The following is a 56,070-nucleotide window of genomic DNA, read 5'->3' on the forward strand; positions in this document are numbered from 1 at the left end:
TGCGGCGGGCGCGGCCACTATGGCTCATCGAATGGCTCCTGGCGTCGGCAGGTGACGGTCAGCGGCCGGCTCGCCGCTGACCGTCTATCTCCCCATCCGCGCGCGCCGCACACGTACGGCGTGTCACAGGAATGTAACCGACGGTAAGACGATGTGATTCACGCCTTCCGCGGCACCCGGGCCAGCTGGCGGGACTGCGCGACCAGGCGGCCGGACTCGTCCCAGACCTCGGCGTCCTCCTCGAAGTACCCGCCGGCCACGTTGCGGGTGGCGTGCGTGACCCGCAGCCAGCCCGGGACCGGCCTGGCCCGCAGGTGGACGGTCAGTTCGACGGTCGGGGCCCAGCCGGGCATGCCCAGGTCGAAGGTCACCGGCGGCAGCGCGTCGGCGACCAGCAGGAGCAGCAGCGGGTCGGGATCGCGGCCGTCGGCGAGCCGGAACCAGCCCTGGATCCGCCCGTTGCCGGACGGCTGCCCGAGCGCCCAGCCGATGGTGGCCGGGTCCAGCCGCAGGTCGAAGCGCTCCAGCAGTTCGGCCTGGGCGATCAGCTCCCGGGGCGCGTGCTCGACGCCGATGCACTGGTCCGGCGGCGGCAGCTGCGGCGGCAGGGCGCTGGTGCGCAACTCGCCGTCGGCGGTGGAGAGGTCGCCGTGGCTGGCGACCACCCGCAGCCGCTCCACGCCGTCCTGGCTGAGCGAGGCGGTGCCGGTGGAGAGCCCGCGGCCGGTGCGCAGCACCTCGGTGCGGACGGTGGCCGGGCCGGGCGTGGAGGCGGACAGGTAGTAACCACTGATCGACACCGGGTCGGGGTGGTCGCCGTGCTCCAGCGACAGCGCGTGTCCGGCGACGGCGAGCAGCAGCCCGCCGTTGACCCCGCCGCCGATCTGCCAGCCGGCACCGAGTTCGGCCTCGTAGCGGCCGGGCTCGTCAGGGTGCCGGGTCAGGGCGATGCCCTGGTCGAACTCGCTGCGGGTCGCGGTGGTCATGGGGGGTGGCCTGCCCTTCACTGCGGGTTTCCGAACGCCAAGTTACTGGCGAGTAGGGCACCACCTTACGCCGCCCGGGTGAAACGCGCGACGGCCGCCGGACCCGGAATCCGGGTCCAGCGGCCGTTCTGCGGGTTTCACCGCCGCCGGTGGTCGGGACCTACCGGCGGATGCTCGGCTTCAGCTCCAGGAAGCGGGCGAGCAGACCGTTGACGAAGGCCGGGGAGTCGTCCGTGGAGAACTCCTTGGCGATCTCCACGGCCTCGTCCAGGACGACCGCGTCCGGGACGCCGTCCTCCCAGATCAGCTCGTAGGCGCCGAGCCGCAGGACGTTGCGGTCCACGATCGGCATCCGGTCGAGGGTCCAGCCCACCGCGTACTGCGAGATCAGGTCGTCGATCCGGCGAGCGTGCTGGACGTACCCCTCGATCAACTCCATGGTGTACTCGCCGACCTGCGGGGTGCCCTCGTCGGGCTTCGGCTCGCGGGCGCGGGCCACCCAGTCCGCGAGGACCCGCTGCGGGTCGACCCCGCGGTGGTCGGCCTCGAAGAGGATCTGGAAGGCCCGGGTACGGGCCTTGCTACGTGCGGCCGACACGGACTTACTTCACCCGGCCGAGGTAGCCGCCGTCGCGGGTGTCGACCTTGATCTTCTCGCCGGTGACGATGAAGAGCGGCACGGCGATCTCGGCGCCGGTCTCCAGCGTGGCCGGCTTGGAGCCGCCGGTGGAGCGGTCGCCCTGGACGCCCGGCTCGGTGTGGGAGATCAGCAGCTCGACGGAGGCCGGGAGCTCGATGTACAGGGGGGCACCCTCGTACATGGCGACCAGGGCCTCGAAGCCCTCCAGCAGGTACTTGGAGGCGTCGCCGACGACGGCCGGCTCGACCACGATCTGGTCGTAGGTGTCCGTGTCCATGAACACGAAGTTCTCGCCGTCCTTGTACGAGAACTGCATGCCGCGCTTGTCGACGTTGGCGGTCTCGACCTTGGTGCCGGCGTTGAAGGTCTTGTCGACGACCTTGCCGGTCAGGACCTCCTTGAGCTTCGTGCGCACGAAGGCCGGGCCCTTGCCGGGCTTGACGTGCTGGAACTCGACGACGGACCAGAGCTTGCCGCCCTCCAGCTTGAGGACCATGCCGTTCTTGAGATCGTTCGTGGAAGCCACGGGCGCACTTACTCCTGGATATAGCTGTCAAGGAACCAAGGCTTGCGTCCTGCCGCCGACGGCCGACGGGCGGCCGCGGTCACAGGGCGAGGAGCTCCTTGGTGGTGATGGTGAGCAGCTCGGGCCCGCCCTCCTCTGGGGGGCGCACCACGAGCGTGTCCTCGATCCGGACACCGCCTTTGCCCGGGAGGTGGACCCCTGGGCCGACGGTGACCGGCACGCGGCTGTCCAGTTTACCCATGTCCGACGGACCGAGGCGCGGCGCCTCCCGGATCTCCAGCCCGATGCCGTGGCCCACCGGGTGCGGGGAGGTCTCGGTGTGGCCGGCCGCCTCCAGGATCTGCCGCGCGGCCCGGTCGGGCACGTACTGCTCCACGCCCGGTCCGAGCGCCTCCCGGCCGGCCCGCTGGGCCCGGAACACCAGCCGGTGCAGCTCCACCTGCCAGGGCGCGGGGGCGGCGCCGATCACGAAGGTCCGGGCGGTGGAGACGCCGTAGCCCCGGTACTGGGCGCCCATCACCACGGTGAGGAAGTCGCCCTCCTCCACCCGGCGGTCGGTCGGCTGGTGGGCGGGCCGGCCGGAGTGGCTGCCGGTGCCGACGGACACCGGGTAGGCCGCCCGGTCCGCGCCGTGGTCGATCATCCGGCGTTCCAGCTCCATCGCCAGGTGCCGTTCGGTACGGCCGACCAGGATCGACTCCAGCAGTTCGCCGAGCGCCTGGTCGGCGATCTCGGCGGCGATCCGCAGGTCGGCGATCTCGTGCTCGTCCTTGACCACCCGCAGCCGCTCGACCACCTGCGCCAGGTCGGCCAGCCGGGCCCCCTCCGCCAGGCTCGCCACCGCGCGGTGGCGGCTGACGGTCAGGTCGTGCTCCTCCACCGCGAGGTCCGCCACGCCCAGTCGCGCGGCGGCGGCGGCCGCCGCCAGGGCGGTGTCCGCCGCGGCCGCCACCGGCACCTGGGTGACGTCCGGCGCGATCAGGTGCTCCCCGGTGTCGTCCGCCGGCAGATCGTCCGGCACTGCCAGCAGCACCCGCTCCCGGGTCAGCAGCAGCGTCGCCCCGCAGGGCGCGCAGCCCGTCAGATACCGCACGTTCGCCGCCCGGGTGATCAGCGCCGCATCGGCCCCGGCCGCACTGCAGTGCTCCCTCACCCGCTCCCGCCGACCCGCGTACGCATCAGACATGCGTCGAGCCTACGAACCCCCACCCCGATCCGCCCGCCGAGCACCCCCGACAGGGCGCGCTCCCGCCCCCGCACGCCCTCTTTGTGGTCGCTACGCCCCCTCCGGGTCGATCAGGCCACGGCGGTAGGCGGGGACCAGGTTCTGGGGGACGAGCATTTCGCGGCCGTTGAGGGTGATCGGGACGAGCTTCGGGGCCTTGCCCTTCCACTGGGCCCGGCGGTGCCGGGTGTTGCTGCGGGACGTCTTGCGCTTGGGGACGGCCATCGGGGGCTCCTTGTCGGGTGGTGGCGGTGGTGGCGGTGGGGACGGCTACCGGGTGGTGCCGGCGGCGTACGGGAGGAGGGCCATCTCGCGGGCGTTCTTGACGGCCCTGGCCACGGCGCGCTGCTGCTGGGCGGTGAGCCGGGTGACGCGGCGGCTCCGGATCTTGCCGCGGTCGGAGACGAAGCGCCGCAGCAGGTCGGTGTCCTTGTAGTCGATGTACTCGACGCCGGCCGCGAACAGCGGGTTCGGCCGGTCCTTGGGCGGGTTCGGTCGCTTACGCACAGTGACGGCTCCTCAGTGAACGGGGTCGAGCAGGTCCCGGAAGGCGTCCGGCAGGGCCTTCCAGCCGGGTTCGCCGGCGGCGAGTTCGGCGTCGGTGAGCAGACAGGAGTCGAGCAGCCCGGTGACGCCGTCGACGTCCAGGCCCTCGGCGGTGAAGCTGAGCTGCTGCACCCGGTCGCCGTGCAGCGGGTGCCAGTCGAGGGCGGCGGCGGCCCGGCGGGCGGGCGGGTACAGCTCCCAGGCGGCGTCGGGCAGGGAGGTGAGCCAGGGCCCGCACTCCTCGACGGCGAGGTTGGCCCCGGCGGCGTCCCAGGCGAGCATCAGGTCGGGCCGGTTGGCCAGCCAGAAGCGGCCGCGGCTGCGCTGGGCGGCGGGCACGAGCAGTTCCAGCGCCCGGTGCAGCCGCTCGGGGTGCAACGGGCGGCGGCGCTCCCAGACCAGCGTGGTGACGCCGGCCTCGTCGCTCTCCTGCGGGAGCAGCGCGATCGCCGGGTTGACCCGGTCGCGGGCGGCGGCGACGTCGAAGCCGCCGAGGGCGGCCCGGGTGAGCGCGCCGGTGCCGAGCCGGACGACCCGGGCGGTGGGGTGGAGCTGGCGGAGCAGCGCGAGCCCGGGCGCGTGCGCCGTCGCGCGCGGGACGGCGAGGGTGGTGGCGTACTCGACCTGGTGGGCGAGTGCCTCCGCGCGGGTCCGCTGGTCCTGGCGGGCGGTGTGCTCGCCGTGGTCCACCAGGTCGTCGGAGACGGAGAGTTCGCCGATCAGCCGGTCCGGGTCGACGGCCGTGACCACGCCCGCGAGTTCGACGGCGTCCTCCAGATGGCGGCCGCCCGCCTCTCCCCCGGCGATCACCTCGACGGCCGGGTGCGGGTCGCTGCCGCCCCACAGTTCGACGATCGCGAGTCCGTACCGGCCTTCGTCGGCGATCCGCAGCAGTCGCGGCAGCAGGTCCTCGCGCAGGGCGCAGCAGGGGCAGTCGTTCACCAGCGGGACGTCGGCGGCGTCGAACCCGCCTCCCGCGTCGCGCAGTTCGCGGTGGACGACGCCCTGCGAGGCCTCCCGCAGGTCGTGGTGGAGGACCACCGCGTCCACCGCGGCCGCGGCCAACTCCCAGACGGCGGCGCGGCGTTCGGCGGCGTGCAGGCCGGCCACGACCACCACGGGCAGCTTGATCCCGTCCACGCCGCTCACCAGCTGGCCTTGCGGACGCCGGGCAGGTGGCCGGCGTGGGCGTGGACGCGGAGGTTGACCCGGGAGAGGCCGAAGGCGCGCAGGTAGCCGCGGGGGCGGCCGTCGACGGCGTCGCGGTTGCGGATCCGGGTGGCGCTGGCGTCACGGGGCTGGCGGGCGAGTTCGGCCTGGGCGGCGGCGCGTTCGGCGGGGGCGGTGCCGGGGTGGGCGATGATCCGCTTGAGCTCGGCGCGGCGCTCGGCGTACCGGGCCACGACGGCGCGGCGCTGCTCGTTCTTGGCGATCTTGCTCTGCTTGGCCATCAGACCTTCCCCCCTCGGGCGCGGATGCGGGCGACGGCGGCCTCGATGCCGATCGTGTCGATGGTGCGGATGCCCTTGGCGCTGAGGGTGAGCCGGACGTACCGGCCCTCGCCGGGCAGCCAGTAGCGCTTGTGCTGGATGTTGGGGTCGAAGCGGCGGCGGGTGCGGCGGTGCGAGTGCGAGATCGCGTTGCCGAATCCGGGCCTGCGGCCGGTGAGTTGGCAGTGGGCGGACATGGGTGCTCCCTGGCGTCCGGGAATGGGCGGGACGGAGCTCACGCTACACCAGATGAAAATGACTTCCATTTCGGTGTACGGTTTCGCCCCGGCCCCGAACACCCCGCCAACCCGCCAACCCGCCAACCCGCCAACCCGGGAGGACACCCATGGCCCGCAATGAACTGCGCCCCGTCATCAAGCTCCGCTCCACCGCCGGCACCGGCTACACGTACGTGACCCGCAAGAACCGCCGCAACGACCCGGACCGGATGGTCCTGCGCAAGTACGACCCGGTCGCGCGCCGGCACGTCGACTTCCGCGAAGAGCGCTGAACCCCGCCCGCCCGAGCTGAACCCCGCACCGACGAGACGCCGACCGGCAGCGACCCGTACCGCCCCCCAGCGGCGAAACGGCGCCTCCCCCGGGATCCCGGGGGAGGCGCCGTCGCTGCTCGGTGCCGTCGCCGCTCGCAGCCGTGTCGCTACTCGGCGGCCACCCAGCGCTTCTCCACCCGGGCCAGCTTCCAGTAGGCGATCGCCGCGGCCCAGACCACCACGAACAGCCCGGCGATCGCGTAGCCGACGTTGTCCAGCGAGATGCCCGCGATCCAGCCGGTGACCGGGTCGGTCAGATCGAGCTTCTCGTGCAGCACGCCGACCAGCTCGATGGTGCCGATGACGAAGGCCACCGCGATCGACAGCCCGGTGATCGTCAGGTTGTAGTACACCTTCCGGACCGGGTTGGCGAAGGCCCACTGGTACGCGAAGTTCATGAACGTCCCGTCCAGGGTGTCGAACAGGCTCATCCCGGCCGCGAACAGCAGCGGCAGGCAGACGATCGCGTACCAGGGCAGCCCGGCCGCCGCGCCCGACCCGGCCATCACCATCAGGGTGACCTCGGTCGCGGTGTCGAAGCCCAGCCCCAGCACCATGCCCACCGGGAACATCTGCCCGGGCCGGGTGATCGAGCGGGTCGCCCGGTTCAGCACCCGGGCCATGAAGCCCCGCGAGTTGAGGTGCTCCTCCAACTGCGCCTCGTCGTACGACCCCGCCCGCATCGCCCGGAACACCTTGAGGATGCCGAGCAGCGCGGCCAGGTTGAGCGCGCCGATCAGGTAGAGGAACGCGCCGGAGGCCGTCGTGCCGACCATCCCGAGCCACTTGTGGGTGGTCGAGTCGTCGTCCATCAGCGTGCTGGCCAGCTGCGCGCCGCCCGCCACCAGGGCGGCCATCAGCACCACCATCGAGGAGTGCCCGAGGGCGAACCAGAAGCCGACCGAGACCGGCCGCTTGCCGTCCGCCATCAGCTTGCGGGTGGTGTTGTCGATCACCGCGATGTGGTCGGCGTCGAAGGCGTGCCGCATGCCGAGGGTGTACGCGGTGATCCCCAGGCCCACGCCGAAGACCTGGGTGCCGACCGCGTAGTTGTGGGGCGCGACCAGGAAGATGAGCGTCCCGAACGCCACCACGTGCATGGCCAGGATCACCCCCATCAGCCCGGCCGTGCGAACGGTGTCCTCGCGCTTCCAGCGGAACGTGGGCAGCACGGACGGTGTCGCCGGCGCCTCGGCGGCGGCGGTTTCGGGCAGGGTCATTCGGGTCACGCTCCAGCACCTCGTGGAAACACTTCGTGAGATGCCGTGGCCGGTCTCCTGGCTTACGGGGGTCCCGTACCCGCCTTCCCAGGTGCGCGAGGCTCCCAGTGGCGTCGTGGGTACGGACGTCTCTCCATCGTCGACGATCACGATGGCCCGATCACAGTGGCGAGGGCCGCTCCGGACTGGGACCCCTGAGGATCCGTCACCGGTCTTCCCGAGCACCACGGCGGGGAACACCGTAGGGGCCAGGACCCACCCTTGCAAGGCTGCGCACCTGCGCAGGTGTCCAGGATCACAGGCCCCCTCCTGCAACAATGTGCGCATGCATCTCGTACCGGCCGACCGCGCGGGCCACCGCACCATCGACGGACACCGGGTCTGCGAGGCCATCGCCGCGATCGGCGACCCCGCCCACGTCCGCACCTGGGCCGAGCGGTTCTCCCTGCTCGCCGACCCCGGGCGGCTCGCCCTCCTGCTCGCCCTCCACCGGGCCGGCCCGCTCGCCGTCTCCGACCTCGCCGTCGCCACCGGCATGCGCGACCCCGCCGTGTCCCAGGCTCTGCGACTGCTCCGCACCGCGGGCGTGGTCACCGGGGACAAGGACGGGAGGGTCGTGCGCTACCGGCTCGTGGACGAGGCCATGCGCCCCCTCCTCGACGCGTGCGCCGCCGCCGAACACCACGAGCCCACCGCGGCCTTCGGCTGACCAGCCGGACAGGGCCTGGTCAGGCCGCCTGGCAGGCGGGGCACCAGAAGAGGTTGCGCGCGGCGTGCTGCTCCGTCCGGACGTCGGTGCCGCAGACCAGGCAGGGCATCGCGGCCCGCCGGTAGACGTACACCTCGCCGCCGTGGTCGTCGACGCGCGGCGGGCGGCCCATCGCCTCGGGGGTGTGCTCGGGGCGGACGGTGTCGATCCGGCCCGCGCCGACGCCCTCGCGCATCAGGGCGACCAGGTCGGCCCAGATCGCGTCCCACTCGCCCCGGGTGAGGTCGCGACCGGCGCGGTACGGGTCGATCCCGTGGCGGAACAGCACCTCGGCCCGGTAGACGTTGCCCACCCCGGCCAGCACCTTCTGGTCCATCAGCAGCGCGGCGACGGTCGTCCGGCTGGCCGATATCCGGCGCCAGGCGGCCTGCGGGTCGGCGTCGGCGCGCAGCGGGTCGGGGCCCAGCCGGGCGGCGACGGCGGCCTTCTCCGCGCCGGTGACCAGCGCGCAGGTGTTGGGGCCGCGCAGATCGGCGTAGCCGTCGTCGTTGGCCAGCCGCAGCCGGACCAGGCCGACCGGCTCGGGCGCGGGCCCGGTGCCGAAGGCGAAGCCGCCGTAGAGGCCGAGGTGGACGTGCACCCAGCCGCCCTCCTCGAAGCCGAGGAACAGGTGCTTGCCGACGGCTTCGGCCGCGGTGAGCAGCTGCCCGTCGATGGCCTTGGCCTCGTCGGCGAACCGGCCCTGCGGGCTGGACACCTCGACCGGGCGGCCGCCGAAGGCCTTCCGGTTCTCGGCGGCGAGGCGGTGGATGATGTGGCCTTCCGGCACGGGCGTCAGCTCCCCCGGGGTGGTTCGACAGGACCCGCACATCATCGCAGTCGGCACCGACAGCGCCGGATCGTCGCAGGTCAGCGGACCGGCATGCCCATCAGCCGGGCCAGGATGACGCGGTCCAGCTCGGCGGCGGTGCCGGCCACGTCCAGGTACGAGTTGTCGATGATCGGCAGCCCGGAGTTGTACCAGCCGGCCATCCGGCCGTGGATCCGCGCCACCTCCTCGTCACCGAGCCGCCGGGTGCCGCCGCGCCGGGCGTTGCGGTGCAGCACGGAGTCCAGGCTGGGCAGTAGCACGACCGGGATCATGCCGGGGCCGATGTGCCGCTTCCAGCCGCCGAGGCCGATGGCCGGGCGGTCCGGGAAGACGGCGTCGTCGATGATGCAGGAGATGCCGTTGGCGAGGTAGTTGCGGCAGGCGAAGCCGCAGGTGCGGCGGGCCAGCCGGTACTGCGCCTCGGAGGCGTTGTTCCAGCCGGACTGCGGGTTGGCGAAGCCGGACTGCACCCACTCGCGGACGTCGTCCAGGCTGATGTGCGCGGTCGGGCTGGGCCGGCGCTCGGCCCAGTACCGGGCGACGGTGGTCTTGCCCGCCCCGGCCGGGCCGATCAGCAGGACGGCGATCGGACTGGCGGGCGCGTGCCGCTGCGGCGGGTGGGCGGGGAGTTGCACGGGCGCGCCGGAGGGCAGCACGAAGTGCCCGGTGGCCCCGACGGGGACCGGCGCACTGGGCGCGGGCGCAGGTGCGGCCGGAGCGGGCGCGAGAACAGGAGCCGGAACGGGCGGCACGGGAGCAGGCGGCACCGGAACGAGCGGCACCGGAGCGGCCGGAGCCGGCGGCGCAGCGGCGGGAACAGGAGCCGGAGCGGGCGGCACCGGCGGCGGCGCGGCGGCCCCCGACGGCTGCGGCCCCGGCGGAGCGGCGGGACGCGGCGGGACGTGCCCACCCCCGGCGTACTGCGTCACGGTCACCTCCCGACACCTCTCAGCGGGGAGACTACACGGCGGCCCGGCGGCGGGCACAGTCCGCCGCCGGGCCGCTGACCAGGCGTCAGCGCGTGGTGAGTTGCTCGGCCAGGGCGCGCAGGGCCAGCTCGTACGAGCCGAGCCCGAATCCCGCGATGGTGCCGGAGGCCACCGCGGCGATCACCGAGGTGTGCCGGAAGGTCTCCCGGGCGTACGGGTTGGAGATGTGCACCTCGATCAGCGGCGCGGTGCGCTGCGAGGCGGCGTCCCGCATCGCGTACGAGTAGTGCGTGAACGCGCCCGGGTTGATCACCACGGGCACCTTGCCGTCGGCCGCCTCGTGCAGCCACTCCACCATCTGCTGCTCGGAGTTGGTCTCGTGCACCTCGACCTCGAAGCCGAACTCCTTGCCGAGCGCGGTGCAGCGCTCGACCAGCCCGGCGTAGGAGGTGGCGCCGTAGACGTCCGGCTCGCGGCTGCCGAGCCGCCCGAGGTTGGGGCCGTTGAGCACCATGACCCTGGTCACGCCGAGACCTCCGCGTAGGCGGCGACCAGCAGGGACGGGTCGGGGCCCTCCAGGACGGAGGTCTTGCCGAGGCCGTCCAGGACGATGAAGCGGATCAGGTCGCCGCGCGACTTCTTGTCGATCTTCATGGCGTCCAGCAGCTTCGGCCAGGCGTCCGCCTGGTAGCGCAGCGGCAGCCCGACGGAGGCCAGCACGGTGCGGTGCCGGTCGGCCGTCTCGTCGTCCAACCGGCCTGCCAGGCGGCCGAGTTCGGCGGCGAAGACCATGCCGATGGAGATCGCGGCGCCGTGCCGCCACTTGTAGCGCTCGTTGCGCTCGATGGCGTGGCCGAGGGTGTGGCCGTAGTTGAGGATCTCGCGCCGGCCGGACTCCTTGAGGTCCCCGGAGACCACGTCGGCCTTGACCTGGATGGCGCGGCGGATCAGCTCGACGGTGTGCCGGCCGTCCGGGGTCTTGGCGCCCTCCGGGTCGGCCTCGATCAGGTCGAGGATGGCCGGGTCGGCGATGAAGCCGCACTTGATGACCTCGGCGAGGCCGGAGACGTAGTCGTGCTTGGGCACGGTCGCCAGGGTGTCGAGGTCGGCCAGCACGCCCACCGGCGGGTGGAAGGCGCCGACCATGTTCTTGCCCTCGGCGATGTTGATGCCGGTCTTGCCGCCGACGGCCGCGTCGACCATGCCGAGCAGCGTGGTGGGCATGGAGATCCAGCGGACGCCGCGCAGCCAGGTGGCGGCGACGAAGCCGGCCAGGTCGGTGGTGGCGCCGCCGCCGAGGCCGACGACGACGTCGCTGCGGGTGAAGCCGGTCTGCCCGAGCACCGACCAGCAGTACGCGGCGACCTCGGCGCTCTTGGCGTCCTCGGCGTTGGGCACCTGGAGCGCGATCGCCTCGTAGCCCTCGCCGAGCAGGTCCTCGCGGATGGCGTCGGCGGTGGCGGCCAGCGCCTCGGGGTGGATGATCGCGACCCGCTTGGCGCGGGTGCCGATCAGCGGCGCCAGCTCGCCGAGCAGCTGGTGCCCGATCAGCACGTCGTACGGGTCGTGGCCGGCGCTGCCGCCGACGTGAATCCTGACGATGGGGTCAGTCATGGGGGGTCTTCAGCTCCAGTGCTTCCAGTACGGCGTCCGCGACCTGCTCGGGGGTGCAGCCGGCGGTGTCGACGACGGCGGTGGCCACCTCCAGGTAGAGGGGCCGGCGGGCCTCCATCAGCTCGCGCCAGCGGGCCCGCGGGTTGATGGCCAGCAGCGGGCGCGGGGCGTCCAGGCCGACCCGCTTGACCGCGTCCGCCAGCGGGACCTCCAGGAAGACGACCGGCAGCTCGCGCAGCAGGGCGCGGGTGGCCTCGGCCATCACCGCGCCGCCGCCGAGCGCCAGGACGCCGTCGTGCTCCGTGGCGCCCGTGCGCACGGCCCGGACCTCCAGCTCGCGGAAGTGCGGCTCGCCCTCGTCGATGAAGATCTCCGGGATGGGCTTGCCGGCCAACGCCTCGATGTCGGCGTCGGTGTCCCGGAATCCGACGCCCAGGCGCTCGGCCAGGGCCCGCCCGACGGTGGACTTGCCACTGCCGGGCGGGCCGACCAGCACAACGACCGGAACGGTCATCGGATGATCAGGTTGTCGAGGTAGCCCTGCACGTTGCGGCGGGTCTCGGAGACGTGGTCACCGCCGAACTTCTCGCTCACCGCGTCGGCCAGCACCAGCGCGACCATCGCCTCGGCGACGATCCCGGCGGCCGGCACGGCACAGACGTCCGAGCGCTGGTGGTGCGCCTTGGCCGGCTCGCCGGTGCGCACGTCCAGGGTCTGCAGCGCCCGCGGCACGGTGGCGATCGGCTTCATGGCGGCACGCACCCGCAGCACCTCGCCGGTGGTCAGGCCGCCCTCGGTGCCGCCGGAGCGGCCGGAGGTGCGCTTGACGCCCTCGGGGGTCGGGACGATCTCGTCGTGCGCCTGCGAGCCGGGCACCCGGGCCAGCTCGAAGCCGTCGCCGACCTCGACGCCCTTGATCGCCTGGATGCCCATCAGCGCGGCGGCCAGCCGGGCGTCCAGCCGGCGGTCCCAGTGCACGTGTGAGCCCAGACCCACCGGCACGCCGTACGCGAGCACCTCGACCACGCCGCCGAGGGTGTCGCCGTCCTTGTGGGCCTGGTCGATCTCGGCGACCATCGCCTTCGAGGCGTCGGCGTCCAGGCAGCGCACCGGGTCGGCGTCCAGCCGCGCCTCGTCCGAGGGCAGCGGCAGCACACCGGCCGGGGCCTTGGCGGCGGCCAGCTCCACCACGTGGCTGACGATCTCGATCCCGCAGGTCGCCTTCAGGTACGCGCGGGCGACGGCACCGAGCGCGACCCGGGCGGCCGTCTCACGGGCGCTGGCGCGCTCCAGGATCGGACGGGCCTCGTCGATCGAGTACTTCTGCATGCCGGCCAGGTCGGCGTGGCCGGGGCGGGGGCGGGTGAGCGCCTCGTTGCGGGCCAGACCGGCCAGCACCTCGGGGTCGACCGGGTCGGCCGACATGACCTGCTCCCACTTCGGCCACTCGGTGTTGCCGACCATGACCGCCACCGGGCTGCCCATGGTCTCGCCGTGCCGGACGCCGCCGAGGAACGTCACCTCGTCCTGCTCGAACTTCATCCGTGCGCCGCGACCGTAACCGAGCCGGCGGCGCGCCAGCGCGTCGGCCACCACCGCGGTGGTGACCGGTACACCGGCGGGCAGGCCCTCCAGCGTCGCGACGAGTGCGGGGCCGTGCGACTCCCCCGCCGTCAGCCAGCGCAACGTACCCAACGGAGCTCCTTCATCAGCGGACCGGCCACGGCACCTGCCGGGGCCCGCCCGGGCGTGCCTTTTCCCCTGAATCCTTTCACGTCCCGGCGGCACCCGGAGGCCCAGTCCGCGTGACGGACGGTGGTCGGTCAGTCGGCGGGACGGTGGTCGGCACGATTCCGGCCAGCCGGCCGGGCGGTGGCCGGCGCGATCCGGCCACCGGCGCGGGCTCAGCGCCCGGCGAGGGCCTTCTCGCCCGCCTCGCGCATCGCCGCCAGCGGCCCCGGCGCCCGCCCGGTGAAGGCCTCGCTCTGCAGCACCGCCTGGTGCACCAGCAGGTCCAGCCCGCCCAGGACGGTCGCCCCGCGCGCGGCGCAGGCGGCGGCCAGCGCCGTCGGCCACGGGTGGTACAGCACGTCGAACAGCGCCCCCGGCGCGGCGGGCAGCGCCCCGGCGAAGGCGTCGGTCGCACCGACCGGCGTGGTCGAGACGGTCAGCGGCCGCGCCAGCGCCTGCGCGCCGAGCTCCCAGTCGGCGGTGCGCACGGCGACGCCCAGCCGCTCGCCCAGCTCGGCCATCTCCCGGGCCCGCTCCGCGCTGCGCACGTAGACGGTCACCTCGCCCGTGCAGACCTGGGCCAGCGCCGCCAGCGCCGAGGAGGCGGTGGCCCCGGCACCCAGCACGGCCGCGGCCGGCACCTCGGTGATGCCGCGCTCGCGCAGCGCGTTCACCAGCCCGGGGACGTCGGTGTTGTCCCCGGTGCGCCGCCCGTCGGCGGTGAACACCACGGTGTTCACCGCGTCCACCGCGCGGGCCGTCGCGCTGACCTCGTCCAGCAGCGGGATGATCGCCCGCTTCAGCGGCATGGTCAGCGACAGCCCGGCCCACTCGGCCTCGTCCAGCCCGGCGAGGAAGCCGGGCAGGCCGGCCTCGTCGACCTCGAAGCGGTCGTAGCGCCAGCCGTCCAGCCCGAGCGCCGCGAAGGCGGCCCGGTGCAGGTCCGGCGAGAGCGAGTGGGCGATCGGCGAGCCGAGGACGGCGGCCCGGTGCTTGCTGGTCAACGCTGCTCCTCCGTGAACGGCGGTGCGGTGGCGGCTACTTGGTGGTGCAGTGGAGACCGACCTTGTCGAAGCCCTGGCCCGCCGCCCGGCAGTACGCCTCGACGTTGGCCGCATGCTCCTTGTCCGTCTCGGCGAACAGGGTCTTGGTCGGGGACATCGCGATGAAGTACAGCCACTTGCCGTCCGCCGGGTTGAGCACCGCCTTGAGCGCGTCGTCGCCGGGGTTGGAGATCGGCGTCGGCGGCAGGCCCGGGTTGATGTAGGTGTTGTACTTGTTGGACCCGTCGTTGATGTCCTTCTTGTCCAGGTCCTTGCGGCCCAGCGAGTACTGCAGCGTGGTGTCCATGCCGAGCGTGTGGCGCACGGAATCGCTCGCCAGCCGGTTCTGGATGGTCCTGGCCATCTTGCCGAAGTCCTCGACGTTGTTGCCCTCGCGCTGCAGGATGCTCGCCTCGATGACCACCTCGTACGCGTTCTTGAGGCCGGCCTTGGACGCGTCGGCGTCCAGGGTCGCGTACTTGTCGGTGGCGTTCTTCACCATCTGCTTGAGCAGGTCCTCGGGCTTCATGCCGTCGGCGATGTTGTACCGGGTCGGCCAGAGGAAGCCCTCGACGTTGCCGTTCGCGTACGCCGGCAGGCCGAGACTGCCGACCTGGGCCTTGGCGACACCCGCCGTGGTGCCCTGCGGCAGCTTCAGCTTCCCGTCGATCAGGGTGTAGATGTCGGCGGCGGTCTTGCCCTCGGGGATGACCAGCGCCGCACCGCCGGCCCCGTTGAGCAGTTCGCTCAGCGCGGTGGCGGCCGGCAGCTCCTTCTTCAGCGAGTAGAAGCCCGGCTGGATGTTCTTGCACTTCGGCTCGGCGTCGCAGGCCTTGCTGAAGGCGTCGACGCTCTTGACCACGCCGGCGCTCTTCAGCGCCAGGCCGATCTGACCGCCGACCGCACCCGACTTGACCTCGACCTGGACGGGGCTGCCGCCCTCGCCCGTGAAGTCCGGCGCCGGGCCGAAGTGGTCCTGGTAGAAGCCGTAGCCCCACCAGCCGGCCCCGCCCAGGGCGCCGACCAGCACCAGCGCGACCAGCAGGCAGGCCCCGCCGTTGCGGCGGCCGGACTTCTTGCCCTTCTCCTTGCGCTTCTTCTGCGCGTCGCGGGAGGAGTCCTCCTCGCCGAGGAAGCCCTCCTGTTCGGCGTGGCCGTCCTCGTCGCGGTACTCGGCGTCCTCGTGGTGGCCGTCCTCGTGACGGCCGTCCTCCTGGAAGCCGTCCGGGTGGCCGTCCCACTCGTCGGTCTCGGGCGCGTGCCCGCCGACCGGATCGGCGCCGGCCTCCAGCGCGGCGGCCTCGGCCTCCCAGTCGATGCCGTCCGGGCCGGGGCCGCTGACGGGCGCGGCCGGCTCGGGTTCCGGCGCCGCGCGACGCCGCCGCCCGGGCTGCGCGCCCTGCTGCGGGATACCCGGCTGCTGCTGCGCACCGGGTTGCTGAGGCTGCTGGGGTTGGTGGGGCTGCTGGGCCTGCTGGGCCTGCTGCGGGGACATCCCCTGCTGCTGCGCCATGCCCGGTTGCTGCTGACCGTCCGGGAACCCCTGCTGCTGGTACCCCTGCTGGGGCAGCTGCTGCTGGTACCCCTGCGGCGCCATCTGCTGCTGCTGTTGCTGCTGCGGGTACCCCTGCTGCGGCATCTGCTGCTGCGGGTAGCCCTGCTGCTGCGGCGGCATCTGCTGCTGCGGGTACTGCTGCTGCCCGCCCGGGAACCCCTGCTGCTGATACCCCTGCGGGTACCCCTGCTGCGGCATCTGCTGCTGCGGATACCCCTGCTGCTGCATGTCTCCGTACGGCTGCTGGACCGGCTCGCCCTGCTGCTGGGGATACTGCTGGACCGGCTCGCCCTGCTGGGGATACTGCTGCCACTGGCCGTCCTGCTGGCCGGGGACCGGCTGCTGGCCTCCGTACCCGGGGTCACCGGGGTGCCACGGCTCAGAGCCCTGGGGGCCGTAGCCCCGACCCAGATCGGTCATTGATCCCCTTAACCGACGAAGACGGCCGGAGGATCGGACCGGCCGTCCGGGACGCGGTCCCGGCTGATTCTCGAACCGGCGTGCTAGCGCAGCGCCTGGGAGGAGACGTTACCGTACCGCACACGTGCCCCCGGCAGGGCGGACGTGCCGTCAGTGCCCGACCTCACCAGCCCGCGCTCGGCTCGGGCTCCGGCGCCGCCGGCCCGAAGGCGGGGGCCGAGGCACCGGCCGAAGCCGACGACGAGGCCGAGGCGCCGGGCTTCGCCGACGCCCGGTTGGCGTTGAACTCGGCGACGTTGCGCTGCTGCACGTCGAAGCTGTCGGTGAAGCGGGTGTCCCCCGGTTTCACGGTGACGAAGTAGAGCCAGTCCCCCTGCGCCGGGTCCAGCGCCGCCATGATCGCCTGCCGCCCCGGGTTGGAGATCGGCGTGGGCGGCAGCCCCGGGTGCAGGTAGGTGTTGTACGGGGAGTCCAGCCGGGTGTCGGTGACGGTGGTGTTCAGGGTCGACCGGCCGAGCGCGTAGTTGATCGTGGAGTCGAGCTGCAGCGGCATGCCCTTGGCCAGCCGGTTGTAGATGACCCGCGCCACCTTGCCCATGTCCTCGTTGTTGTCGGCCTCGCCCTGGACCATGCTGGCCACGGTGACCAGCCCGTACAGGCTCTGCCCGAGGTTCTGCGCGACGACGTTCGCGTCGTCCCGGCTGAACTCCTTGCCGGCCCGCTCCACCATCTGTTTCAGCAGGTCGATCGCGGTGGTCCCGTCGGTGACGCTGTACGTCGCGGGGAAGAGGTAGCCCTCGGGGCTGCCCTTGGCGAAGTCCGGCAGGCCCAGTTCGGCGCCCTGCTCCTGGGCGGTGCGCTGGGTGGTGCCCTCCGGCAGACGCAGCTTGTGGTCGATGGCCACGTAGATCTGGTAGCCGCGCCAGCCCTCGGGGATGGTCAGCCCGTTGGCGTTGGCCGGGTCGATCAGCACGGTCAGCGCGGCCGCGGCCGACATCCGCTGCTTCAGGGTGTAGGTGCCGGGCTGGATCCGCCCGGCGGCCGCGGCACTGCCCTTGGCCGCCCGGGTGAAGGCGAGCGAGCTGGCCACCACCCCGTTGCGGACCAGGGTGGACGCGATCTGGGACAGGCCCGCGCCCTCCGGCACCGAGACCTGGACGCTGCCGGTGCCCTGCCCGTCGTAGTCGGCGGCGGCCGGGGGTTTGCGCTGCCCCTGGAACCAGGTGTACCCGGCGAGGCCCGCCCCGCCGAACACCGCGACCAGGGCGAGCGCGGTGAGCGCGCAGGCCAGTCCGTTACGCCGTCGGTGCGGATCGGGTGCATCGGAGCGCATGCGGGGCGCGCCCGGGGGCCGGCCCTCCGGCTCCAGCACCGGCGCACCCAGGTGCCCGGGCGTGAGCCCCGGGTGGAAGTCCTGGTCGGTCATGGCTCGCGTCCCCTCGGCAGTGCCGAAACGTTCGAAAGGGGTCCGTGCGGACGCGTCCGCACGGACCCCTCGACGGGACGTTAGATCAGGCCGGTCAGCCGACCGCCTCGACGCTCTCACCGGGCGGGTTCCCGCTCACCCGTTCGGACTCAAGGGCGGTCTGCAGGATCACCACCGCAGCGGCCTGGTCGACCACCGAGCGGCCCTTCTTCGCCTTGACACCCGAGGCGCGCAGCCCGTGGGTGGCGGTGACGGTCGACATCCGCTCGTCGACCAGCCGGACCGGCACCGGGTACAGCCGGTTGGCCAGCCGCGTCGCGTACGCGCGGACCTTCTCCGCCGCCGGGCCCTCCTTGCCGCTCAGCGAGCGGGGCAGCCCGACGATCACCTCCACCGCGTCGTACTCCTCGACGATGGCGGCGATCCTGGCCTGCGACTTCACCCCGGCCGGAACGGTCTCCACGGGCGTGGCGAGCACCCCGTCGGGGTCGCAGGACGCGACCCCGATCCGGGCGTCACCGACGTCGACGGCGATCCGCCGCCCCCGCCGGAAGGGCCGCTCCACCTGAGGCTCCTCGACCATCAGCTGGCGCGCTCCGCGACCAGGCCGCGCACCGCGGCGACGGCCTCGCCGACCGCGGCCGGGTTGGAGCCGCCGCCCTGGGCGACGTCGTCCTTGCCGCCACCGCCGCCGCCGAGGGTCTTGGCGGCGACCCGGACCAGCTCGCCGGCCTTGATGCCGCGGCCGCGGGCGTCCTCGTTGGTGGCGATCACGGTCAGCGGACGGCCGCCCGCCACGGTGAAGGCGGCGACCACGGCCGGGCGCGAGCCGAGGCGGCCGCGCACATCCAGCACCAGCTTGCGCAGCTCGTCCGCGCCCACGCCGTCGGCGACCTGCGCGGCGACCACCGAGATGCCCTGCACGTCCTCGGCCGAGTCGGCCAGACCCGCCGCGGCGGCCAGCACCTTCTCGGCGCGGAAGCGCTCGATCTCCTTCTCGGCGTCCTTGAGCTTGGCGAGCATGCCCGAGATCTTCTCCGGCAGCTCCTCCGGGCGCCCCTTGACCAGCTCGGTCAGCTGGGACACCACGGTGTGCTCGCGGGCCAGGAACTTGTACGCGTCGACGCCGACCAGCGCCTCGACGCGGCGCACGCCGGAGCCGATCGAGGACTCGCCGAGCAGCTTCACCAGGCCCAGCTGGGCGGTGTTGCCGACGTGCGTGCCACCGCACAGCTCCTTGGAGAAGTCACCGATGGTGACGACCCGGACCTCGTCGCCGTACTTCTCGCCGAACATCGCGATGGCACCGGCCTTGCGGGCCTGATCCATCGTCATGACCTCGGCGGTGACGTCGAGTTCGCGACCCAGCACGTCGTTGATCTTCTGCTCGACGTCGACCAGCACGGTGCCCGGGACGGCGGCGGGCGAGCCGAAGTCGAAGCGGAAGCGGCCGGGGGCGTTCTCGGAGCCGGCCTGGGCGGCCGTCGGGCCGAGCGCGTCGCGCAGCGCCTGGTGGGTCAGGTGGGTGGCCGAGTGGGCGCGGGCGATCGCCCGGCGGCGCTCGGTGTCGATCGTGGCGTACGCCGAGGCGCCGAGCACGACCTCGCCGAACAGCACCCCACCGGAGTGCACGATGACACCCGGGACGGGCTGCTGCACGTCGCGGATCTCCACCACCGCGCCGGACTCCAGCCGGATCCGGCCGTGGTCGGCGAGCTGGCCGCCGCCCTCGGCGTAGAACGGGGTGCGGTCGAGGATGATCTCGACCTCGTCGCCCTCGGAGGCGGCCGGCGACGGAACGCCGTCCACCAGCAGGCCGACGACGCTGGCCTCGCCCTCGGTGAGGTTGTAGCCGGTGAAGACGCTCGCGCCGGACTTGTCGGCGACCTCGCGGTACGCGGCGACGTCGGCGTGGCCCATCTTCTTGGCCTTGGCGTCCGCCTTGGCGCGGTTGCGCTGCTCCTGCATCAGGCGGCGGAAGCCGGCCTCGTCCACCTGGAGGCCCTGCTCCTCGGCCATCTCCAGGGTGAGGTCGATCGGGAAGCCGTAGGTGTCGTGCAGCTTGAAGGCCTGGTCCCCGGAGAGGACCGCGCCGCCGGCCTGCTTGGTCTCGGTGACCGCGGCGTCCAGCAGGCTGGTGCCGGCCTTGAGGGTCTGCAGGAAGGCCGCCTCCTCGCCGACGACGACCGTCTCGATGCGCTTGCGGTCGCTCTCCAGCTCCGGGTACTGCGGAGCCATCGCCTTGATCGCGATGTCGGTGAGGTCCTTGGCCACCACGCCGGTGGCGCCCAGCAGGCGCATGTTGCGGATGGCACGGCGCAGGATGCGGCGCAGCACGTAGCCGCGGCCCTCGTTGCCGGGGGTGACGCCGTCGCCGATCAGCATCAGCGCGGTGCGGATGTGGTCGGTGACCACGCGCAGCGAGACGTCCGACTTGTGGTCGGCGCCGTAGGTGTGGCCGGTGAGCTCGGCGGCGCGGTCGAGGATCATCCGGCTGGTGTCGATCTCGAAGAGGTTGTCGACGCCCTGGAGGATGGCGGCGAGGCGCTCCAGGCCGAGGCCGGTGTCGATGTTCTTGCTCGGCAGGTCGCCGAGGATCTCGAAGCCGTCCTTGCCGTCGCCGTGGCCGCGCTCGTACTGCATGAAGACCAGGTTCCAGATCTCCAGGTAGCGCTCGCCGTTGACGGCCGGGCCGCCCTCCTCGCCGTACGCGGGGCCGCGGTCGTAGTTGATCTCCGAGCACGGGCCGCAGGGGCCGGGGACGCCCATCGACCAGAAGTTGTCCTTCATGCCGAGGCGCTGGATGCGCTCGGACGGGACGCCGATGACGTCACGCCAGATCAGCTCGGCCTCGTCGTCGTCCTGGTAGACGGTGATCCAGAGCTTCTCCTTCTCCAGGCCGTAGCCACCGTCCGCGACGGAGCTGGTGAGCAGCTCCCACGCGAACTTGATGGCGCCTTCCTTGAAGTAGTCGCCGAAGGAGAAGTTGCCGCACATCTGGAAGAAGGAGCCGTGCCGGGTGGTCTTCCCGACCTCCTCGATGTCCAGGGTGCGCACGCACTTCTGGACGCTGGTGGCGCGCGAGAACTGCGGCTTGACCTCGCCCAGGAAGTAGGGCTTGAACGGCACCATGCCGGCGTTGACCAGCAGCAGGGTGGGGTCGTCGGCGACCAGGGACGCCGACGGAACGACGGTGTGGCCGCGCTCCTCGAAGAAGCGCAGCCAGCGGCGGCGGATCTCAGCCGACTCCATTATTGGTCCTTCCGGTTCGGGGTGCCGCCCCGCTGCGGCAGGGCGCGGCGGGGCGTTTCTTCAATGGCTCGGGTGGTGGTGCGGGCCCCACGGGACACGGGGCGGGGGCCTGACGGGGGCAGGGCGGCGGCCGGGCTGCCGGGCGCCGCCGAGATAGCTCGGTACTGCGGCTCGCCGCGCAGGACCCGTCCGGTGCTCCGGGGTTCGACGACGGCGGTGCCGTGCAGTCCGAGGTCGTCCTTCAGCTGCTCCTCGCGCTCGGCCATGCCGGCCCGCACGTCCTGGGCGAACTGCTTGGCCAGGTCGCCCAGGTGCAGCGCACCGCGCGTGGCGGTGCCGGAGAGGCTGTCCGGGGTGAGCCGGTGCACGGCCTCGTTGGCCTTGTTCATGGCCCACACGGTCGCACCGGCGCCGACCGCCATCCAGAAGACGCGTCGCACCATGCCGTCAGCCCCTCACCGCGCGCCGGACCCGGGAGAGCAGGCCGTTCCTGGGCGCGGTCGCGGCGCGCACCTCGGCCCGGATCAGCCGGGCCAGCTCCTCGCGCTCGCCGCTCTGCGACGGCACGGACGGCTGGCCGCCCTGCTGCTTGGCGACGGCCTTGCGGACGCCGTAGCTGAAGGCCGCGACCTTCACCAGCGGCCCGCCCAGGGTGGCGGCGACGGTGGAGGAGAGCGCGTTGGCGTTGGCGGCGGCGTCCTGCACGTTGGCGGTGATCTCGTCCACCCGCTCCAGCTGCTGGTTGGCGCTGCGCACGGCGGCGCCCGCGTCGCTCAGCAGCGGGACGGCCTGCTCGGTGACGGCGGAGACGAGGACGGTGGCCTCCTTCAGCACGCGCGAGAGGCGGACCAGCACCACGGCGAGCAGGGTGACCAGGACCGCCCAGAACACGGCGACGAGCAACCCGGCCAGCTCTCCCACGGACACCTTTGCGCGCTCCCTCGCCTTGCTGTTCTCCGAACGGAACCCTATCGCGCCCACGCCCGGTTTCCGGACCGGGTTATCGCCGGGCCCCGGGGTCCACCGTCGCGTCGGCCCTCGGCCGAACCGGTCGGATGTGCGAACCGCGCGCGTAACCTACCGGCCGGTCACCTCGTTCTGCCAGGCGGGCCGTCGCCCGTACGGCCCGACGAACGTCCGGGCCCCGACGGTCCGGGCCAGGAACACGGGGAGCAACGCTTGGCCGGCGACTGGAGAGCACAGCCCGGGGAACCCGCGGCGTGGCCGCGCGAGCCGCAGCCCGGTCGGCTGCCGGCCGAGGTGACGGGCTTTGTCGGGCGGCAGCGGGAGCTGGCCGAGCTGGCGGGCCTGCTGGCCGGCGCCCGGCTGGTGACGGTGACCGGGCCGGGCGGGGTGGGCAAGAGCCGGCTGGCCCTGCGCGCCGCCGCCCGGGCGGCCGGTGCCTTCCCGGACGGCACCTGGCTGGTCGAGGTGGCCCCGGTGCAGGACCCGCTGCTGCTCGGCCGCGCGGCGCTGGAGGCGCTGCGGCTGACCGACGACACCGCCCGCCCGCCGCTGGACGTGCTCACCGAGCGGCTGTCCGGCCGGCGCTCGCTGCTGGTGCTGGACGGCTGCGAGCACCTGGTGCAGGCCTGCGCCGACCTGGCGGACGCGCTGCTGCGGGCACTGCCCGGCCTCCGGGTGCTGACCACCAGCCGCGCCGCGCTGCGGGCCTCGGGCGAGCACCTGCTCGCCCTGGCCCCGCTGCCGGTCGACCCTCGGCCGAGCGGTCCGAGCGGTCCGGGCGGGCTGCCGGACGCGGTGCGGCTGTTCGCCGAGCGGGCCCGGGCGGTGCTGCCCTCCTTCGCGCTGACCGAGGCCAACGCCGAGGCGGTGAGCCTGCTCTGCCGCCGTCTGGACGGCCTCCCGCTGGCGGTGGAGCTGGCGGCCGGGCGGCTGCGCGCGCTGTCGGTGGAGCAGATCACCGCCCGGCTGGACGACCGGTTCCGGCTGCTCACCGGCGGCTCCCGGACGGCCCTGCCGCGGCACCGGACGCTGCGCACCACGATCGGTTGGAGCCATGAGCTCTGCACCGCGCAGGAACGTTTACTCTGGGCCCGCCTCTCGGTCTTCGCCGGCAGTTTCGACCTGGAGGCCGCCGAGTACGTCTGCGCCGGTGACGGCCTGGAGGCCGAGGACGTGCTCGACCAGCTCGACGAACTGGTCGGCAAGTCCGTGGTGCTGCGCGAGGACAGCGCCTTCGGCGTCCGCTTCCGGCTGCTGGACACCCTGCGCGACTACGGCGGCCAGTGGCTGCGGGCCGCCGGCGAGGAGCAGCGGCTGCTGCGCCGCCACCGCGACTGGTACCTGGGCGTGGCCACCTGGGGCGAGGTCGAGTGGTTCGGCCCCCGGCAGGCCGAGACCGCCGAACGCACCCGACTCGCCCACCCCAACCTCCGCGCGGCGCTGGAGTTCTGCCTCGCCGAGCCCGGCGAGGAGCAGATCGCCCTGCTGCTGGCGGGCACGCTGTGGTTCTACTGGGTCGGCTGCGGCCACCTCGGCGAGGGGCGGCACTGGCTGGACCGCGCGCTCGCCCTGGACCGCGAGCCGACCGAGGCCCGCGCCAAGGCCCTCTGGGCGACCGGCCACCTGGCCACCCTGCAAGGCGACCTGGAGGCGGCCCGCCCGGCGCTGGAGGAGTGCCGCCGCCAGGCCCTGGACACCGGCGACGACCGGGCGCTCGCCTACGCCGTCCACCGGCAGGCCAGCGCGGCCCTGGTCGGCGACGAGCCGGAGCGCGCCGCCGAGCTGTTCGAGGAGGCGCTCTGGCACTACCGGACCATCGGCGAGCTCAACAGCAACGTCGTGCTGGCCATGGCCGAGCTGGGCCTCGCGTACCTGTTCCAGGGGGATCCGGAGAGCGGCGAGCTCTGGTTCGGCCAGGCCCGCGAGCTGTGCGAGGAGCACGGCGAGCAGTGGGCGTACGCGTACGTGCTGTACGCGATGGCGTACGCGCACTGGCTGGACGGCGCCGTCCGGGCGGCCCGCGCCCTGGCCCGGGAGGGCCTGCGGCTGAACCACCTGTTCCACGACCTGCTCGGCATCGCGCTGGCGATCGACCTGCTGGCGCTGCTGGAGACCGAGCCGGGCGGCCCGGGCGCGCCGGGCGACCTGGGCGGGGCCCGGGTGCTGCAGGGCGCCGCGCACCGGATCTGGCACACGGTCGGCCTGCCCTTCCTGGGCTCGCGGTCCTTCTTCGGCCCGCACCAGGAGTGCGCGGAGCGGGCCCGGGCGGGGCTGACCGCGCAGGAGTACGAGCAGTGCTACCAGGCCGGGGCCCGGCTCGACCTGGACGCGGCGGTCTCCCGGGCGCTGGGCGCCAGCGGGTCGACGGGCGACCCGGAGCCCGGGGCCGGGCCCTGCTCGGTGCCGTCCGCACCGGCGCCCGCACCGGCCAGGAATAGCTGAAACTTGCCGATTGCTTGAGGAGGCAAGGAACCACCCGGAAGGAGCACCCCGTGGCCGTGACCACCGCCGCCGACGAGTACCGCCTCGCGACGTTCCACTTCGAGTCCAAGGCCTACGCCGACGCCGCCCGCCTGCTGGAGGGCGTGCTCGCCGAGGAGCCGGCCAACCTCTCGGTCCGGCTGCTGCTGGCCCGCAGCTACTACCACTCCGCCCAACTCGGGCGCGCCGAGGCCGAGTTGCTCCGGATCCTGGACACCGACCCGGCCGAGGACTACGCCCGGCTGATGCTCGGCCGCACCCTGGAGCGCCAGGGCCGCGCCGAGGAGGCCCGCCCGCACCTGCGGCTGGCCGCGGCGATGACCGGCGAGAACCGGTAGCCGACCGGCACCAGCAGGCACCACCCGGAAAGGGGCGAGCCCCCGCCGCCTCGAAAGGCGACGGGGGCTCGCTGAGGTACCGCAGATGCGGAACCGCCGCGGGTCAGCGCGAGTAGTACTCGACCACCAGCTGCTCGTCACAGATCACCGGGACCTCCTTGCGCTGCGGCGCACGGTCCAGGCGGAAGGCCAGGGCCTTCAGGTTGACCTCGAGGTACTTCGGGGTCTGGCCCTCACCCGCGTAGCCACCCTCACGGGCGACCTGGAACGGGACCTTCTCCTTGCTGCGCTCGCGGACGGTCACCACGAAGCCCGGCTTCATCTGGTACGACGGCTTGTTGACCTTGCCACCGTTGACCTCGATGTGGCCGTGGACGACCATCTGGCGGGCCTGGTAGATGGTGCGGGCAATGCCCGAACGCAGCACCAGCGAGTCCAGACGGGTCTCCAGCTCGGCGACGAGCGCCTCACCGGTCTTGCCCTCGGCCTTCTTCGCGCGGTCGAACGCGCGCGCCATCTGCTTCTCGCTCAGGTCGTACTGGGCGCGCAGACGCTGCTTCTCGAGCAGACGGACCTTGTAGTCCGAGTTCTGCTTGCGACCACGGCCGTGCTGGCCGGGCGGGTACGGGCGGGCCTCGAAGTACTTGACGGACTTCGGGGTCAGCGGCACGCCGAGCGCACGCGCGATCTTGACCTTGGGACGCTTCTGGTTCGCCATGAACCAAACCTTCCTTGCTTACGAATACGGCTTCACCAGGTGTTGACGGAGGTCGCATCTCGCGACCCGGAGACAACCCATCGCCGAGGCGATGCGGTCAGCCGCTCTCCGGAGCCGGGCACAAAAGTGCTGGTCACACGGAACAGCCCGGAAATCCGGGCCGTCCGCGACACCGAAACGGTGCGCGACGCTCCTGGTGCGGGCCTCCCGGAGGAGGCCTACGGCCGATGCCCCGCTGGTGCGGCCGGTCGGTGGAGTCTCCTCCGCCGCCGTCCCGGGGCATGGCACTTCGACCGATTGTACCGGGTGGTCGAGCGCCCCTTCTCACTCACCCCTGAGCCGGCCCCGCGTCCACTCCACGACGTCCGCGTAGCGGGCCTCGCCGCCACGCCGGGTCGGCTGGTAGTAGTCCTTGCCGTGCACCGCGTCCGGCGCGTACTGCTGGGCCGCGATGCCCTCCGGCAGGTCGTGCGGGTACTGGTAGCCCTGGCCGTGGCCGAGCTTGCCCGCGCCGCCGTAGTGCGCGTCCCGCAGGTGCGGCGGCACCGCGCCCGCGAGCCCCTGCCGGACGTCCGCCAGCGCCGCGTCGATCGCCAGGTAGGCCGCGTTGGACTTGGGCGCCAGGGCCAGCGCGATCGCCGCCTGGGAGAGGATGATCCGCGCCTCCGGGAAGCCGATCAGAGCCACCGCCTGGGCCGCCGCGACCGCCGTCTGGAGCGCCGTCGGGTCGGCCAGGCCGACGTCCTCGCTGGCCGAGATCATCAGCCGGCGAGCAATGAACCGCGGGTCCTCCCCCGCCTCGATCATCCGGGCCAGGTAGTGCAGGGTGGCGTCCACGTCGCTGCCCCGGATCGACTTGATCAGCGCGCTCGCCACGTCGTAGTGCTGGTCGCCGTCCTTGTCGTAGCGCACCGCCGCCTGGTTGACGGCCGTCTCCGTGGTGGCCAGCGTGATGCTCGCCTCGCCCTTCTCCAGCGCCGCCCCGGCCGCCGCCTCCAGCGTGGTGAGCGCCCGCCGGGCGTCACCGCCGGCGAGGCGCACCAGGTGGTCCTCGGCCTCCGCCGTCAGCTCCAGCGCGCCCCCCAGGCCGCGCTCGTCGGCCACCGCGCGGCGCAGCAGGGCGCGGACGTCCTCGTCGGTCAGCGACTCCAGGGTGAGCAGCAGCGAGCGGGACAGCAGCGGGGAGATCACCGAGAAGTACGGGTTCTCGGTGGTCGCCGCGATCAGGGTGACCCAGCGGTTCTCCACGGCCGGCAGCAGCGAGTCCTGCTGGGCCTTGGAGAAGCGGTGGATCTCGTCCAGGAACAGCACCGTCTCCCGGCCGGACATGCCGACCGCCCGCCGGGCGCCGTCGATCACCGCCCGGACCTCCTTGACCCCGGCGGTGATCGCGGACAGCTCGACGAAGCGGCCCTCCACGGCCTGGCTGATCACGTGCGCCAGGGTGGTCTTGCCGGTGCCGGGCGGGCCCCAGAGGATCACCGAGCTGGTCGCCGCCGGCCCGCGCGAGCCCGAGACCAGCCGCCGCAGCGGCGACCCGGGCTTCAGCAGCTGCCGCTGCCCGGCCACCTCGTCCAGGGTGCGCGGGCGCATCCGTACGGCCAGCGGCGCCCGGCCGGGCTCCCTGCTCTGGCGTTCCTCGGCGGCGGCGGTGAAGAGGTCCGGTTCGTCCACACCGGAAGCCTATGCGAGGCCGCCGACACACCCGCCGGAGCAGCCGGCCCCATCGCGCGCCTACGCCCTGTCCCGCCGATCGAGGCGGGCCGCGTGGTCCGGGACGTACTTCTGCAGGTCGCGCGGGGGCCGCTGGTAGCCGCGCGGGGCCGGGCGGGGCGGCAGGTCGATCTGCGGGGCGGTGATCTCGCGGTACGGCACGGTGGAGAGCAGGTGGGCGATCATGTTGATCCGGGCCCGCCGCTTGTCGTCGCTCTCCACCACGTGCCAGGGCGAGTCCGGGGTGTCGGTGTAGACGAACATCTCGTCCTTGGCCCGCGAGTAGTCCTCCCAACGGGTGATCGACTCGACGTCCATCGGGGAGAGCTTCCAGCGCTTCATCGGATCCTCCAGCCGGTCCCGGAAGCGCCGTTCCTGCTCGGTGTCGCTCACCGAGAACCAGTACTTGCGCAGCAGGATGCCCGACTCGATCAGCATCCGCTCGAAGGTCGGGCACTGGTGCAGGAACTGCCAGTACTGCTCGTCCGTGCAGAAGCCCATGACCCGCTCGACGCCGGCCCGGTTGTACCAGCTGCGGTCGAACAACACGATCTCCCCGGCGGCCGGCAGCTGCTCGACGTACCGCTGGAAGTACCACTGGGTCTTCTGCCGCTCGGTCGGGGTCGGCAGCGCCGCGACCCGGGCGATGCGCGGGTTCAGGTACTCCGTCACCCGCTTGATCGCGCCGCCCTTGCCGGCGGCGTCGCGCCCCTCGAAGACCACCACCAGCCGGGCGCCCTCGACCCGCACCCACTCCTGGAGCTTCACCAGTTCCTGCTGGAGCCGCAGCAGTTCCCGCTCGTACGGCTTCCTCGCGAGTCGTTCCGGCTTCGCGGTCCGCTGCTCCTCGGCCACCTGGGGTCCTCCGTCCGGCTGCTGCTGATGAGCACTCACCGTAGGCGCTGGAGGCCGCCCCCGCAGGTCGGCGGACGGGTGGGCGGCAGCGGCGGCCCCCTGAACCGCCGCTGCCGCGCTCCCCCGTCCGGTCGGCGCGAACGCCGAACGATCAACCTTGGCCCACACCTGCCGGACGGGTCCAATATCCGGTTCCATAACCTTGGGGCATGGATGTCGACACCCGCCTGCTGCGCAGCTTCACCGCGGTCTGCGAGGAGGGGCAGCTGACCGCTGCCGCGGCCCGGCTGTTCGTCTCCCAGCCGACGCTCACCAAGCAGATCCGCCAGCTGGAATCGCTGCTCGGGGTCGAGCTGTTCGAGCGCTCGCGGCGCGGCATGGCGCCCACCCAGGCCGGGCGGGCGCTGGCGGACTACGCCGGGGCGATGCTGGCCGGCTGGGAGGACGCGCTGCGGGCCACCCGGGCGGCCGCCGCCGAGCAGGGCTCGGTGCTGCGCGTGGGGTTCGAGGGCGGCATCATCAACCTGATGACCCGCAGCACCGTCGCCGACTTCGCCCGGCGGATGCCCGGCTGGCAGGTGGAGCTGCGGCAGAACAACTGGTTCGACCCGACCTCGGGCCTGGCCACCGGCGAGATCGACCTGACGCTCTGGCACGGCCCGGCGTGGCTGGTCGAGCACTACAACGTCGCCGTGCTCGGCGAGGAGGCGCGGGTCGTGGCGCTGCCGGCCGGGCACCGGCTGGCGGACCGGGCCGAGCTGTCCGTCGAGGACCTGCTGGACGAGCCGTTCGTGGCGATACCGCACGAGGCCGGGCACTGGCGCGAGTACTGGCTGGCGGGCCGGGAGCGGGGCGGGCGTCCGGTGCGGATCGGCGCGGTGGCGCACAACACCGACGAGTGGCTGGCCGCGGTGGTGTGCGGTCAGGGCGTCGGCTTCGCACCGGAGGCGATGAGCCGGCTGGCCGTACGGGATGACGTCGTGTACCGGCCGGTGCGGGGGCTCAGCCCGAGCCGGGTCGGGCTGTACTGGCCGAAGGACCGCGAACTCACGCCGGCGATGGCCGCGTTCGTGCGCAGCTGCCGGGTCACGGTCCCCTTCGGCCGGCTGGGATCGTCGGGTGGGACGGAGCCCCTGGTGGGAACGTCGGGCGAAAACGGAGCCCCGGGTGGGAACGCGGTCGGTGGAACCGACCTGACGGCCTACACCGCCACGAAGGCCTCGGGGTAGCGGCAGAGCCCGCGCGGAACGCCGTCGTACGCGGGCAGCGGCAGCGCCTGGAAGTAGGCGTCCGGCACCTCGAACGGCCCGCTGATCTCGTGCCGACCGGCCGCGCTGAAGCCGAACCGCCCGTAGTACTCCGGGTCGCCGAGGACGACCACGAGCTTCTCCCCCGCCTCCTCGGCCGCCGACAGCGCGGCCCGGACGACGAGTTCGCCGACGCCCTTGCGCTGCCACTCGGGCGCGACGGCGACCGGCGCGAGCGCGAGGCCCGCGCCGTCCTCGCCGACCCGCAGCCGGGTCAGCAGCGCGTGCCCGATCACCAGCCCGGCCTCGTCGACCGCGACCAGCGACAGGCCGGGCAGCCAGGCCGGATCGCGGCGCAGCGCGTCGACCAGGTCCGCCTCGTCCGGGCCGGGGAACGCGGCCATGTGGACGCGTCTGGTCGCCGGGACGTCATCCGGACACTCGACTCTTGTGATCACCTGCATGAGTCAACCCTCCTTGTGTCACACGTCATTGTGGACCGGCCCCGGACGGTGGGTGGACCGTCCGGGGCCGTTGAAGGTTAGCGGATCCGGTGTCAGGAGTCGGACTTCGCGGCGTCCTCGCGCAGCTTCGGCTTGGCGTCCACGCCGGCCTCCCGGCGCTGGGCCGGGGTGATCGGGGTCGGGGCGCCGGTCAGCGGGTCACCGCCGGTGGACGTCTTCGGGAACGCGATGACGTCGCGGATGGTGTCGTACCCGCCGAGCAGGGTGACGATGCGGTCGAGGCCGAAGGCGACGCCACCGTGCGGCGGCGGGCCGTAGTTGAAGGCGTCCAGCAGGAAGCCGAACTGCGAGGCCGCCTCCTCCTCGGAGAGGCCGATCGCGTCGAACGCCCGCTTCTGCACGTCGCGCTGGTGGATACGGATCGAACCGCCGCCCAGCTCCGAGCCGTTGAGGACCAGGTCGTAGGCGTTGGACAGGGCCGAGCCCGGGTCGGTGTCGAAGGTGGCGAGCGACTCGGCGGTCGGGGCGGTGAACGGGTGGTGCACCGCGTGCCAGCCCTGGAACTCGCCCTTGTCGTCCTCGATCGGCTCGAACATCGGGAAGTCGACGACCCAGAGGAAGGCCCACTGCGACGCGTCGATCAGCTCGCAGCGGCGGCCGATCTCCAGACGGGCGGCGCCCAGCAGCTCCTGCGAGGGGCGCTGCTTGCCGGCCGCGAAGAAGATCGCGTCACCGTTCTTGGCGCCCGCGGCGGCGGCCAGGCCGGCCAGGTGCTCCTCGGACAGGTTCTTGGCGACCGGGCCGCGCAGCTCGCCGGTCTCGGCGTCGATGACGACGTAGGCCAGGCCGCGGGCGCCGCGCGCCTTGGCCCAGTCCTGCCAGGCGTCGAGCGCCTTGCGGGGCTGCGAGGCGCCGCCGGGCATCACCACGGCGCCGACGTACGGGGCCTGGAAGACGCGGAACGCGGTGCCCTTGAAGTACTCGGTGAGGTCGGTGAGTTCCTGTCCGAAGCGGACGTCCGGCTTGTCGGAGCCGTAGCGGGCCATGGCGTCCGCGTAGGTCATCCGGGGCAGCGGGTTGGGGAGCTCGTAGCCGTGCACCTCGCGCCAGATCGAGCCGACGATCTTCTCGCCGAGGGCCAGGATGTCCTCCTGGTCGACGAACGAGGCCTCGATGTCGAGCTGGGTGAACTCCGGCTGCCGGTCGGCGCGGAAGTCCTCGTCGCGGAAGCAGCGGGCGATCTGGTAGTAGCGCTCCATGCCGGCCACCATCAGCAGCTGCTTGAACAGCTGGGGCGACTGCGGCAGCGCGTACCAGTGGCCGGGCTGCAGGCGGACCGGGACGAGGAAGTCGCGGGCGCCCTCGGGGGTGGAGCGGGTGAGGTACGGCGTCTCGATGTCGAGGTAGTCGTTCTCCTCCATCACCCGGCGGATGATGTTGCTCACCTTGGAGCGCAGCCGCAGGCCCTTGGCCGGGCCCTCGCGGCGCAGGTCCAGGTAGCGGTAGCGCAGCCGGACCTCCTCGTTGACCGTGCCCGGCTCGTACTCGGCGACCGGGAAGGGCAGCGGGGCGGCCTCGGAGAGGACCTCGATCTCGCTGACGACGACCTCGACCGCGCCGGTCGGGATGTCCGGGTTCTCGTTGCCGTCGGGGCGCACCCGGACGTCGCCGACGACCTTGACGCAGTACTCGGCGCGAAGGCCGTGCACCGAGTCGAGGTCGCGGACCACGATCTGCACGGTGCCGGAGGCATCGCGCAGATCGATGAAGGCGACACCGCCGTGGTCGCGGCGGCGGGCGACCCAGCCGGCCAGGGTGACGGTGGTGCCTGCGTGCTCCGGGCGGAGCGTGCCCGCGTCGTGCGTGCGGATCACAGCTGCTTCTCCTTCAGGGTGGTGACGAGTGCGTCGAGGGCGACGGGGTTCTGCTCGCCGGTGGTCAGGTCCTTGAGCTGGACGACGCCGTCGGCGAGGTCCCGGTCCCCGGCCACGAGGGCGAAGCGGGCGCCGGACCGGTCGGCGGACTTCATGGCGTTCTTGATGCTCTTGACGCCGAAGGCGAGGTCGGTGGCAACGCCGGCCCGGCGCAGCTCGACCACCTTGGCGAACAGGACGTTCTTGGCCTCCTCGCCGAGCGCGACGGCGTACACGGAGGTCGCGGCGGGCAGGTCGAGGACGATGCCCTCGGCCTCCATCGCCAGGAAGGTGCGGTCCACGCCGAGGGCCCAGCCGACGGACGGCAGCGCCGGGCCGCCGATCATCTCGGACAGGCCGTCGTAGCGGCCGCCGCCGCCGATCGCGGACTGGGCGCCGAGGCCGTTGTGCACGAACTCGAAGGTGGTGCGGGTGTAGTAGTCCAGGCCGCGGACCAGCTTCGGGTCGTCGACGAAGGCCACGCCGTTCGCGGTGAGCAGCTCGCGGACCTTCTCGTCGTACGCCTTGCACTCCTCGCACAGGTAGTCGCGCAGCTTGGGCGCGTCGACCAGCTGGGCCTGCACCGACTCGCGCTTGTCGTCCAGGACGCGCAGCGGGTTGATGTCGGCGCGGCGGCGGGTGTCCTCGTCCAGGTCCAGGCCGGCGAGGAACTCGACCAGGGCGGCGCGGTAGACCGGGCGGCACTGCTTGTCGCCGAGGCTGTTGAGCAGCAGCGAGTAGTCGCGCACGCCCAGCGAGCGGAAGGCGTCGTCGGCGAGGATGATCAGCTCGGCGTCCAGGGCCGGGTCCTCGGCCCCGATCGCCTCGGCGCCGACCTGGGAGAACTGGCGGTAGCGGCCCTTCTGGGCGCGCTCGTAGCGGTAGTACGAGCCGGAGTACCAGAGCTTGACCGGCAGGTTGCCCTGCTTGTGCAGGTTGGCCTGGAGGGCGGCGCGCAGCACCGAGGCGGTGCCCTCCGGGCGCAGCGCGAGCTCGTCGCCGCCGCGGGTGGTGAGGTTGTACATCTCCTTGCTGACGATGTCGGTGGACTCGCCGACGCCGCGGGAGAAGAGCTTCACGTCCTCGAAGACCGGGGTCTCGACGTAGCCGTAGCCGGCCCGGCGGGCGGGCGCGGCGATGCGCTCGCGGATCGCCAGGAAGGTCGCGGAGCTGGGGGGCAGCAGGTCGTAGGTGCCCTTGGGGGCGGTGAAGGTGCTCAACTTCTCTTCCGTCACATTCCTCGTCGCGGGAAAGCCTGGGCGCCGGCCGCCCCTGCTGCCTGTCGGAGGTAGGGGTTGGTGGCGCGCTCGTGGCCGATGGTGGTCTGTCCGCCGTGGCCGGAGAGGACCACGGTGGTGTCGTCGAGGGGCAGGCACACCCGGGCCAGCGACCGCATGATCGCCTCGCTGTCCCCGCCCGGGAGGTCGGTACGCCCGATGGAGCCGGCGAACAGCAGGTCGCCCGAGAACAGCACCGGGGGGAGGTCCTCGGCACCGGGCGTCCGGAAGGTCACCGACCCCCCGGTATGGCCCGGGGCGTGGTCCACGGTGAGCTGCAGGCCGGCGAGCTCCAGCACGGCGCCGTCGGTGAGCTCGCGCACGTCGTCGGGCTCGCCGACGGTGAGCTCGCCCATCAGCTGGGTGCCCAGGGCGCGGCCGAGGGCCTTCTCCGGGTCGGACATCATGTACCGGTCCTCGGGGTGGATCCAGGCCGGGACGCCGCGGGCGCCGCAGACCGGGACCACCGAGGCCACGTGGTCGATGTGGCCGTGCGTGAGCACCACGGCGACGGGCTTGAGCCCGTGCTCGCGGACCATCTCCTCGACGCCGCGCGCCGCCTGGTGGCCGGGATCGACGATGACGCACTCCTCGCCCGCCGCCGGGGCGACCAGGTAGCAGTTGGTGCCCCAGGCTCCAGCGGGGAATCCGGCGATGAACACGCGCGTCCTTCGTGATGCGGTCGGCAGTGGCGGCTACGGTCGCGGCTGCCGGGTCGGATGCAGCCACCAGTCATGCAGCAAACCAGTGAGGTAAAGGCAGCCTACCGGCGGTGCGGGTGCGGTTGCGAACCAGATAGGGGTGGCGCGCGCGGTTCGCACTGACAGGTTCACCGCGTTCTTACAGGCCCGGTCCCTACACTTGGCCGCCGATGGATGCGATGATCCGCTTCGGTACCCATCCACTTTCCCAGCACATCCGTAGGAGACACGGCCGGTGGTCAGCAGCGAACAGCGGCGGCGGCAGCTCGCCCGAGAGAAGTACGAGCGCCAGATGGAGCGGCGGGTCGCCGCGCGGTCCGCGCGCAGGCGCCGCAACACGATCCTGGGCTCCGCGCTCGCCGTCGTGGTGCTGGCCGGCGGCGGTGCGCTGGTCGGCACCGGGGCGTTCAGCTCGGACAAGGACAAGTCGGCTTCGGCCGCCTCCTCCGCCAAGGCCGCGCCCAGCCAGAGCGCCGAGCCGACCACCCCGACCCGCAAGCCGGTCGAGGGCTGCGCCGATCCGGCGCCGGGCGCGCCGAACGGCAAGCAGTGGCAGGCCGAGCCGGCCATGGCGGTCGACGCGGGCGGCTCGTACACCGCGACGCTGGACACCAACTGCGGCAAGGTGACGCTCGCGCTCGACGCGGCCAAGGCCCCGCACACGGTGAACTCCTTCGTCTTCCTGGCCGGGGAGAAGTACTTCGACCACACCAAGTGCCACCGCCTCACCACCGACGGCATCTTCGTGCTCCAGTGCGGCGACCCGACCGCCAGCGCGACCGTCCCGGGCGGCACCGGCGGCCCCGGGTACAAGTTCGCGGACGAGAACCTGACCGGCGCGACCTACCCGGCGGGCACCGTGGCGATGGCCAACTCCGGCCCGGGCACGAACGGGAGCCAGTTCTTCCTGGTCTACAAGGACACCCAGCTGCCCCCGAACTACACCCCCTTCGGCAAGATCACCGGGGGCCTGGACGCGGTGCAGAAGATCGCCGCCGCGGGCACCCTGGAGGGCGCCCCGGACGGCCACCCGATGGCCGACGTCACCTTCAACTTGGTGACCACGGCAAAGAGTTGACATTTACCGGGGCCGCCCACAAGGGGCGCCCGAAGCGCCTCGGCGCGGCCCCGGCCCGAAATCGCCCGGCCCGGATGCGGACAGCACCGGGGCCGGTCGCCTATGTTGGCGTTGTATCAGGGTGCCCGTACCCGCCTGGCCGTCACCCTCGGCAGCAAGTCACGGCGGACGGGGACGGCGGACTCATCGGTCCGCCGCACATCAACTGTGGACGACGGACGCGCGCCGCCCCGGCGCGGGCGCGACGTCATGTGGAGGACGCGCTATGAGCAGCGACCCGTGGGGCCGTGTCGACGAGCAGGGCACGGTCTACGTCAGGACGGCCGACGGCGAACGCGTCGTGGGTTCCTGGCAGGCCGGCTCGCCCGAGGAGGCCCTCGCCTACTTCGAGCGCAAGTACCAGGGCATCGAGGTGGAGATCGGCCTGCTGGAGAAGCGGGTGCGCACCACCGACCTGGCCGCCAAGGACGCCCAGGCCGCGCTGGACCACCTGCGCGCCCAGGTGACCGAGGGGCACGCGGTCGGCGACCTGGCCGCCCTGGCCAAGCGGCTGGACACGCTCGCCGGCGAGATCGAGAGCCGGCGCGAGGAGCGCAAGGCCGCTCGCGCCAAGGCCCAGGACGAGACCCGCACCGCCAAGGAGGCGCTGGTCTCCGAGGCCGAGCAGCTCGCCGAGTCCACCCAGTGGCGGGAGGCCGGGGACCGGCTGCGCGCCCTGGTGGACACCTGGAAGGGCCTGCCCCGGCTGGACCGCAAGAGCGACGACGAGCTGTGGCACCGCTTCTCGCACGCCCGCTCGGTCTTCTCCAAGCACCGCAAGGCGCACTTCGCGACCCTGGACGCCGAGCGCGAGCAGGCCCGGCAGACCAAGGAGGCGCTGGTCGCCGAGGCCGAGGCGCTGTCCTCGTCCACCGAGTGGGGCGACACCGCGGCCGCCTACCGCGACCTGATGGCGCGCTGGAAGTCCGCCGGCCGGGCCCAGCGGGACATCGAGGACGAGCTGTGGGCGCGCTTCCGCGGCGCGCAGGACGTCTTCTTCCAAGCCCGTTCCGCGGTGTTCAGCGAGCGGGACGCCGAGCAGGTGGCCAACCAGAAGCTCAAGGAGGCGCTGGCCGTCGAGGCCGAGGCGATCCTGCCGATCACCGACCTGAAGGCCGCCAAGGCGGCGCTGCGCGAGGTCAACGAGCGCTGGGAGGCGATCGGGCACGTGCCGCGCGACGCCCGTCCGAAGCTGGACGGCCGGCTGAACACGGTCGAGCGGGCCATCCGCGAGGCCGAGGACTCCGAGTGGAAGCGCTCCAACCCGGAGGCCAAGGCGCGCGCCGCCGGCATGGTCGGTCTGTTCGAGGCGAAGGCCGACAAGATCCGGACGGATCTGGACAAGGCCCGCGCCGCCGGCAACGCCGGCCGGATCGCCAAGCTGGAGAACGAGCTGGCCGGCGTGCAGACCCTGCTGGAGCAGGCGCACCGGAGCCAGGAGGAGTTCAGCGGCTGATCCGCCGAACGCACGAGAGAGGGCCCCGGGATCTCCCGGGGCCCTCTCTCGTGCTCTCGTGCTCGGGGCGCTACTTGCGGGCCGAGGTGACGCGGTAGACGTCGTAGACGCCCTCGACGCCGCGCACGGCCTTGAGCACGTGGCCGAGGTGCTTCGGGTCGCCCATCTCGAAGGTGAAGCGGCTCATCGCGACCCGGTCGCGGGAGGTCTGCACCGCCGCCGACAGGATGTTGACGTGCTGGTCGGAGAGCACCCGGGTGACGTCCGAGAGCAGCCGGGAGCGGTCCAGCGCCTCGACCTGGATGGCCACCAGGAACACCGAGGACTGGGTGGCGGCCCACTCGACGTCGATCATCCGCTCGGGCTGCTGGCTCAGCGACTCGACGTTGACGCAGTCAGCGCGGTGCACCGAGACGCCGTTGCCGCGGGTCACGAAGCCGACGATCGGGTCGCCCGGCACCGGGGTGCAGCAGCGGGACAGCTTGACCCAGACGTCCTCGACGCCCTTGACGATCACGCCCGGGTCGCCCTTGGCCCGGCGGCGCACCGCCCGGCGGTTGTCGTGCGTCGGGGTCGCGGTCTCGGCGAGGTCCTCGGTGGCGCCCTCCTCGCCGCCGAGCGCCTGGACCAGCTTCTGCACGATGTTCTGCGCGGTGACGTGGCCCTCGCCGATCGCGGCGTAGAGCGAGGAGATGTCGGGGTAGCGCATCTCGTGGGCCAGGGTGACCAGCGAGTCGCCGGTCAGGATCCGCTGGATCGGCAGGCCCTGCTTGCGCATCGCCCGGACGATCGCCTCCTTGCCGTGCTCGATCGCCTCCTCGCGGCGCTCCTTGGAGAACCAGGCGCGGATCTTGTTGCGGGCGCGCGGCGACTTGACGAAGCCCAGCCAGTCCCGGGACGGGCCGGCGTTCTCCGCCTTGGAGGTGAACACCTCGACGGCGTCGCCGTTCTCCAGCGTCGACTCCAGCGGCACCAGCCGCCCGTTGACCCGGGCCCCTATCGTCCGGTAGCCCACCTCGGTGTGTACCGCGAAGGCGAAGTCGACCGGGGTCGCGCCGGCCGGCAGGGCTATCACGTCGCCCTTGGGCGTGAAGACGAAGACCTCGTTGCTGGCCAGGTCGAAGCGCAGCGACTCCAGGAACTCGCTCGGGTCGGCGGTCTCCTTCTGCCAGTCCAGCAGCTGCCGCAGCCAGGCCATCTCGTTGACGGCGCCGGCCTTGTCGTCCTTGCGGACCTGGGTCGGGGTGTCGGTGCGGACCTTGGACGCGCCGGCCACCGCGCGCTGCTTGTACTTCCAGTGCGCGGCGATGCCGTACTCGGCCCGGCGGTGCATGTCGAAGGTGCGGATCTGGAGTTCGACGGGCTTGCCGCCGGGGCCGATCACCGTCGTGTGCAGCGACTGGTACATGTTGAACTTGGGCATCGCGATGTAGTCCTTGAACCGCCCCGGCACCGGGTTCCACCGCGCGTGGATGGTGCCCAGCGCCGCGTAGCAGTCGCGGACGGTGTCGACCAGGACCCGGATGCCCACCAGGTCGTAGATCTCGGCGAAGTCCCGGCCCCGGACGATCATCTTCTGGTAGACCGAGTAGTAGTGCTTCGGCCGGCCGGTGACGGAGGCGGTGATCCGGGCGCCGCGCAGGTCCCCCTGGACCTGGTCGATGACGGTCGCCAGGTACTCGTCCCGCTTGGGGGCGCGCTCGGCGACCAGCCGGACGATCTCGTCGTACATCTTGGGGTAGAGGATCGCGAAGGCGAGGTCCTCCAGCTCCCATTTGATGGTGTTCATGCCCAGCCGGTGCGCCAGCGGGGCGTAGATCTCCAGCGTCTCGCGGGCCTTCTTCTCCTGCTTCTCCCGCTTGAGGTAGCGCATCGTGCGCATGTTGTGCAGGCGGTCGGCCAGCTTGATCACCAGGACCCGCGGATCCTTGGCCATCGCGACGACCATCTTGCGGACGGTCTCGGCCTGCGCGGCCTCGCCGAACTTGACCCGGTCCAGCTTGGTGACGCCGTCCACCAGCAGCGCCACCGAGTCGCCGAAGTCCTTGCGCAGGGTCTCCAGGCCGTAGTCGGTGTCCTCGACGGTGTCGTGCAGCAGCCCGGCCATCAGGGTCGCGGCGTCCATCCCCAGCTCGGCCAGGATGGTGGCCACCGCCAGCGGGTGGGTGATGTACGGGTCGCCGCTCTTGCGCTTCTGCCCGCGGTGCCACTTCTCGGCGACGGCGTAGGCCCGCTCGATGTCCCGCAGCAGCGCCGGGTCGGCCTTCGGATCGTTCGCCCGGATCGACCGGAACAGCGGCTCCAGCACGGGGTTGAGCACGCTGGAGCGCTGGCCGCCGAGGCGGGCCAGGCGGGCGCGCATGCCACCCGAGGAGGAGCCGCGCCCGGTGGGGGCGGTCGGTCGCGAGGAGGTCGGCGCCGGGCGTGCCGGGGTGGCCCCCGAGGGCGTGGGACGGTTGTCGGGGGCGGCCGCTTCGGCCGTGGGCACAACCTCGTCGGGCAAGGACTCTCCTCGGGGCACCGGGGCCGACCCCTGCCGCGGCCCGTACGGTCGGACGCAACCGGGAGGGGGTGAATCTTCATGGTACCGAGCCGGGCGCCGTGGCGTTCATCCACCCGGGCCGGAAACGGAAGGGCGGCGGTCGGATGATCCGACCGCCGCCCTTCACTCAGGTCCCTCAGACCGTGACCAGCGTCTCCAGCGGGGCGCCGTTCAGGTGCCCGGCCAGCCGTTCCCGGCCGTCCAGGAAGCCCAGCTCCATCAGCACCACGACGCCCACCAGCTCGGCGCCGGCCTCCTTCACCAGGTCCAGCGAGGCGCCGATGGTGCCACCGGTGGCCAGCACGTCGTCCACCACCAGCACCCGCTCACCGGGCGCGAAGGCGTCGCACTGCACCTCCAGCGTCGCCGAGCCGTACTCCAGCTCGTACGAGCGCCGGAACACCTCGCCGGGCAGCTTGCCCTGCTTGCGGATCGGCACGAAGCCGAGCCCGGCCGCGAAGGCCGCCGGGGCCGCCAGCACGAAGCCGCGCGCCTCCAGGCCCACCACCTTGGTCGCCCCGAGCTCCCGCGCCCGGTCCGCCAGCGCCCTGGTGAGGGCGCCGAAGGCCTCGGCGTCGGCCAGCAGCGGCGCGATGTCCTTGAACAGCACACCCGGCTTCGGGTAGTCCGGGACATCCCGGATCCGGCTGTTCAACAGCTCGGCCAGTGCGGTGTCGGCGGTGGTCACGGCGTGTCCTTACGGTCGGGTCGGTTCAGCGCTTGGTGGACGGACGGCCCTTGGCACGCGTGGTGCCGGCCGCCCGGCCGCGCTGACCGACCATACCCGCAGGCAGGTCCTCGTCCGCGATCTCCTCGCCCGCCGGCACCTCGCCCGCGGCCTTGGCAGCGGCCGCGGCCCGGTGCTGCAGGACCCGCTTGCGCAGCGCCTTCATCTCCGGCTGCTCCTCCTTGAGCTGCGCCAGCAGCGGGGTGGCGACGCAGATCGACGAGTAGGCACCGGCCGCGAGGCCGATGAACAGCGCCAGCGAGATGTCGTTCAGCGTGCCGGCGCCCAGGAGGCCGCCACCGATGAACAGCAGCGCGGCGACCGGGAGCAGGGCGACCACGGTGGTGTTGAGCGAACGCACCAGGGTCTGGTTGAGGCCCGCGTTGGCCGCCTCGCTGTAGGTGAGCTTGTTCTGCTTGGTGAGGTCCTTGGTGTTCTCCTTCACGGTGTCGAAGACGACGACCGTGTCGTAGAGCGAGTACCCGAGGATGGTCAGGAAGCCGATCACCGTACCGGGGGTGACCTCGAAGCCCACCAGGGCGTACACGCCGATGGTGATCAGGAGGTCGTGGATGAGGGCGACCAGGGCCGCCACCGCCATCCGCCACTCGAAGGCGATCGCCAGGTAGACCGTCACCAGGACCATGAAGATGATCAGGCCGGTGAGCGCCTTCGAGGAGATCTGCTTGCCCCAGCTGGGGCCGATCACCTGGGCCTCGACGGTGTCCAGCGGCACGGCCAGCTTCTCGGAGAGCTGAGCGCGGATCTCGTCCGAGCTCTTCGGCTCCTCGGTGCTGACCTGGATGCGGATCTTGCCGTTGTCGGTCGACTGCACCAGCGGGTGCGAGGAGACGATCTGGTTGGACGTCTCCTGCGCCTGCGAGACGGTCAGCCCCGGCTTGGCCACGGTGTAGACCGAGCCGCCCTTGAACTCGATGCCCAGGTGCAGGCCCATCGACAGACCGATCGCCGCGATCAGCACGATCACGCCGGAGATGGAGTACCAGAGCTTACGGCGCCCGACGAAGTCGAAGCTGACCTCGCCCTGGTAGAGCCGGTGTCCCAGATTGGAGAAGCGTGACACGGTGTCAGGCCTCCTTCACGGCGGCAGAGGAGGGGCTACGACGACGGCTGCTGCGCAGCGGCGGGCGGGCGCCCAGCCGCTTCGGGTCCAGGCCGGACCACGGGTGACCATCGGAGAAGAACTTGCGCCGGGCCAGCAGCGTGATCACCGGCTTGGTGAAGAGGAAGATCACCACGACGTCCAGCGCGGTGGTCAGCCCCAGGGTGAACGCGAAGCCCTGGACCTTGCCGACCGAGACCACGTAGAGCACGGCGGCACAGAGGAAGGACACGAAGTCCGACACCAGGATGGTGCGCCGGGCGCGCGGCCAGGCCCGCTGGACCGCCGGGCGCAGCGGGGCGCCCTCGCGGACCTCGTCGCGGATGCGCTCGAAGTAGACGATGAAGGAGTCGGCGGTGATGCCGATCGCGACGATCGCACCGCAGACCGCGGGCAGGTTCAGCGCGAAGCCGATCCCGGCGCCGAGCAGGCTCATGATCGAGTAGGTCAGGGCCGCCGAGACGAGCAGACCGGCGATCGAGACCAGCCCGAGGCCGCGGTAGTAGACCAGCGAGTAGAGCACCACCAGCAGCATGCCGATCGCGCCGGCGACCAGACCGGCCTTGAGCTGGTCGCTGCCGAGCGCCGGGGAGACGGTGGTGATGTCGCTCTTGCTGAATTCCAACGGCAGGGCGCCGTAGCCCAGCACGTTGGACAGGTCCTGCGCCTCGGCCTGGCTGAAGCGGCCGGTGATCACGGCGCTGCCGCCGGGGATCACGTTCTTGACCTCGGGGTGCGAGACGACCTGGTTGTCCAGGACGATCGCGAACTGGTTGTTCGGCGGGGTCTGGGTGGCGAGCTGGCCGGTGACCTTGGTGAAGGCGTCGGTGCCGGCGCCGTTGAACTGCAGCTGGACCTGCCAGCCGGCACCCGTCTGGGTGTCGAGGCTCGGCTGGGCCTTGGAGACGTCCGAGCCCTTCACGGCGACGGGGCCGAGGGCGAGCTTCTCGTAGTAGCCGTTCTCGGGCTTCTGCGAACAGGCGACGACGGCCTTGTCCTCGGGGCCGGTCTGGGCCGCGCGGACCTCCGGCTTGGTGCAGTCGAGGGCGGTGAAGGCCGCGGCCAGCTCCGGCGGCACGGTGCCCTGGGTCATCGCGGCGCTGACGTCCGCGGCGCTGGGCGGGGTGGCGGGCGCGGACGGCGTGGTGGCGGCGCTCGGGGCGGTGCTCGCGCCCGTGGCGGCGGCGCTCGGGCTGGCGTCGGCGGCCAGCGCCTCACCGGCCGGGCGGCCCTGCTTGGTGCCGCTCGCGCTGGGCGTGCCGGTGGCGCTCGCGCCGGCCGAGGCGGTGGAGCCGGCGGACGGGGCCGCGCTCGGGGTGCCGGTGGCCGAGGGGGAGCCGGTGGGCGCCGGCGGCGTGAAGCCGCTGGGCGCCACCGCGAGGACCGGGCGGAAGAACAGCTTGGCGGTGGTACCCACCTGGTCCGCCGCGTTCTGCTGGTTGCCGCCCTTGGGGATGTTCACGATGATCGTGTTGTCGCCCTGGGTCTGCACCTCCGCCTCGGAGACACCCATGCCGTTGACGCGGCGCTCGATGATCCCGGTGGCGATGTCCATGTTGGACTTGCTGATCGCCTTGGGGTCGGTCGACTTCGCGGTCAGCGTGATACTGGTGCCACCGGCGAGGTCGATTCCGAGCCGGGGCTTGGTGTGGCCCGTCCCGAACATGAGGGCGACCAGTCCGACGGTGACGACCAGGATGAGGGCCAGCGCCCGCCCTGGGTAGCCGTCGCGCGGGCGCGACTTGGGTGTTGCCACCTTGCTCGTTTCTCCCTGTCCATGCCACTCCCCCAACCGGACCCCCGTCCGGCTTGTGGCGGGACGGGGGCATGGCGGTTCTGCGGCCCTGAGGTCCTGTGGGCTCGCGGCACTGGGCCGCGCGGCCGGGCTGGTGCCCGACCGTACTACTTGCTCGCGGGAGCCCCGCCCTCGACGTCGCCCTTGGCGCCGCCGTCCTTGGTGAGCGTCAGCGGCTTGTCCTCGACCGGCTCGGCGTCGGTGTCCTCGGCCTCCGGCTCGGCCAGCTCGTCATCGGCGGGGCGACCGTTGATGATCGCGTCGTACTCCTGGGGCTCCAGGACAGCGGCGATCGCGCTCTTGGTGAAGTGGGTGACCACGCCGGGCGCGATCTCCAGCTCGATGGTCTCCTCGTTGATCGCCTTCACCGTGGCGTACAGGCCACCGATGGTGCGCACCCCCGCCCCTGGCTCCAGCGAGGTCTGCATCTGCTGCATCTGCGACTGGCGCTTCTTCTGCGACCGGAACATGAGCACGATCGCGATGATCGGGAGGAGAAGGATGATGAAGTTCACTGCAGCCAGGGTCCTTTACGGGCCGCCGACCGGCGGCCTGTGTGGTATTGGTCGGCCCGTCAGGTGAGCGGGGCGGTCCGGCGGAGTCTAGGCGACCCCGAACTGATCGGACAACGCCAAGCATCGCATCCTGCCGCCGAAAGTGGCGACCCTCCGCCTGCACAGTTTCCCCGGCCTTCGCCCCCGGCTCGCACCCGGGCCACTCACCAGGGCGGTGCATCGGACGCCTCCCGGGAACCGTCGGGCGGCGATCACCCGTTCAGCCCTCGTCGGCCCGGAAGAGTTCGGATTGCGCGGGCACGGCGCCCCGGGTGGTCTGGATCGGCGGGGTCAGTCCGAGGTGCTGCCAGGCCGCCGCGGTGGCGATCCGGCCGCGCGGGGTCCGGGCGAGCAGGCCCTCGCGGACCAGGAAGGGCTCCGCCACCTCCTCGACCGTCTCGGACTCCTCCCCCACCGCGACCGCGAGAGTCGACAAACCGACCGGTCCGCCGCCGAACAGCCGCAGCAGCGCGGTCAGCACCGCGCGGTCCAGCCGGTCCAGACCGCGGGCGTCCACCTCGTAGACGTCCAGCGCCCGGGCGGCGATCTCGACGGTGACCTGGCCGTCGTGCCGCACCTGCGCGAAGTCGCGGACCCGGCGCAGCAGCCGGTTGGCGATGCGCGGCGTCCCCCGCGAGCGGCCGGCGATCTCGGCGGCGCCGGCCGGGTCGATCTCCACGTCCAGCAGGGTGGCCGAGCGGCGCACCACCCGTTCCAGCTCGGCCGGGGCGTAGAACTCCATGTGCCCGGTGAAGCCGAAGCGGTCGCGCAGCGGGGGCGGCAGCAGGCCGGCCCGGGTGGTGGCGCCGACCAGGGTGAAGGGCGGCAGTTCCAGCGGGATGGCGGTGGCGCCCGGGCCCTTGCCGACGATCACGTCGACCCGGAAGTCCTCCATCGCCATGTAGAGCATCTCCTCGGCCGGACGGGACATCCGGTGGATCTCGTCGAGGAAGAGCACCTCGCCCTCGGCGAGCGAGGAGAGGATCGCCGCGAGGTCCCCCGCGTGCTGGATCGCCGGGCCGGAGGTGATCCGGATCGGGGCGCCCAGCTCGGCGGCGATGATCATGGACAGGGTGGTCTTGCCCAGCCCGGGCGGCCCGCTGAGCAGCACGTGGTCGGGCGCGCTGCCGCGCTTGCGGGCCGCCTGGAGCACCAGGGACAGCTGCTCGCGCACCCGCTCCTGACCGATGAACTCGTCCAGCAGCTTGGGGCGCAGCGCCGCCTCGACCGCCTGGTCCTCCCCGTCGGCGGCGGCCGTCACCAGCCGGTCGCCCGGGTCCGAGTCGTACGGACTCATCAGCACATGCTCCAAAGTCGACAAGAGGACAGATCGCCAGATGGCTTTAGCGGGATCGGTTGAGGCCGCGCAGGGCGAGCCGGAGCAGTGCGCCGACGTCCGGCGTCTGCTGGGCCTCCGCCTCGGGGGTGACGGCCACGACCGCCTCGTCCGCCTCGCGCGGAGCGTAGCCGAGACCGGTCAGCGCCGAGTGCAGCTGCTCGCTCCAGGGGGCCGGACCGCTCGCGATCGGCTTCTGCGCCGGCACCGCGCCGTGCGGGGCGCCCAGCTTGTCCTTGTACTCCAGCAGCAGCTTGGCGGCCTTCGCCTTCCCGATGCCGGGCACGGCCACCAGCGCCTTCTCGTCGCCGCCGGCCACCGCGGCCCGCAGCGCGTCGGGGCTGTGCACCCCGAGGATCGCCTGCGCCAGCTTCGGGCCGACGCCCGGCGCGGCCTGGAGGATCTCGAAGACGGCGCGCTCGTCGTCGTCCGCGAAGCCGAACAGGGTCAGCGAGTCCTCCCGGACCACCAGCGAGGTCGCGAGCCGGACGGGCTCACCCAGCCGGAGCCCGGCCAGCGTGTTCGGCGTGCACTGCACGGCCATGCCGACCCCGCCGACCTCGACCACGGCGAGTCCGGAGGAGATGGCCGCCACGGGCCCTTGCACGAAGGCGATCACCGGCTGCTTCCTTTCAGGGAGGTGGCGCGGGCCGCCCGTACCGCGGCTTCCAGGCGGTTGACCGCCCCGCCGCGCCAGATGTGGCAGATGGCCAGCGCCAGCGCGTCGGCGGCGTCGGCGGGCTTGGGCGGGGCGTCCAGCCGCAGCAGGCGCTGCACCATGGCCGTGACCTGCGCCTTGTCGGCCCGGCCGGAGCCGGTGACGGCGGCCTTGACCTCGCTCGGGGTGTGCAGGGTGACCGGGATGCCGCGCCGGGTGGCGCAGAGCATCGCGACCGCGCTGGCCTGGGCGGTGCCCATCACCGTCCGGACGTTGTGCTGGGCGAACACCCGCTCGACGGCGACCAGCTCCGGCTCGTGCTCGTCGAGCCAGGCCTCTATGCCCTGCTCCACCAGCAGCAGCCGCCGCCCGATCTCCTCCTCGGCAGGGGTGCGCACCACGCCGACCCCGACCATCCGCAGCGGCCGCCCCGGCGCACCCTCGACCACGCCGATCCCGCACCTGGTCAGCCCCGGGTCGACGCCCAGTACCCGTACCACAGCCCCGCCTCTCGTTGATCGCCGCTCGCCTCCGGGCGCTCCGGCCCGGGCAGGCCCTCCGGCCCACGGCGGGCGACCTGCGAAGGCTACCGTCCGGGTCCGACAGCGCCCGCAAAGACACCGGCCCGGCGGTCGGGAGACCGCCGGGCCGGGGAGTGAGAACGATCACTCGGCGTCGAGCTGCGCACCGACCTCGTCGGAGATGTCGAAGTTGGCGAAGACGTTCTGCACGTCGTCGCTGTCCTCCAGCACGTCGATCAGCTTGAGGATCTTGCGGGCGCCGTCGACGTCCAGCTCGACCTGCATGCTCGGGAGGAAGTTGGCCTCGGCCGAGTCGTAGTCGACACCGGCGTCCACCAGCGCGGTGCGCACGGCGACCATCTTGGTGGCCTCGGAGACGATCTCGAACGCGTCGCCGAGGTCGTTGATCTCCTCGGGCTCCTGGTCGAGGACGACCTCGAAGAGCTTGTCCTCGTCCACGCCGTCAGCCTTGGGGACGATCACGACGCCCTTGCGGGTGAACAGGTACGACACCGAGCCCGGGTCGGCCATCGAGCCGCCGTTGCGGGTCATCGCGACGCGCACGTCGGAGGCGGCGCGGTTGCGGTTGTCGGTGAGGCACTCGATCAGGACGGCGACGCCGTTCGGGCCGTAGCCCTCGTACATGATCGTCTGGTAGTCGGCGCCGCCGGCCTCCAGACCGCCACCGCGCTTGACGGCGCGGTTGATGTTGTCGATCGGGACCGAGCTCTTCTTCGCCTTCTGGATGGCGTCGTAGAGGGTCGGGTTGCCGGCCGGGTCGGAACCGCCGGTGCGCGCCGCCACCTCGATGTTCTTGATCATCTTGGCGAAGAGCTTGCCGCGCTTGGCGTCGATCACGGCCTTCTTGTGCTTGGTGGTAGCCCACTTAGAGTGGCCGGACATTCGCCAGCTCCTTTACGTCGCCAAAGGGAAATGAAACAGATGAGATCTTACCGGTGTCGTCACCGGAAAGGCGCACACGGTCAGCGCTGTCCCAGGTGCTCCTCGACCATCGCGACGAAGTAGGCGTGCACCCGGTGGTCGCCGGTGAGCTCCGGGTGGAAGGAGGTCGCCAGCAGGTTGCCCTGGCGCACGGCCACGATCCGGCTCTCCGGACCGTCCGCGGCGGGCAGCTCGGCCAGCACCTCGACACCCGCGCCGACGCCCTCGACCCAGGGGGCCCGGATGAAGACGCCGTGCACCGGCGCGTCGCCCAGGCCCTCGAAGGCGACACCGGACTCGAAGGACTCGTTCTGGCGGCCGAAGGCGTTGCGGCGCACGGTCATGTCGATGCCGCCGACGGTCTCCTGGTCGTCCCGGCCGTCCAGGATCTTGTCGGCCAGCATGATCATGCCCGCGCAGGTGCCGTACACCGGCATCCCGGCGGCGACCCGCTCGCGCAGCGGGTCCATCACGCCGAACAGCAGCGCCAGCTTGGACATGGTGGTGGACTCCCCGCCGGGGATCACCAGCGCGTCGACCTCGGCCAGCTCCTCGGCACGGCGCACCGGGCGGGCGAGCGCGTCGGCCTCGGCCAGCGCGACCAGGTGCTCGCGGACGTCACCCTGGAGGGCGAGGACGCCGATGACTGGAGTGCTCACGGTCTTCAACCTCGTTCGATCGTTCTACGGATGTACGTGACGCGGCCCGCCGCGCGCCAAGGCGCTGCGGCGGGCCGGCACAAGGGGCGACTACCAGCCGCGGTTGGCGTAGCGCTCGGTCTCCGGCAGGGTGTCGCAGTTGATGCCGACCATGGCCTCGCCGAGGTTGCGGGAGGCGTCCGCGATGATCTTCGGGTCGTCGAAGAAGGTGGTGGCCTTCACGATGGCGGCGGCGCGCTTGGCCGGGTCGCCCGACTTGAAGATGCCCGAGCCGACGAAGACGCCCTCGGCACCGAGCTGGCGCATCAGCGCGGCGTCGGCCGGGGTGGCCACGCCACCGGCGGAGAACAGCACGACCGGCAGCTTGCCGAGCTCGGAGACCTCCTTGACGAGCTCGTACGGGGCGCGCAGCTCCTTGGCGGCGGCGTACAGCTCGTTGTTGTCGAAGCCGCGCAGCTTGGCGATCTCGTTCTTGATCTGGCGCAGGTGGCGGACGGCCTCGACGACGTTGCCGGTGCCGGCCTCGCCCTTCGAGCGGATCATGGCCGCGCCCTCGGCGATGCGGCGCAGGGCCTCACCCAGGTTGGTGGCGCCACAGACGAAGGGAGTGGTGAAGGCCCACTTGTCGGAGTGGTTGACCTCGTCGGCCGGGGTCAGCACCTCGGACTCGTCGATGTAGTCGACGCCGAGCGACTGGAGGACCTGGGCCTCGACGAAGTGGCCGATCCGCGACTTGGCCATCACCGGGATGGAGACCGCCTCGATGATCTCCTCGATCATGTTCGGGTCGGACATCCGGGCCACGCCGCCGTCCTTGCGGATGTCGGCCGGAACCCGCTCCAGCGCCATGACGGCCACCGCGCCGGCGTCTTCAGCGATCTTGGCCTGCTCGGCGTTGACCACGTCCATGATCACACCGCCCTTGAGCTGCTCGGCCATGCCGCGCTTCACCCGGGCGGTACCGATCTGCGGCTGGTCTGCGGTGGTGGGGGTGGTGGACACGTGAGACCTCACTCGAAGATGAACCAGTGCTATCGCCCTATGGTAGGCGGAACGGGTGACGCAACCATGCGCCACCAAGTCCAGCCCGGACGACGGGATGCGACAAACGGGCCGTATCCGAGCACAGCCTAGGCGGGTGCCCCTTCGGGCGTGAGCGCGGGCGGCGGAGCATCGTCCATCTCGAACGCCAGCGGGAACGGGGCCTTCCCCGCCAGCCGGAAGTACCGCACCAGACGGTGCTCGCGCACCGCCCGGGCCGCCCGCACCGCGTCGTTGTGGAACCGGCGCGCCATCGGCGCCCGGCGCACCGCCGCCGTCAGGTCGCGCACCGCGTCCTCGCCGCCCGGCTCCGCCACCAGCGCCGCCACCTGCTCCGGCTCGGCGAACACCGCCCGCAGCGCCAGGCTCAGCTGGCTCTCCGCCACCTCACGCTGGTCGTCCTCGGCCTGCCGGGCCGCGTGCGCCGCGTCCAGCAGCAGCAGCGAGGCCGCCGGGTCCAGCAGCGAGGACGTGGCCAGCTCCATCGCCACCGAGGCCCGACGGACCAGCTGCGCGTCCAGCGCCGCCCGCGCGGCGTCGATCCTGGCGTGCAGCCGGTCCAACCGACCGGCCGTCCAACTCAGGTACATGCCGAACAGCACCACGGCCACGCCGGCCCAGATCCAGGTAGTCACGGGGCGCAACGCTACCGGGTGTCACCGGCTCAGCCCTCCGCGCTCGCACTCCGGTAGGACCCGCGGTCGATGTCGGAGACGTTCACCGCGGTGTGCAGCCGGGTGCCCGGCGCCGGCGCGACGTGCTCGGCCAGCAGCGCCAGCACGCCCTCGCTGAGCGCCGCCTTCGCCTCCGGCGTCCGGCCCGGGAAGATCTGGAACTCGACGAAGACCTGCGCGGCGGCCCCCTCGCCCTCCCCCACCACGAAGTCGTCGTTCTGCCGGAACAGCGTCTTGCACGCCTCCGGCTTCGCGTCGATCGTCCCCACCGCGAGCCGGTTGATCGCCACGCCCAGCGCCCGGCGGTCGAAGGAGCCGGCCAGGCTCGGCGAGTAGTCGACGGAGATCTGCGGCATCGGTGCCCCCATGCGTCGTGCCCGAATACGGTCGACCGACCCTAACGCCGCCGGCACCCCGGAAAAGTCCCGGGCCGGCCGCGCTCAGTCCCGGGCTCAGTCCCGCGCTCAGTCCCGGGCCAGCCCGAACCGGCCGCGCCGGCCGCTGCGCACGTCCTCCTCGACCACCGCCGCGGCCCCCGCCGCCACCGTCTCGTACACCGCCAGGATGTCCGCACCGACCGTCGACCAGTCGAACCGCCGCACGTACCGCGAGGCGGCCTTGCTCAGCTCCCCCAGCCGCCCCGGATCGCCCAGCAGCCGCAGCGCCGCAGCGGCCAGCGCGTCCGCGTCCTCCACCGGGAACAGCTCGCCCGCGTCCCCGCCGTCCAGCACCTGCTTGAACGCGTCCAGGTCGCTGGCCAGCACCGGGGCGCCCGCCGACATCGCCTCGACCAGGATGATCCCGAAACTCTCGCCACCGGTGTTCGGCGCCACGTACAGGTCCACGCTGCGCAGCAGCCGGGCCTTGTCGCGGTCGCTCACCATGCCGAGGAACTCCACCTGCCGGCGGACCTCCGGCGCCAGGCCCGCGACGGCCTCCTCCTCGTCCCCCTTGCCCGCCACCAGCAGCCGCACGCCCGGCCGCTCGGCCAGGATCTTCGGCAGCGCCGCCAGCAGCGTCGGCAGGCCCTTGCGCGGCTCGTTGATGCGGCCGACGAAGCCGATCGTGCCCGGCTCCCCGGCCGCCACACCGCCGCGCCAGCGCTCGTCCGGCTCGGCGTCCGCGAAGAAGCCGACGTCCACGCCGTTCGGGATCACCACCGCGTCGCCGCCCAGGTGCTCCACCAGCGTCCGCCGGGCGTACTCCGACACCGCGATCCGGGCCCGCATCTTCTCCAAGCCGGGCTGCAGGATCGGCGAGGCCGCGATCATCGCCCGCGAGCGCGGGTTGGAGGTGTGGAACGTCCCCACCATCGGCCCGGACGCCGACCAGGCGGCCAGCATCGACACGCTCGGCGCGGCCGGCTCGTGCACGTGCAGGATGTCGAACCGGCCCTCGTGCAGCCACCGCCGCGTCCGCGCCGCCGACAGGACGCCGAAGCTCAGCCGCGCCACCGACCCGTTGTACGGCACCGCCACCGCCCGCCCGGCACCGACCACGTACGGCGGCAGCGCCTCCTCGTCCTCGGCCGGCGACAGCACCGAGACCTCGTGGCCCAGACCGATCAGGTGCTCGGCCAAGTCCCGGATGTGGAACTGCACCCCACCGGGGACGTCCCAGTCGTACGGGCAGACGATGCCGATCTTCACGGGTTCCTCATGCTCCTTCGGGTACTCCTGCTGGCCGGGATCAGGACCCGGAGGCCTCGGCCGCCGGCTCGCCGGCCGGCTCCGGCGCGGCCGCCCGGGCCGCCTCGGAGTGCGGTGCGGCCGCCTCCTCCACCGTCTCACGGACCGGGAGGTCGGCCAGCCAGAACCGCTGCAGCATGTGCCAGTCCTCGGGGTGCTCGCGGATCGCCTGCTCCCACACCCGCGCCAGCGCCTGCGTCATCACCTGCGTCCGCTCCTTGCGGTCGCCCTCCTGCGGCACCGGCACCTCGGGGTGGATCCGCGCCCGCATCACCGGGCCGTCGTACCAGAGCGTCACCGGCAGCAGCGCCGCCCCGGTGCGCTGGCACAGCGCCGCCGGACCGGCCGGCATCCGGGTCGCCTCCCCGAAGAACGACACCTCCACGCCCGCCTCCGAGAGGTCCCGGTCCCCCACCAGGCAGACCAGTCGGCCCTCGCGCAGCCGTCGCGCCAGCGTGCCGATCACGTTCACCCCGCCCCCGGTCAACGCCAGGACCTCCATGCCCTGGCCCTCCCGGAACTCCACGAACCGGTCGAACAGCCGCTCCGGCTTCAACCGCTCCGCGACCGTGGTGAACGGGAAGCCCAGCTGCGCCACCCAGGTGCCCGCCAGGTCCCAGTTGCCCATGTGCGGCAGCGCGATCACCGCGCCCCGACCGGCCTCGATGTGCTCTCGCAGGTTCTCCAGGCCCTCCGACTGGACGTCCCGGGCCACCCGCTCCCTGCTCCAGACCGGCAGCCGGAACGACTCCATCCAGTACCGCAGGTACGAGCGCATCCCGGCCCGGGACAGCGCCCGCAGGCCCGCCTCGTCCAGCCCTGGACGGACCCGGCGCAGGTTCGCCTCCAACTGCAGCACCCGCTTGCCCCGCCGGCGCCAGGCGTAGTCCGCCAGCCGGTCGAACAGGCCCCGCGCCACCCGCTCCGGCAGGTGCTTCAGCACCGCCCAGCCCAGCGCGTACGCCCAGTACACCAGTCGGTCCGTCACCGCAGGACGCCCCCCATCAGCTCCCGGCCGCCGCTCGGTCGGCCTCGAACGCCTCCCGGCGCACGGTCAGCATGCGCTGGACCACCGTCACCAGACTGCCCACCGCCACCAGCCACAGCGCCACCGGCAGCAGCCACTCCACGTACGGCACCCCGAACTTGTGCAGACCCGCGACCCCGGCCGCCACCAGGCTGGCCACCAGCCGCTCGGCCCGCTCCACCAGCCCCGACACGTCGCACGCCAGCCCCTGGCTCTGCGCCCGCGCCTTGGTGTACGACACCACCAGCCCGCTCGCCAGGCAGCAGATCGCCACCGCGCACAGCAGGTTGTCGTCACCCTTGCCCGCGTACCACATCGCCAGACCACCGAAGATCGCCGCATCCGCGACCCGGTCCAGCGTGGAGTCCAGGAACGCCCCCCACCTGGTGCTCCGGCCCAGCTGGCGGGCCATGTTCCCGTCCACCAGGTCCGAGAAGATGAACAGCGTGATCGTGATGGTGCCCCAGAAGAACTCCCCGCGCGGGAAGAACACCAGCGCACCGGCCACCGAACCGGCCGTACCGATCAGCGTCACGGCGTCCGGGCTCACGCCCAACCGGATCAGGAACGCGGCGAACGGGGTCAGAACACGTGTGAAGAAGGCACGCGCGTATTTGTTGAGCATGGCCTTCCCGACCGCTCCGATCTCCCTGGTACCCGCCTGGCGCAACACGCGCGGCAGACGGCCGGACGGATCAGCCCGTCCGGCCCACCCATCGTAGCCAGGCCGGAGGCACGCTCCGTCGCACGCACCGCCCGACGACACCCCGGCCACGTCCTACACACGGACGGTCACCGCCCACCCGTACGACACGCGCCGCCGCAGCACCCGCACCTACACTTTCGAAGGACAGCCCCGGCGCGACGGGAGGAGACCCCGATGCCCGACCGCAGCACGGCACGAGCCGCCCAGGCACCCGCCGTCACCGCCCCCCGGGACCTGCGCAACGTCGTCCTCATCGGCTCCAGCGGTGTGGGCAAGACCACCCTCGCCGAATCCCTCGCCCTCGCCTCCGGCGCCACCGGCCGGGCCGGCCGCGTCACCGACGGCACGACCGTCTCCGACCACGAGGACATCGAGCACCACCAGCAGCGCTCCGTCCAGCTCTCGCTGCTCCCGCTCGAATGGAAGGGCGTCAAGATCAACCTGATCGACCCGCCTGGCCACCCCGATTTCACCGCCGACCTGCGCGCCGCCCTGCACGCCGCCGACGCCGCCGTCTTCGTCGTCTCCGCCGCCGACCCCGTCACCGCCCCCACCCGCGCACTCTGGCGCGAGTGCGCCGCCGAAGGCATCCCGCGCGCCATCGCCGTCGCCAAACTCGACCTCGCCCGCACCGGCTTCGACGACATCCTCACCGCCTGCCACGACGCCTTCGACCTGGGCCCCGACACCCTCCGCCCGCTCTTCCTGCCCGTCCTCCACGACGGCCGCCCCGACGGCAGCGTCGACCTGCTCACCGGCGACACCTACGGCCGGGCCACCCCGCTGCCCGACACCGGGCCCGCCCACGACAGCCTCGTCGAGGCCATCTCCGGCCAGGACGACACCCTCATGGAGCGCTACCTCTCCGGCGACACCCTCGACACCGACGCCCTCGAAGCCGGCCTGCGCCGCGAAGTCCTCGGCTGCGCCCTCCACCCCGCCGTCCCCACCAGCGAGAACGGCCTCGGCGCCACCGAACTCCTCGACCTGATCGTCCACACCTTCCCCGACCCCAGCGAACGCACCCGCCCCGCCCCCGACTGCGACCCCGACGCCCCGCTCGCCGCCCAGGTCGTCCGCGTCACCGGCGACACCTACGTCGGCCGGATCAGCCTGCTGCGCCTGTACGCCGGCACCCTGCGCCCCGACACCCGCATCCACCTCGCCGGCCCCGCCCACAGCGCCGACCAGAACGGCGACGAACGCGTCACCGCCCTCAGCAGCCCCTTCGGCAAGCTCCAGCGGCCCGTCCCGCACGCCGTCGCCGGCGACCTCGTCTGCATCGCCAAGCTCACCACCGCCCGCGCCGGCGACACCGTCCACGACCCCGGCCACCCCGTCGACCTCGACGGCTGGAACCTCCCCGAGCCCCTGCTCCCGATCGCCGTCGAAGCCCACAGCAAGGCCGACGACGACAAGCTCTCCCAGGCCCTCACCCGCCTCACCGCCGAGGACCCGGCCCTACGCCTCGAACAGAACCCCGCCACCCACCAGCTCGTCCTCTGGTGCACCGGCGAGGCCCACGCCGAGGTCGTCCTCGACCGCCTGCGCACCCGGCACGGCGTCCACGTCGACACCGTCGAACCCCAGGTCGCCCTCCGCGAGACCTTCGGCACCGCCGCCGCCGGCCACGGCCGGCTCGTCAAGCAGTCCGGCGGCCACGGCCAGTACGCCATCTGCGACCTGGAGGTCGAACCCCTCCCGGCCGGCTCCGGCTTCGAGTTCCAGGAGCACGTCGTCGGCGGCGCCGTCCCCAAGCACTTCATCCCCTCCGTCGAGAAGGGCCTGCGCGCCCAGCTCGCCAAAGGCGTCGCCACCGGCCACCCGCTCGTCGACGTCCGGGTCACCCTCACCGACGGCAAGGCCCACTCCGTGGACTCCTCCGACGCGGCCTTCCAGGCCGCCGCCGCCCTCGCCCTGCGCGACGCCGCCGAACACGCCGTCATCCGGCTGCTCGAACCCGTCGCCGCCGTCACCGTCCTGCTGCCCGACGACTACCTCGGCGCCGTCCTCGGCGACCTCTCCGCCCGCCGCGGCCGCGTCCTCGGCACCGAGACCGGCGGCCCCGGCCTGACCCTGCTGCGCGCCGAGGTCCCCGAACTCGAACTCGTCCGCTACCCGGTCGACCTGCGCTCACTCACCCACGGCACCGCCGAGTTCTCCCGCGCCTACCTGCGCCACGAACCCATGCCGACCGCCCTGGCCACCCGCTACACCGACTGAGCGCCCTGGCGCCGAGGCAGCGCGCACGCCGCCGTACCCCCCGGCATCCGGTGCCGGTTGCGCGCCACCCAGCGGTACGCCAGGCCCGCCACCGGCCGCACCGGCGCCGACGCCAGCACCGCCCCCAGGTACGCCCACGCGCCGCCCGAACGCATCAGCAGCCGCGCCACCGCCTGCGCGCCCCCGTACACCCGGCCCGCCGGCGTCACCCACAGCACCTCGCGCTCGGCCCGCTCCGCGGTCACCTCGCCCCGCCCGCCCGAGCGCGCGTCCAGCGCCGCCAGGTCCTCGAACTGGAACGGCACCGCGTCCCAGCCCCCCGAGGCCAGCGTCTGCCGCAGATAGCGCTCCGCCCACCGCACGCAGGACGAGCAGAACGAACAGTCCCCGTCGAACACCAGCACCGGATCCATCGCCTGGGCTCCCTTCCTCGCCGTCACGGCCATCCTGCCCCACCCCGACGACCCGCCGCAGACCGGGTATCGACCAGCCCGAAGCTGGGCATCATGCCTCTCAAGCCCGGGCGCGGCCCGATCGTGACGGCACTTCAGACGATCATGCGCGCGGCGACACCACGGCACGATAACCTGCCGCTGACAAGGGGAGGAGGGGACGCCACCGTGACCACACTCGACATGACTCCGGGTGCGCAGATACCCCGCACCGACGCCGGGCCGCAAACCGGAGTCACCCCGGCGCTCTCCTCGGTCGCGTACCGCGACGGCAAGATCGAGGACTTCGTCGGCAAGGTCACCACCGCGACCCACAAGAAGCCCCGGTTCAAGCTCTTCGAGGCGAACCTCGGCGAGGCGTTCAGCGCCGCCGTCATCTCCCGCACCGTCGGTGCCGGGCGCAAGCCGATCGTGCCCTCGTTCGGCACCGACACCCGCCAGATCGTCGAACACTGCCTGGCCGCACAGGAGTTGCGGGCCGCACGGGACCGCAAGCTCACCGTGGTCACCGTGCTCTTCGGCCTGCTCGCCCTGCCCGGCACCCTGATCTGGATCGGTGCGTTCTACCTGCGCATCTACCTCATGAAGGGCAAGGCCCTCCAGGACGAGCTCTACGGCGCCCTCGCGCTCCTGGCCGCCGCCGTGGTCTCCGTCCTGTTCCTCGTCAAGCCCCCCGTCAACGGCCCGCTCGGCATCTACCTGCGCGTCGCCATGATCCCGCCCATCATCGGCGGGATCCTCGCCCGGCGCATCGTGCTGCGCTCCACCAAGGAGCTCCGCGAACGCTGGCTCGCCCTCGCCGAGGGCAGCTCCGTCGCCGCCACCGTCTCCAAGGCCGTCCCCCGCGACGACCTCGACAAGAAGGCCGTCGACCTGCGCGACAAGCTCGCCCGCATGGAGGCCGAGCAGGAGACCAACGTCCAGCACTACGCCGGCCCCAAGGGCATCCTCGGCGTCGGCAAGCGCTGGGGCGAATGGCGCCTGGTCGACGTGATGCGCCCCGCCGCGGGCCACTCCGACTTCCGCGCCTTCCACCCCTGGGACCTCGTCCGGAAGATCTCCTCGCACCTCAAGGGGCTCGCCGTCAGCGAGGTCGCCAACAGCGGGATGACCAACATCACGGTCAAGCAGTGGGCGGTCCTCGAAATCGGCGAGAACGCCGACGAGATCTCCCGCCCCGGCAACGCCGACATGGACGGCGACCGGATGCGCGACTTCGCCCTCCAGACCATCGCCGACAAGCAGACCTTCGCCGGCGGCGGTCCCCGGCACTACCTCGCCACCCAGTTCATCACCTTCGACGGCAAGCTGATCATCACCTTCACCGTCACCGTCACCCTGCTCGCCAACACCCTCACCGTCACCGTCGCCGGCTACGCGCTCGGCCCGGTCAACGGCGTCTTCTCCGACAAGCCCTCGG

The 56,070-nt window shown here is 72.5% G+C and carries 57 protein-coding genes, 1 pseudogene and 1 riboswitch (2 of these 59 running past the window's edge); of the genes and pseudogenes, 10 read left to right on the top strand and 48 right to left on the bottom strand.

The window, feature by feature from the left end:
• From AB0R04_RS19555 to rpmB, 10 genes are all read right to left on the bottom strand, one after another.
• On the bottom strand, positions 1 to 28 hold the 5' end (the start) of the coding sequence (locus AB0R04_RS19555) for a hypothetical protein (protein WP_363372730.1). 914 nt of this gene lie to the left of the window's left edge; only the first 28 of its 942 coding nucleotides appear in the window; it begins with the start codon at positions 26 to 28; the stop codon falls past the left edge of the window.
• A 130-nt stretch (positions 29 to 158) separates the two neighbouring features.
• Positions 159 to 986, bottom strand: a complete 828-nt coding sequence (locus AB0R04_RS19560) for a thioesterase family protein (RefSeq protein ID WP_363372733.1) — start codon at positions 984 to 986, stop codon at positions 159 to 161.
• A 160-nt stretch (positions 987 to 1,146) separates the two neighbouring features.
• Positions 1,147 to 1,584, bottom strand: coding sequence for a transcription antitermination factor NusB (nusB, locus tag AB0R04_RS19565; RefSeq protein ID WP_063346766.1), 438 nt, complete (start codon positions 1,582 to 1,584; stop codon positions 1,147 to 1,149).
• A gap of 4 nt (positions 1,585 to 1,588) precedes the next feature.
• Complete coding sequence (gene efp, locus AB0R04_RS19570; RefSeq protein ID WP_063346767.1) at positions 1,589 to 2,152, bottom strand: elongation factor P; 564 nt, start codon at positions 2,150 to 2,152, stop codon at positions 1,589 to 1,591.
• Positions 2,153 to 2,231: 79 nt separating this feature from the next.
• Positions 2,232 to 3,338 (bottom strand): aminopeptidase P family protein, encoded by a 1,107-nt coding sequence (locus AB0R04_RS19575; protein WP_363372736.1) that lies wholly within the window; start codon positions 3,336 to 3,338, stop codon positions 2,232 to 2,234.
• A gap of 90 nt (positions 3,339 to 3,428) precedes the next feature.
• The gene (rpmF, locus tag AB0R04_RS19580) at positions 3,429 to 3,602 is read right to left on the bottom strand and encodes a 50S ribosomal protein L32 (RefSeq protein WP_363372739.1); all 174 of its coding nucleotides are present in this window, start codon (positions 3,600 to 3,602) and stop codon (positions 3,429 to 3,431) included.
• 45 nt (positions 3,603 to 3,647) lie between these two features.
• Complete coding sequence (gene rpsR / locus AB0R04_RS19585) at positions 3,648 to 3,884, bottom strand: 30S ribosomal protein S18 (RefSeq protein WP_363372741.1); 237 nt, start codon at positions 3,882 to 3,884, stop codon at positions 3,648 to 3,650.
• Between the two features lie 12 nt (positions 3,885 to 3,896).
• A complete protein-coding gene (locus tag AB0R04_RS19590) occupies positions 3,897 to 5,072 on the bottom strand; it encodes a GTP-binding protein (protein ID WP_363372742.1) in 1,176 nt (391 codons plus the stop codon).
• Positions 5,069 to 5,374, bottom strand: coding sequence for a 30S ribosomal protein S14 (rpsN, locus tag AB0R04_RS19595; protein ID WP_063346772.1), 306 nt, complete (start codon positions 5,372 to 5,374; stop codon positions 5,069 to 5,071). Before rpsN ends, AB0R04_RS19590 begins: the two co-directional genes overlap by 4 nt.
• Positions 5,374 to 5,610, bottom strand: a complete 237-nt coding sequence (gene rpmB / locus AB0R04_RS19600) for a 50S ribosomal protein L28 (RefSeq protein ID WP_350877850.1) — start codon at positions 5,608 to 5,610, stop codon at positions 5,374 to 5,376. Before rpmB ends, rpsN begins: the two co-directional genes overlap by 1 nt.
• 149 nt (positions 5,611 to 5,759) lie before the next feature.
• Between rpmB and rpmG the strand changes: the two genes are divergently transcribed.
• On the top strand, positions 5,760 to 5,924 hold the full coding sequence (rpmG, locus tag AB0R04_RS19605; protein WP_344629941.1) for a 50S ribosomal protein L33: 165 nt from the start codon (positions 5,760 to 5,762) through the stop codon (positions 5,922 to 5,924).
• A gap of 149 nt (positions 5,925 to 6,073) precedes the next feature.
• On the opposite strand, the gene AB0R04_RS19610 is transcribed toward rpmG, so the two are convergent.
• Positions 6,074 to 7,186, bottom strand: coding sequence for a HoxN/HupN/NixA family nickel/cobalt transporter (locus AB0R04_RS19610; RefSeq protein ID WP_063346775.1), 1,113 nt, complete (start codon positions 7,184 to 7,186; stop codon positions 6,074 to 6,076).
• A 29-nt stretch (positions 7,187 to 7,215) separates the two neighbouring features.
• Positions 7,216 to 7,430, bottom strand: a riboswitch (cobalamin riboswitch).
• Between the two features lie 81 nt (positions 7,431 to 7,511).
• Between AB0R04_RS19610 and AB0R04_RS19615 the strand changes: the two genes are divergently transcribed.
• Positions 7,512 to 7,895 carry a metalloregulator ArsR/SmtB family transcription factor gene (locus tag AB0R04_RS19615; RefSeq protein ID WP_363372745.1) on the top strand — a complete coding sequence of 128 codons (384 nt, stop codon included), beginning with the start codon at positions 7,512 to 7,514 and terminating at the stop codon, positions 7,893 to 7,895.
• 19 nt (positions 7,896 to 7,914) lie between these two features.
• Here the strand turns inward: AB0R04_RS19615 and AB0R04_RS19620 are convergent, their stop codons facing one another.
• From AB0R04_RS19620 to mltG (AB0R04_RS19655), 8 genes are all read right to left on the bottom strand, one after another.
• A complete protein-coding gene (locus AB0R04_RS19620; protein ID WP_363372746.1) occupies positions 7,915 to 8,724 on the bottom strand; it encodes a DNA-formamidopyrimidine glycosylase family protein in 810 nt (269 codons plus the stop codon).
• 80 nt (positions 8,725 to 8,804) lie between these two features.
• Positions 8,805 to 9,605, bottom strand: coding sequence for an AAA family ATPase (locus AB0R04_RS19625; RefSeq protein ID WP_363372890.1), 801 nt, complete (start codon positions 9,603 to 9,605; stop codon positions 8,805 to 8,807).
• Positions 9,606 to 9,780: 175 nt separating this feature from the next.
• Positions 9,781 to 10,209 carry a type II 3-dehydroquinate dehydratase gene (aroQ, locus tag AB0R04_RS19630; protein ID WP_063350970.1) on the bottom strand — a complete coding sequence of 143 codons (429 nt, stop codon included), beginning with the start codon at positions 10,207 to 10,209 and terminating at the stop codon, positions 9,781 to 9,783.
• Positions 10,210 to 10,217: 8 nt separating this feature from the next.
• Positions 10,218 to 11,309: a 3-dehydroquinate synthase gene (gene aroB, locus AB0R04_RS19635; RefSeq protein ID WP_063346779.1), complete on the bottom strand. Its 1,092-nt coding sequence runs from the start codon at positions 11,307 to 11,309 to the stop codon at positions 10,218 to 10,220.
• Positions 11,302 to 11,823 carry a shikimate kinase gene (locus tag AB0R04_RS19640; RefSeq protein ID WP_363372747.1) on the bottom strand — a complete coding sequence of 174 codons (522 nt, stop codon included), beginning with the start codon at positions 11,821 to 11,823 and terminating at the stop codon, positions 11,302 to 11,304. Before AB0R04_RS19640 ends, aroB begins: the two co-directional genes overlap by 8 nt.
• Positions 11,820 to 13,004: a chorismate synthase gene (gene aroC, locus AB0R04_RS19645; protein ID WP_107452826.1), complete on the bottom strand. Its 1,185-nt coding sequence runs from the start codon at positions 13,002 to 13,004 to the stop codon at positions 11,820 to 11,822. The genes AB0R04_RS19640 and aroC overlap by 4 nt, the downstream gene beginning before the upstream one ends.
• 209 nt (positions 13,005 to 13,213) lie before the next feature.
• Complete coding sequence (locus AB0R04_RS19650; protein WP_363372750.1) at positions 13,214 to 14,044, bottom strand: shikimate dehydrogenase; 831 nt, start codon at positions 14,042 to 14,044, stop codon at positions 13,214 to 13,216.
• A 34-nt stretch (positions 14,045 to 14,078) separates the two neighbouring features.
• Complete coding sequence (gene mltG / locus AB0R04_RS19655) at positions 14,079 to 15,596, bottom strand: endolytic transglycosylase MltG (RefSeq protein ID WP_363372752.1); 1,518 nt, start codon at positions 15,594 to 15,596, stop codon at positions 14,079 to 14,081.
• Here mltG (AB0R04_RS19655) and AB0R04_RS19660 point away from each other — a divergent pair.
• Positions 15,537 to 16,061, top strand: coding sequence for a hypothetical protein (locus AB0R04_RS19660; protein ID WP_363372755.1), 525 nt, complete (start codon positions 15,537 to 15,539; stop codon positions 16,059 to 16,061). The genes mltG (AB0R04_RS19655) and AB0R04_RS19660 overlap by 60 nt on opposite strands.
• Positions 16,062 to 16,221: 160 nt before the next feature.
• On the opposite strand, the gene mltG (AB0R04_RS19665) is transcribed toward AB0R04_RS19660, so the two are convergent.
• From mltG (AB0R04_RS19665) to AB0R04_RS19685, 5 genes are all read right to left on the bottom strand, one after another.
• A complete protein-coding gene (gene mltG, locus AB0R04_RS19665) occupies positions 16,222 to 17,484 on the bottom strand; it encodes an endolytic transglycosylase MltG (protein WP_363372756.1) in 1,263 nt (420 codons plus the stop codon).
• A gap of 94 nt (positions 17,485 to 17,578) precedes the next feature.
• Complete coding sequence (ruvX, locus tag AB0R04_RS19670) at positions 17,579 to 18,049, bottom strand: Holliday junction resolvase RuvX (protein WP_244293307.1); 471 nt, start codon at positions 18,047 to 18,049, stop codon at positions 17,579 to 17,581.
• A 17-nt stretch (positions 18,050 to 18,066) separates the two neighbouring features.
• The gene (gene alaS / locus AB0R04_RS19675; protein ID WP_363372758.1) at positions 18,067 to 20,736 is read right to left on the bottom strand and encodes an alanine--tRNA ligase; all 2,670 of its coding nucleotides are present in this window, start codon (positions 20,734 to 20,736) and stop codon (positions 18,067 to 18,069) included.
• The gene (locus tag AB0R04_RS19680; protein ID WP_063346788.1) at positions 20,736 to 21,179 is read right to left on the bottom strand and encodes a DUF6167 family protein; all 444 of its coding nucleotides are present in this window, start codon (positions 21,177 to 21,179) and stop codon (positions 20,736 to 20,738) included. The genes alaS and AB0R04_RS19680 overlap by 1 nt, the downstream gene beginning before the upstream one ends.
• A gap of 4 nt (positions 21,180 to 21,183) precedes the next feature.
• Positions 21,184 to 21,663, bottom strand: coding sequence for a DUF948 domain-containing protein (locus AB0R04_RS19685; RefSeq protein ID WP_063346789.1), 480 nt, complete (start codon positions 21,661 to 21,663; stop codon positions 21,184 to 21,186).
• Positions 21,664 to 21,996: 333 nt separating this feature from the next.
• Here AB0R04_RS19685 and AB0R04_RS19690 point away from each other — a divergent pair, with 333 nt between their 5' ends.
• Positions 21,997 to 24,144: a regulator gene (locus tag AB0R04_RS19690; protein ID WP_363372761.1), complete on the top strand. Its 2,148-nt coding sequence runs from the start codon at positions 21,997 to 21,999 to the stop codon at positions 24,142 to 24,144.
• A 50-nt stretch (positions 24,145 to 24,194) separates the two neighbouring features.
• On the top strand, positions 24,195 to 24,521 hold the full coding sequence (locus AB0R04_RS19695) for a tetratricopeptide repeat protein (protein WP_363372764.1): 327 nt from the start codon (positions 24,195 to 24,197) through the stop codon (positions 24,519 to 24,521).
• Between the two features lie 103 nt (positions 24,522 to 24,624).
• Here AB0R04_RS19695 and rpsD read toward each other — a convergent pair whose 3' ends face one another.
• The 3 genes from rpsD to ppk2 form a co-directional block, all read right to left on the bottom strand.
• A complete protein-coding gene (rpsD, locus tag AB0R04_RS19700; RefSeq protein WP_063346792.1) occupies positions 24,625 to 25,239 on the bottom strand; it encodes a 30S ribosomal protein S4 in 615 nt (204 codons plus the stop codon).
• Between the two features lie 324 nt (positions 25,240 to 25,563).
• Entirely contained in the window at positions 25,564 to 26,913 is a 1,350-nt protein-coding gene (locus tag AB0R04_RS19705; protein WP_363372766.1) for a replication-associated recombination protein A, read from the bottom strand.
• 60 nt (positions 26,914 to 26,973) lie between these two features.
• Complete coding sequence (gene ppk2 / locus AB0R04_RS19710; RefSeq protein WP_063346794.1) at positions 26,974 to 27,807, bottom strand: polyphosphate kinase 2; 834 nt, start codon at positions 27,805 to 27,807, stop codon at positions 26,974 to 26,976.
• 209 nt (positions 27,808 to 28,016) lie between these two features.
• Between ppk2 and AB0R04_RS19715 the strand changes: the two genes are divergently transcribed.
• Positions 28,017 to 29,036, top strand: coding sequence for a LysR family transcriptional regulator (locus AB0R04_RS19715; RefSeq protein ID WP_363372769.1), 1,020 nt, complete (start codon positions 28,017 to 28,019; stop codon positions 29,034 to 29,036).
• Here AB0R04_RS19715 and AB0R04_RS19720 read toward each other — a convergent pair.
• From AB0R04_RS19720 to AB0R04_RS19735, 4 genes are all read right to left on the bottom strand, one after another.
• Positions 29,009 to 29,518: an N-acetyltransferase gene (locus tag AB0R04_RS19720; RefSeq protein ID WP_363372771.1), complete on the bottom strand. Its 510-nt coding sequence runs from the start codon at positions 29,516 to 29,518 to the stop codon at positions 29,009 to 29,011. The two genes, AB0R04_RS19715 and AB0R04_RS19720, sit on opposite strands and share 28 nt — an antisense overlap.
• A gap of 92 nt (positions 29,519 to 29,610) precedes the next feature.
• Positions 29,611 to 31,392, bottom strand: a complete 1,782-nt coding sequence (aspS, locus tag AB0R04_RS19725; protein ID WP_363372774.1) for an aspartate--tRNA ligase — start codon at positions 31,390 to 31,392, stop codon at positions 29,611 to 29,613.
• Positions 31,389 to 32,651 (bottom strand): histidine--tRNA ligase, encoded by a 1,263-nt coding sequence (gene hisS, locus AB0R04_RS19730; RefSeq protein ID WP_063346798.1) that lies wholly within the window; start codon positions 32,649 to 32,651, stop codon positions 31,389 to 31,391. Before hisS ends, aspS begins: the two co-directional genes overlap by 4 nt.
• Before the next feature lie 11 nt (positions 32,652 to 32,662).
• A complete protein-coding gene (locus tag AB0R04_RS19735; RefSeq protein ID WP_063346799.1) occupies positions 32,663 to 33,370 on the bottom strand; it encodes an MBL fold metallo-hydrolase in 708 nt (235 codons plus the stop codon).
• 274 nt (positions 33,371 to 33,644) lie between these two features.
• Between AB0R04_RS19735 and AB0R04_RS19740 the strand changes: the two genes are divergently transcribed.
• Together AB0R04_RS19740 and AB0R04_RS19745 are read left to right on the top strand one after the other, a co-directional pair.
• Complete coding sequence (locus AB0R04_RS19740) at positions 33,645 to 34,487, top strand: peptidylprolyl isomerase (RefSeq protein ID WP_363372776.1); 843 nt, start codon at positions 33,645 to 33,647, stop codon at positions 34,485 to 34,487.
• A gap of 265 nt (positions 34,488 to 34,752) precedes the next feature.
• Positions 34,753 to 35,982, top strand: a complete 1,230-nt coding sequence (locus AB0R04_RS19745; RefSeq protein WP_363372779.1) for a DUF349 domain-containing protein — start codon at positions 34,753 to 34,755, stop codon at positions 35,980 to 35,982.
• A 70-nt stretch (positions 35,983 to 36,052) separates the two neighbouring features.
• Here the strand turns inward: AB0R04_RS19745 and AB0R04_RS19750 are convergent.
• From AB0R04_RS19750 to pgsA, 16 genes and pseudogenes are all read right to left on the bottom strand, one after another.
• Positions 36,053 to 38,356 (bottom strand): annotated as a pseudogene (locus AB0R04_RS19750) (bifunctional (p)ppGpp synthetase/guanosine-3',5'-bis(diphosphate) 3'-pyrophosphohydrolase); the annotation flags it as partial.
• 304 nt (positions 38,357 to 38,660) lie between these two features.
• Positions 38,661 to 39,212, bottom strand: coding sequence for an adenine phosphoribosyltransferase (locus tag AB0R04_RS19755; protein WP_063346803.1), 552 nt, complete (start codon positions 39,210 to 39,212; stop codon positions 38,661 to 38,663).
• 25 nt (positions 39,213 to 39,237) lie between these two features.
• Positions 39,238 to 40,335, bottom strand: a complete 1,098-nt coding sequence (gene secF / locus AB0R04_RS19760) for a protein translocase subunit SecF (RefSeq protein WP_363372782.1) — start codon at positions 40,333 to 40,335, stop codon at positions 39,238 to 39,240.
• Between the two features lie 4 nt (positions 40,336 to 40,339).
• Positions 40,340 to 42,040 (bottom strand): protein translocase subunit SecD, encoded by a 1,701-nt coding sequence (secD, locus tag AB0R04_RS19765; RefSeq protein ID WP_363372893.1) that lies wholly within the window; start codon positions 42,038 to 42,040, stop codon positions 40,340 to 40,342.
• Between the two features lie 236 nt (positions 42,041 to 42,276).
• Positions 42,277 to 42,684, bottom strand: a complete 408-nt coding sequence (yajC, locus tag AB0R04_RS19770; RefSeq protein ID WP_063346806.1) for a preprotein translocase subunit YajC — start codon at positions 42,682 to 42,684, stop codon at positions 42,277 to 42,279.
• 259 nt (positions 42,685 to 42,943) lie between these two features.
• Positions 42,944 to 44,020 (bottom strand): Holliday junction branch migration DNA helicase RuvB, encoded by a 1,077-nt coding sequence (ruvB, locus tag AB0R04_RS19775; protein ID WP_063346807.1) that lies wholly within the window; start codon positions 44,018 to 44,020, stop codon positions 42,944 to 42,946.
• Between the two features lie 46 nt (positions 44,021 to 44,066).
• A complete protein-coding gene (ruvA, locus tag AB0R04_RS19780) occupies positions 44,067 to 44,678 on the bottom strand; it encodes a Holliday junction branch migration protein RuvA (RefSeq protein WP_363372787.1) in 612 nt (203 codons plus the stop codon).
• On the bottom strand, positions 44,675 to 45,217 hold the full coding sequence (gene ruvC / locus AB0R04_RS19785) for a crossover junction endodeoxyribonuclease RuvC (RefSeq protein WP_363372790.1): 543 nt from the start codon (positions 45,215 to 45,217) through the stop codon (positions 44,675 to 44,677). Before ruvC ends, ruvA begins: the two co-directional genes overlap by 4 nt.
• Before the next feature lie 165 nt (positions 45,218 to 45,382).
• Entirely contained in the window at positions 45,383 to 46,141 is a 759-nt protein-coding gene (locus tag AB0R04_RS19790) for a YebC/PmpR family DNA-binding transcriptional regulator (RefSeq protein ID WP_063346810.1), read from the bottom strand.
• A gap of 80 nt (positions 46,142 to 46,221) precedes the next feature.
• A complete protein-coding gene (gene pdxT / locus AB0R04_RS19795) occupies positions 46,222 to 46,839 on the bottom strand; it encodes a pyridoxal 5'-phosphate synthase glutaminase subunit PdxT (RefSeq protein ID WP_363372793.1) in 618 nt (205 codons plus the stop codon).
• A 90-nt stretch (positions 46,840 to 46,929) separates the two neighbouring features.
• On the bottom strand, positions 46,930 to 47,841 hold the full coding sequence (gene pdxS / locus AB0R04_RS19800; protein ID WP_363372796.1) for a pyridoxal 5'-phosphate synthase lyase subunit PdxS: 912 nt from the start codon (positions 47,839 to 47,841) through the stop codon (positions 46,930 to 46,932).
• A gap of 128 nt (positions 47,842 to 47,969) precedes the next feature.
• Entirely contained in the window at positions 47,970 to 48,470 is a 501-nt protein-coding gene (locus AB0R04_RS19805; protein ID WP_063350972.1) for a hypothetical protein, read from the bottom strand.
• 74 nt (positions 48,471 to 48,544) lie between these two features.
• Positions 48,545 to 48,910 (bottom strand): isomerase, encoded by a 366-nt coding sequence (locus AB0R04_RS19810; RefSeq protein ID WP_363372798.1) that lies wholly within the window; start codon positions 48,908 to 48,910, stop codon positions 48,545 to 48,547.
• A gap of 108 nt (positions 48,911 to 49,018) precedes the next feature.
• Positions 49,019 to 50,203 carry a glycosyltransferase family 4 protein gene (locus tag AB0R04_RS19815; protein ID WP_363372800.1) on the bottom strand — a complete coding sequence of 395 codons (1,185 nt, stop codon included), beginning with the start codon at positions 50,201 to 50,203 and terminating at the stop codon, positions 49,019 to 49,021.
• A gap of 40 nt (positions 50,204 to 50,243) precedes the next feature.
• A complete protein-coding gene (locus AB0R04_RS19820; protein ID WP_363372802.1) occupies positions 50,244 to 51,230 on the bottom strand; it encodes a phosphatidylinositol mannoside acyltransferase in 987 nt (328 codons plus the stop codon).
• Positions 51,231 to 51,246: 16 nt separating this feature from the next.
• Positions 51,247 to 51,894: a phosphatidylinositol phosphate synthase gene (pgsA, locus tag AB0R04_RS19825; protein WP_363372804.1), complete on the bottom strand. Its 648-nt coding sequence runs from the start codon at positions 51,892 to 51,894 to the stop codon at positions 51,247 to 51,249.
• 255 nt (positions 51,895 to 52,149) lie between these two features.
• Here pgsA and AB0R04_RS19830 point away from each other — a divergent pair, with 255 nt between their 5' ends.
• Entirely contained in the window at positions 52,150 to 54,198 is a 2,049-nt protein-coding gene (locus AB0R04_RS19830) for an elongation factor G-like protein EF-G2 (protein WP_363372806.1), read from the top strand.
• Here the strand turns inward: AB0R04_RS19830 and AB0R04_RS19835 are convergent.
• Positions 54,186 to 54,611 (bottom strand): DUF393 domain-containing protein, encoded by a 426-nt coding sequence (locus AB0R04_RS19835; RefSeq protein ID WP_363372896.1) that lies wholly within the window; start codon positions 54,609 to 54,611, stop codon positions 54,186 to 54,188. The genes AB0R04_RS19830 and AB0R04_RS19835 overlap by 13 nt on opposite strands.
• Before the next feature lie 207 nt (positions 54,612 to 54,818).
• On the opposite strand from AB0R04_RS19835, the gene AB0R04_RS19840 reads away from it, so the two are divergent.
• A protein-coding gene (locus AB0R04_RS19840) for a hypothetical protein (protein ID WP_363372807.1) crosses the window boundary here: on the top strand, positions 54,819 to 56,070 show its 5' portion. 389 nt of this gene lie beyond the right edge of the window; the window shows 1,252 of its 1,641 coding nt (coding positions 1–1,252); it begins with the start codon at positions 54,819 to 54,821; its stop codon lies off the right edge, out of view.

The organism is Kitasatospora sp. NPDC056731 (assembly GCF_040687675.1).
In the GTDB taxonomy this organism is placed as follows: domain Bacteria; phylum Actinomycetota; class Actinomycetes; order Streptomycetales; family Streptomycetaceae; genus Kitasatospora.

Bases quoted from the DNA above. Each gene is read 5' to 3' on its own strand.
- AB0R04_RS19790 (WP_063346810.1), bottom strand. From the start codon at position 46,141: ATGTCCGGCCACTCTAAGTGGGCTACCACCAAGCACAAGAAGGCCGTG.
- alaS (WP_363372758.1), bottom strand. From the start codon at position 20,736: ATGGAGTCGGCTGAGATCCGCCGCCGCTGGCTGCGCTTCTTCGAGGAG.
- ruvB (WP_063346807.1), bottom strand. From the start codon at position 44,020: ATGAGTCCGTACGACTCGGACCCGGGCGACCGGCTGGTGACGGCCGCC.
- AB0R04_RS19610 (WP_063346775.1), bottom strand. From the start codon at position 7,186: ATGACCCTGCCCGAAACCGCCGCCGCCGAGGCGCCGGCGACACCGTCC.
- rpsD (WP_063346792.1), bottom strand. From the start codon at position 25,239: ATGGCGAACCAGAAGCGTCCCAAGGTCAAGATCGCGCGTGCGCTCGGC.
- pgsA (WP_363372804.1), bottom strand. From the start codon at position 51,894: ATGCTCAACAAATACGCGCGTGCCTTCTTCACACGTGTTCTGACCCCG.
- secD (WP_363372893.1), bottom strand. From the start codon at position 42,040: ATGTTCGGGACGGGCCACACCAAGCCCCGGCTCGGAATCGACCTCGCC.
- AB0R04_RS19640 (WP_363372747.1), bottom strand. From the start codon at position 11,823: ATGACCGTTCCGGTCGTTGTGCTGGTCGGCCCGCCCGGCAGTGGCAAG.
- aroB (WP_063346779.1), bottom strand. From the start codon at position 11,309: ATGACTGACCCCATCGTCAGGATTCACGTCGGCGGCAGCGCCGGCCAC.
- mltG (WP_363372752.1), bottom strand. From the start codon at position 15,596: ATGGCGCAGCAGCAGGGGATGTCCCCGCAGCAGGCCCAGCAGGCCCAG.
- rpmF (WP_363372739.1), bottom strand. From the start codon at position 3,602: ATGGCCGTCCCCAAGCGCAAGACGTCCCGCAGCAACACCCGGCACCGC.
- AB0R04_RS19560 (WP_363372733.1), bottom strand. From the start codon at position 986: ATGACCACCGCGACCCGCAGCGAGTTCGACCAGGGCATCGCCCTGACC.
- aroQ (WP_063350970.1), bottom strand. From the start codon at position 10,209: ATGGTGCTCAACGGCCCCAACCTCGGGCGGCTCGGCAGCCGCGAGCCG.
- AB0R04_RS19810 (WP_363372798.1), bottom strand. From the start codon at position 48,910: ATGCCGCAGATCTCCGTCGACTACTCGCCGAGCCTGGCCGGCTCCTTC.
- AB0R04_RS19745 (WP_363372779.1), top strand. From the start codon at position 34,753: ATGAGCAGCGACCCGTGGGGCCGTGTCGACGAGCAGGGCACGGTCTAC.
- rpmB (WP_350877850.1), bottom strand. From the start codon at position 5,610: ATGTCCGCCCACTGCCAACTCACCGGCCGCAGGCCCGGATTCGGCAAC.
- AB0R04_RS19720 (WP_363372771.1), bottom strand. From the start codon at position 29,518: ATGCAGGTGATCACAAGAGTCGAGTGTCCGGATGACGTCCCGGCGACC.
- rpsN (WP_063346772.1), bottom strand. From the start codon at position 5,374: ATGGCCAAGCAGAGCAAGATCGCCAAGAACGAGCAGCGCCGCGCCGTC.
- AB0R04_RS19715 (WP_363372769.1), top strand. From the start codon at position 28,017: ATGGATGTCGACACCCGCCTGCTGCGCAGCTTCACCGCGGTCTGCGAG.
- AB0R04_RS19805 (WP_063350972.1), bottom strand. From the start codon at position 48,470: ATGTACCTGAGTTGGACGGCCGGTCGGTTGGACCGGCTGCACGCCAGG.
- AB0R04_RS19615 (WP_363372745.1), top strand. From the start codon at position 7,512: ATGCATCTCGTACCGGCCGACCGCGCGGGCCACCGCACCATCGACGGA.
- rpmG (WP_344629941.1), top strand. From the start codon at position 5,760: ATGGCCCGCAATGAACTGCGCCCCGTCATCAAGCTCCGCTCCACCGCC.
- AB0R04_RS19575 (WP_363372736.1), bottom strand. From the start codon at position 3,338: ATGTCTGATGCGTACGCGGGTCGGCGGGAGCGGGTGAGGGAGCACTGC.
- AB0R04_RS19835 (WP_363372896.1), bottom strand. From the start codon at position 54,611: ATGGATCCGGTGCTGGTGTTCGACGGGGACTGTTCGTTCTGCTCGTCC.
- AB0R04_RS19680 (WP_063346788.1), bottom strand. From the start codon at position 21,179: ATGGTGCGACGCGTCTTCTGGATGGCGGTCGGCGCCGGTGCGACCGTG.
- mltG (WP_363372756.1), bottom strand. From the start codon at position 17,484: ATGACCGACCAGGACTTCCACCCGGGGCTCACGCCCGGGCACCTGGGT.
- AB0R04_RS19830 (WP_363372806.1), top strand. From the start codon at position 52,150: ATGCCCGACCGCAGCACGGCACGAGCCGCCCAGGCACCCGCCGTCACC.